The organism is Janthinobacterium lividum (assembly GCF_034424625.1).
Lineage (GTDB): Bacteria > Pseudomonadota > Gammaproteobacteria > Burkholderiales > Burkholderiaceae_D > Janthinobacterium > Janthinobacterium lividum.
The window spans coordinates 2,341,399-2,399,069 of the sequence record NZ_CP139976.1 but is presented as its reverse complement, the minus strand read 5'-3'; the positions used below and the strand labels follow the sequence as shown (position 1 = coordinate 2,399,069).

Here is a 57,671-nt window from a genome sequence, read left to right as displayed (position 1 = left end):
CTTGTCGCGCAAGGCGTTGGCCTGCGCCGCGCCGGCGCGCTCGGCGATGGCGTCCGCTTGCGCTTGCACGCCAGCCACGGCCGCGTGGTAGCGCTGCTCGATCTTCGCTTCGCTGGCGCGCGGCACGGGACCGGTAGCGTTCCAGGCGGCGCGCGTGTCGCGCAGCAAGTGGTTGATGAAGGCCGTGCGGGACTTGTCGTCGCCATCCGGCACGACGGCCGTTTCCAACGCGGCGCACAGCGCTTCGCGCGCATGCAGGTGTTCGCGGCGCTCGTGGTCGGCCGCGTGGGCCGTTTCCTTGCGCTTGGCGAAGATATCGTCGCAGGCGGCGCGGAAACGCTGCCACAGCGCCTGTTCCGCGCGGCGTTCCAGCGGCAGGGCCTTCGCCAGTTCCTGCCATTTATCCTGCAAGGCTTTCAGCATGTCGACCGTATTGCGCTCCGATGGCTTGAGCAAGCCCACTTCGACGATCAATTGTTCGCGGCGCGCCGTCTCGATCTGGCGCTGGGTGTCCAGCGGCTTCGACAGGGCGTCCAGCGCGGCGCCGAACTCCGTATCCAGGCGTTTCTTTTCCTTGCGGTCGATGGTGCCCAGGCGCGTCCACGCCTGGCGCAGGCGCTGCGAGGCGGAAGCGACGTGTTTCCAGTCGGTACTCTCTTCGGCAGCCAGGGCCGCCGTTTCCGCGATCAGTTCCTGGGCTTTGGCCGCATTGCCGTGGCGCTCTTCGGCCAATTGCTTGAAATGCTGGGCCGCCGGCGCGTACGCGAGGCTGCAGGCCGCGTCAAAACGTTCCCACAGGGATTTCGGAGCCGGGCCGGACAGGGTGTCGAGCGACTTCCAGCGCTCGCGCAGGCTGCCCACTTTCTTGGCCAGCTCGGCCATTGGGAGTTCTTGCGCCGGCAATTCCTCGCCCGCCTTGACCAGCTCCTCGCGCGAGACGTTGCCGCCCCAGCGCGCCCAGTCGGCCAGTTGCTTGAATTGCCCGCGCACATGGGCCAGGCGGTCCGCTTGCGCAGGCGTCAGCCGGCCGTGCTTGCTATCGCGCAAGGTCTTGTCATGCTCGGAAGCCACATGCAACAAGCCATCCTGCAGGGCTGCTTCCATGGCGTCGAGTACTTTAAAGAATTGCTCCGTCGCTTCTTTCGACACGGGCGCGTGTTCCTGGCGCGGCTTGCGCGGCGCTGGGTCGGCATGGGCCGCTGCGGCCTCTGGCGTTGCCGCCTGCACGGGCGCCGGCGCGCTGGCCAGCACGGCCGCAAATTGCTGCTGCAGGCTGTCGGACAAGGGCGACTCGGGCAGGCGCGGCAGGGCTTGCCACGCGCGTTTCAAGGTGTCTGCATCGAGCGTGGCGGCGTCCTGCGCCTGCCATTCGGCCAGTGCGGCCTGGCGCGCATCGAACACGGCCTGGTGCTGCTGCAGGGCTTGCAAGGCGGATTGCGCCTGTTCGCGCGCCTGGCTGAAATCGTTTTCCAGGTGTTTCGGCAAGGAAGCGCGCTCGGGCGATTGCGCATGCTGCGCATGTTCCGCATCCAGGCGGGCCAGCGCCTGCGCCAGGTCACCGGCGGACTGGCCATTGCTGGCCAGCGCGCGCGCGGCGGCGACGGCATCGATCACGGCGCGCTGCAGTACCACTTGCGCTTCCAGGCGGGCGGCCAGGGCGGCGCGCGCGCCGGTGAAGGCGGTCGCCAGTTCCGGCGTGGCCTTGATGACTTGCCATTGGCGATCCAGCTCGGCGACCTGGTTCGGGCTCAGCTTGTCATCGTTCAACAGGCGCTGGGCCGTGTCGATGCTGGCCTGGGCGCGCTGCGTCTCGGCGGCCTGGTGGCGGATCAGGTCGATGCGACCCTGCATCAGCTTGGCCACGCGGCGGTCCGTGTTGCGCATGGCCTGGTGGACTTTTTCCAGCAGGGGCAAGGCATGGACGTGTTCGGCCGCGATCAATCGGGCATCGGCAAATTCGCTGGACAGGATGAATTCTAAGGCGGCGGCTTCGTCGCCGGCCACGGCATGGGCACGCGCAACCTGTTCGGCGCGGCGCGATGCGCTCTGCGCCGAGGCGGCGGCCTGTTCTGCCACGACAGGATCGGGGACGGCAGTCTTGCTGGCAGAACGCTTGAAGAGAAATTCGAACATGACGGGTTTCGCGTGGATCAAAACCACCATCATAACAAAGCCCGGGGTATTGCATCGGACAGGGCTGAACAAGTTATCAAATGAATAAAGCGAATCTTTTCCCTGGATTTTCCCCTATGGCGGCGCGCCAGTCAGCATCACAAAAACGCCCCTCCTGCGGACGCCGCCCGGCGGGGTGTGCGCTCGCTACCCGTTCAAGCCTGCGCGCGCAGCGGCGGTGGCATGGCAGGCGCGGCGTCCGCAGGGGCACCGGCCGCATTGTCGCTGGTGTCGGCGGCGCCGTCAGGCATACCCGGCGCAGGCAAAGGCATAGGCAAAACAAAGGGCAGCACTTGCGCCCTGCCACGGCGCGCTTCCTGCGCGCGCGCATCGTGGGCGAGGAACTGGTAGGCGATGGCAAACCACGCTTCGCCGACGATGACCTTGCGCGCCAGCGCGAACAGTTCGCGCTCTTCTTTTTCCAGGCGCTGCAGCAAGGCTGCGCAAAAGGCGTCGATGGCCGCGCACAGCTGCTCGGCCTGCAATTCGGAATGGTCGATGGCGGCGCCCGCGCGCTGCTGCACGACATTGATGCTTTCCAGCGCCGCGTGGTTCAAACCATTGATTTCATTCAACAAACCATCGGCATGCGGTGCAGCCTGGCGGATGGCGGGGATCAGATACATCTCCACCTTGCGCCAGTAGCCCCCCTGGTACAGCCGGTTCAGCCAGTCGCCCGCGTACTGCAGCTGCGCCAGGCTGAGCTGTCTCTGGTGGCGCAGCTGCACATGCATGCATTTCTGAAAAGCCAACAAACTCATGCGGATGCTGGCCTGTTCCACCGACAGGGAAACCAATATATATGTTGCCGTAAGCATGCACTCACTCCCGAAAACGCGCTGGATATGTCATCCTGGAAGTGAAAGTGTAAAGACTACCGACAGGGACGGGTTTGATCCTGCACAAACCCGCGGCTGGCCAGCCGCGCTTTCTTTTACGGCGCGCGCAGGCCGATATGCAGATTGACGACGCCGGGCTCTTCCGACGGCGTGACTTCGCCGCCAAAGCTTTTCACCAGCCGCTGCATGCCCTTGTTGCGCGCCATCGCCTCGCCCACCAGCGCCTCCGTGCCCCGGCTGCGGAAGTAGTCGACGAGCTTTTCAAACAGGATGTGTCCCAGTCCCTTGCCCTTCAGTGCCGAGCGCACGGCGATGGCGAAATCGGCGTGGATATTGTCCGGGTCGGCCACGGCGCGCACCACGCCCAGGGTTTCCGGCTTGCCGTCCGGTCCCGTGTGCGTGGCGATGAAGGCCATGGCGCGGTCGTAATCGATCTGCGTCAGGCGCGCCAGCTGCGACACGGGCAATTCGCGCATGGACGTGAAAAAGCGCAGGCGCACGTCGTCCGGGTCCAGCGCGTGGAACAGGTCCATGTGCTGCGGCGCGTCCTCGGGGCGGATGGGGCGCAGCAGGATGGATTGATCCATCCACGTCACCTGCTCTTCCAGCTCCTGCGGATACGGGCGGATGGCCAGGCGGTCGCGCTGCTGGCCCGGCTGCAGGCGGATGCGCGCGTCGAGGGCGATCACGCCATCCGCATCGGCCACCAGCGGGTTGATGTCGAGTTCGGCCAGCTCGCCGATGTCGGCCACCAGTTCGGCCACCTGGATCAGGGTGTAGCAGATGGCGTCGATGTCGGCCGGCGGCTGGTTGCGGTAGCCGGCCAGCAGTTTCGACACGCGCGTGCGCGCCAGCATGTCGCGCGCCAGCACCATGTTCAGCGGCGGCAGGCCGATGGCGTGGTCGGCCGTCACTTCCACGGCGATGCCGCCCTGCCCCACCAATATCACGGGGCCGAAGGCGGCGTCCGTGGTGACGCCGACGATCAATTCATGCGACTGCGGCCGGCGCGCCATCTGCTGCACGGTAAAACCGTCGATCAGCGCGTCGGGACGCATGCGGCGCACGCGCTTGAGCATGGCGGCGGCGGCCGTGCGCAGGATGTCGGGCGTATCGAGGTCGAGCGCCACGCCGCCCACGTCGGATTTGTGGGCGATGTCGGGCGAGTGGATTTTCAGCGCGACGGGGTAGCCGATGTCGGCCGCCACGGCCAGCGCCTCTTCCACGTCGGCCGCCATGCGCGTGGTGGCGACGGGAATGCCGTAGGCGGCCAAAATCTCTTTCGAGCGGCATTCGCCCAGCACCGTCTGGCCGGCCGCCAGCGCGGCGGCGACGATTTCGCGCACGCGCGCGCGGCGCGGCGTGGCCGACATGGGCAGCTGCGCCGGCACCTGCATCAGGGTTTCCTGGTTGCGCCGGTATTGCACGATCTGCATGAAGCCATGCACTGCTTTTTCCGGCGTGTCGTAGGTGGGAATGCCGGCCCGGTTGAACACCTGGCGCGCGGGCGCCACGGTGGTGCCGCCAAGCAGGCACGACAGCACCGTGCGCGAGGTGGCCTTGATCAGCGGCGTGACGGCTTCGGCGATGTCGATCGACGAGACCATGGCCGTGGGCGCGTGCAGCAGCAGCAAGGCGTCCGCCTGCGGCTCGTCGAGCAGCGGCTTGATGGCGTCGGCATAACGCTGCACGGCCGCGTCGCCGGGCAAGCCCACGGGGTTGTCGTGCGACCAGCCCCGTGGCAGCGCCTTTTCCAGCGCGATCACGGTATCGGGCGACAGTTCGGCCAGCTTGCCGCCGCTGCTCACCAGCGCATCGGTGGCCATCACGCCCAGGCCGCCGCCATTGCACAAAATCGCCAGGCGCTCGCCGCGCTGGGAACGGATATGCGTGAGCGTTTCCACGGCATCGAAGAGCTCTTCGGCCGAATACACGCGCAGCATGCCGGCGCGGCGGATGGCCGCGTCGTACACGGCGTCGGAACCGGCCAGCGCACCCGTATGCCAGGCCGCCATGGCAGCGCCTTCCGCCTCGCGCCCCGCTTTCAGGACGATGACGGGCTTGCTGCGCGCGGCCGCCCGCGCCGCCGACATGAATTTGCGCGCCGCCTGGATATCTTCCATGTACAGCAGGATGGCGGCCGTGTCGATGTCGCCGGCCAGGTAGTCGAGCAAATCGCCGAAATCGATATCGTAGCTGGCGCCCAGCGAAATGAACTTGGAAAAGCCCACGCCGTGCGCGTTGGCCCAATCGAGCACGCCCGACACCAGCGCACCCGACTGCGACACGAAGGCGATCTTGCCGCTGGTGGCGCCGACATGGGCGAAGCTGGCGTTCAAGCCCAGTTTCGGCACGAGCAGGCCCATGCTGTTGGGGCCCAGGATGCGCAGCAGGTGCGGCTTGGCCGCCTTCAGCATGGCCAGGCGCAGCGACTGCTCGCGCACGGGGTCGAGGCCCGACGTCATGACGATGGCCGCGCGCGTGCCCAGCGCGCCCAGTTCGCGGATCAGTGCCGTGATGGTGGCGGGCGGCGTGCAGATGATGGCCAGGTCCGGCGCCTTGGGCAAGTGTGCCAGCCTGCGGTAGCATTTCAGGCCCATCAGCTCGTCGTACTTGGGATTGACGGGCCAAATCTCTCCCCGGTAGCCGCCGCCCAGCAGGTTGTACAGGGCGATGGCGCCCAGTTTGCGCTCGCGCGCCGTGGCGCCGATCAGGGCCACCGAGGCCGGCTTGAACAGCTTGTCGAGATTACGGATACTCATGTTCTGGCCTCATGGATTGCCGGAATGGCTTACTTGGTAACGCCCCAGTGTATAGGATGCCTTGCCAAAAAAACTTGACCTTGTCGCGCGTTTCGCAAAAAACAGTGCGCCTACCAGCGCGAGCGGTGGCTTTCCGTTACCCCGGCCAGCTGCGCCACGATGCGCTTGGGAGACTCCGCGCTGGTGCGCACCCAGCCGCTGAAAGTGCCGATCGGCTGGATGTAGCGGCTGGCGGCGATCCACAGGTTTTTATCCTCGCGCCGCGCGCCTTCCGGCTTGAAGTGCAGGTCCAGCAGATCGTCGTCCGTCCACACATGCCACGGCGCCAGCGGATTGTCGGGATTGAAGTCGAAATGCGCGCGGCCCAGCGGATACAGCTGGCCATCGAGCCACAGCGCGTTTTCATGCGCGCCGAAATAACCCGCTTGCAGGTTGAAACCCAGGTCCAGGCTGTGCGCCGAGGCCCAGCGCCATTCCGTCTCGCGCGCCAGCAAGCCGTTCGAATAATCGAAGCTGGCCACGCCGTCGTCCAAGCTGTAGCCCATGGCGCCGCAACGCACCGTGCCCCACAAGGGCAAGCCGCCCGACTTTTGCGTGGCGTGCACGCTGCCGCCCTCGCCCACGGGTCCCACGGCCAGCAAGGTGGGGGCCACGGGCGGGCCGAATTCCGCATCGATGCCGAAATGGCCGCAATCGAGCCGCAATCGGTAGCGCTGCTGCGGCTGGGCTTCGATGCTGATTTTTTGCGAGAAAAACCGGAAACGGCTGCTGGCACCCGCATGCGGCGCCACGGACGCGCACAGGCCGGGAATGCCATCCTGCGAAAAGCTTGCCACGATCTTGCCCTTGTGGCGGTCGAAGGCATACGCGAAGGCCGTGCTGGTCCAGCCCAGGTCGACGATGGCCACGCCGCAGAACAGCGTGGGCGTGGACAGGGCCACGTAGTGCCAGCGCTTGTGGTGGAACAGGCGCCAGAGGGCGCCGCGCGCATGCGGCGGCGCCAGCGCCACCCAGTCGAAGGCATCCAGCTGTCCCGTGTAGCGGCCAAAACAAGGCACGCCATCCGCGTCGAGCAGCTGGGAAGGAGCCGGCGGCAGCATCATGCGGCCTGCCTTGCGGCAGCGCCGCCGTCGTGCAGGGCCTCGGCCAGCTGCACACCGAAAGCCGCCGGCTGCGCCTGGGCTATCTCGACCTGCGGGCAGGCATGCCAGAGCGCCAGCCGCTGCACGGCGCCAGCCACGTCCTGCACCAGGCGGGAGCTGAGGCGCACGCCCTCTTCCAGCACCAGCGACTTGATCTCGAAGCGCCCCTGGACGCGGTGCGCCTTGGCGTCCAGGCGCCCCACCAGCGCGCCGCGCCGCAAGATCGGCAGGGTGAAGTAGCCATACCGGCGCTTCTCGGCGGGCGTGTAGCATTCGAGCCGGTAGTCAAAGCCGAACAATTCCAGCGCGCGGCGCCGGTCCCACACGACGGGGTCGAACGGCGACAGGATCGTCGTCAGGGTGGGCGCCAGCTTGCCCGCAGCCGCTGCGCGCAGCAAGTCCCCATGCTCGGCATGCACGTACACGGCGTCACTCCAGCCATCGACCGTGCAGCGCAGCAGCGCGCCCTCGTCCACCAGCGCCTGCAGATCGTGCGCCAGGCTGGCACGCGATTGTTTGGTGCGGAAGTAGTCGCTGATCCAGCTGGCCCGCGCCAGGCCCAGCGCCTTCACGCTGGCCAGCAGCAGGCGCCGGCGCACCTGCTCTTCGGGCGGCAGCAAGCCATCGTGCCAGCCCGGCAAAACGCGTTCGGCCAGGTCGTAATAGCGCTGGAAATTGTGGCGCTTGGCGATCATCAGCACGCCCGAGGTAAACAGCACTTCGAGCGAGCGCTTTTCCGGCTTCCAGCTCCACCAGCCGCCCGCCTGGCCATCCGTGCGCTCGAAATCGGCGGAGCGCGCGGCGCCGTTGGCGCGGATATGTTCGAGCACCGAGGCCACGGCCTCGCCCTGCTCGGCCATCCATTTGACGGAGTATTTCCAGCCCATGGCGGCCGGGTCCAGCATGCGGTGGCGGTACAGGCCATAGTCTTCGATGGGCACGAAGCAGGCTTCATGCGCCCAGTATTCGAACAGCGCGCCCTCGGCCAGCAATTGCTCCAGCCACGGCTGCGGATAGTCGCCCAGCCGGCTCCACAACACCAGATACGGGCTGCGCGCCACCACGTGGATGGTGTCGATCTGCAGCACGCCCATCTGCCGCACGGCGGCCAGCACATCGGCCTTGACGGCTTTCCTGCGGCGCGCCTGCAGCAAGCCCTGCGCGGCCAGGTGCAAGGCGCGCGCGGCGGGCAGCGAGAGCGGCGGGAGTATCGGTATGGCGGGTGGAATCGGCAAGGTCAGTTCTTCCTCAAAAAAGGGGACGCGCAGTCGGCAGGCATTTCAGGAAGATACCGCATTCCCGTCGCGCGCCACGCATTTCTTGCTGAATTTTATTCATGCTATCGCCCATTATTATTCATCTTGCGCACCAGCATAGTGCAAAAAACCCGGGCGACATGAACAGTTGATGACAAGTCCACGAGACCGCTTGACATGCCTCATGCGCTTCTATAACTTAAGAAAATTATTGCCATACGGCAATTAAAACTGCTCCCCCCATCTTTGCCCGCCATGTCCTTCCTTGCCGCCCCCTGGCCGCAAGGCGCTGCCGTGACGGTGGAGCATGCACAACACCATCGACGGGGATGCGGAGACGTCCAGTCTGACCAATCTTGCATAATCAATAAAAACAAGGAAGATAGCATGCACACATCCCTGCTTCGGCCCCGGCAGTACCCGGCCGGCTTTATCCACTTTTCCAGGCGGCGCTTGCCGCTGGCCCTGGCCCTGCTGCTGGCCGCGTGCGGCGGCGGTGGCGGCGACAACCCGGCCACGCCCGCCACGGCGCAGCGGCTGCTGGCGCAAACGTCGGCGGAAACGGCGCTGACGCCCGTCGCCGCCACGGCCAGCTCGGCGGAACGGGGCGACCTGTCGGCCAGCGCCGCCATCGACCGCAACGACAGCACGCGCTGGGGCAGCGGCTTTACGGACAACGAATATCTGACCCTCGATTTCGGCACCTCGCAGCGCATTACCCGCGTGCATATCGCCTGGGAAAACGCGCACGCCAGCGCCTACCTGCTGCAGATATCGGACGACAATACGCACTGGACCACCATCCAGAACGTCAGCGACAGCAAGGGCGGCATCGAGGACATCACGGGGTTCGACGCGCAAGGCCGCTACCTGCGCATGCAGGGCGTCAAACGCGCGGGCCAGTACGGCTACTCCATCTTTGAAATCCAGGCATTTGCGGGTACGCCCGTGCTGCCGCCGGTGACGCCGCCCGTCACCGAACCGCCCCCGGTCACCATCGATCCGGGCCAGCCGGGCGTGGATATCCGCCCCGTGGCCGCCACTTCCTCGCCCGTGGAAAACAACGGCATGTCGGCCGCCATGGCGATCGACGGCAAGACGGGCACACGCTGGGCCAGCAAGTTCGAGGACGGCGCCTGGATCCAGTTCGACTTCGGCGCGAAGACGCCCGTCGGCTACATGAAACTGCAGTGGGAAAACGCATACGGCAAGCAGTACGCGCTGCAGGTCTCCGACGATGGCCAGAAATGGTCGCAAGTGCGCTACGTGACGAATGGCCACGGCGGCACCGAGGAATTCTTCAACCTGGGCATCAATGCCCGCTACATCCGCCTGAAGGGCGTGGCGCGCGCCACGCAGTATGGCTACTCGCTGCTGGAAGTGAGCTTCAAGACGCCGGGCAGTGACAACAGCCTGCCGTCGACTGCGACATCGGCCCTGAAATTCCCCGCCAACGGCACCGGCTGGACACCGCTGCCGGCCGCCGCCCAGCCGCTGGAAAGCCTGCAATTCACCCTGGCAGACGGTACCCTGGTGACGCGCTTCGGCGCGCGCGGCCTGGCGCGCCATGGCCGCGAACGGGGCGAGGAATGGAATGAAATCGGCTACGGCCCGAATGAAACGGTCGATCCCGTCACGGGCCTGCCGCAAGACAAGGGGCCGGGCAATTACCTCACTTTCGTACCGCAATACTTCAAGAACCGCACCTGGGGCGTGGAAATCATCGACAACAGCAAGGTACGCGGCGTTACCAAGCCCACGCTGATCGTCAACCAGTACACCACCGTCGATTTTCTGTCCGGCGGCGTGGCCTTCTTCCGCGGCTTCGACCGTCCCGGCGTGACGGGTTACGGCTGGATGTCGCCCGGCGAACTGGTGGACCGCAATGTCCCCGTCTGCAAGCCGATGGCCTACCCGGCCAGCGACAGGCTGACGAACGCCAACGGCATCAATGGCGCCTGCACACTGCTGATCAAGGAGTACCCGGGCCATGGCGGCCTCGATGCCGGCGGCATGCCGAATGGCACGGACGTCAAGGCCCGCGCGCTGACGGCGGGCGACATCATCGAAGTGTCGCCATCGATGTTTTCCACCACCGCCTCAATGGCGTCGAAAGGCGATGCTGGCGGCATCCGCTACTACTCGTACGAATGGACGTATGTGGTGGGCGCAGGACTGCGGCCCTGGTATGGCGTGCAGCCGCGCCTCAATTCCGTGCCACTGCCGGAGGAAACGCTCTCCGGCGGCCTCGGTTCCGTGTCGTATAACTACTCGGACAACGCCCTGTTCATGTTCCAGCAGCCGCACAACAATATCGGCATGCAGAACATGCAGCGCTTCGTCGAAGGCCGGCGCCTGGTGCATACCAACTTCACCACCGGCGAGCATAACGAAGGCGGCAACGACCGTTACGCGCCCGCCGTCGGCCTGCAGGGACAGCGCTACGGGCAGTCGGCCTGCATCGCCTGCCACGTCAACAATGGCCGCAGCCCCGCGCCGATGGCCCTGAACCAGCGCCTCGACACGATGGCCGTGCGCGTCGCCAGCATCAATGCGGCAGGGCAGCAGGTGCCGCACCCGCAATACGGCACGGCGATCCAGATGAATGCCGTCTCGCCTTCCGGCGTGCCGCAAAACTGGGGCAACGGCGTCAGCGTGGGCGGTTTCACGACGAGCAAGACCACCCTGGCCGACGGCACGCAGGTCGAACTGCGCAAGCCGACGCTGGCCTTCGAAGGCCCCGTGCCGCAAGTCGTTTCGCTGCGCGCGGCGCCGCCCATGATCGGCGCGGGCTTGCTGGAAGCCGTGCCGGAAGCCGACATCCTGGCGCGCGCCCGCAGCACGCCGGATGCCGACGGCGTCAAGGGCCTGCCCAACTATGTATATGAACCAGAGACGGGCGCCGTGCGCCTGGGCCGCTTCGGCTGGAAGGCCTCGAAAGCCACCTTGCGCCACCAGGCCGCCGACGCGCTGCTGCTGGACATGGCCGTCACCTCGCCCGTGTACCGCAACCGCGCCTGCATGGCGGGGCCGGTAGCCTGCGCGGCGGGCGGCGCCCAGCCAGGCATCTCGGAAGCGGACCTGCAATCGATCACGCAATACCTGGCCCTGGTGGCCGTGCCGGCCCAGCGCAGCATCGCCAGCGGTTTCCCGAAAGGCGTGGCGCCGATCGAGGAGCTCAAGGTCGACCCGCAGCAGGTTTCCGCCGGCTCGAAGCTGTTCCAGGGCATGCGCTGCGCTGCCTGCCACACGGTGGAAATGAAGACGGGCGCGGGCCACCTGTTTGCGGAATTGCGCAACCAGACCATCCGTCCGTACACCGACCTGCTGCTGCACGACATGGGTCCCGAGCTGGCCGATACCTTCACGGAAGGCCAGGCGCAAGGCAGCATGTGGCGCACGGCACCGCTGTGGGGCATCGGCTACACGGAAAAAGTCATGGGCAATGGCGGCGGCAAGGCTGGCTACCTGCATGACGGCCGCGCGCGCAGCCTGACGGAAGCGATCTTGTGGCACGGCGGCGAAGGGACAAAAGCGCGCCAGCGTTTCGAGAACCTGTCGAAGACGGACCGCGACGCGCTGCTGGCGTTCCTCAAGTCGCTGTAAAGTCGGCCTAAACGCCTTGCCCTGGCGGGACCGTCATGGAAACACGACCGTCACCGCCAGCCCCCTGCCCTGCAAGCCGGCGCCGAGGATGATGTCCGCGCCATGCCGCTCGGCGATGCGGCGCACGATGGACAGGCCCAGGCCGCTGCCGGGCAGCTGCCCGCCGCCCAGGCGCACAAAACGCTCGAACGCGCGCGCGTGCAGTTCCTCGGCGATGCCCGGACCGGAATCGGCCACGCGCAAATAGCTGCGCCCCGCTTCCACGCCGCAGCTGATGACGACACAGCCGGGCGCCGGCGTATAGCGCAGCGCATTGTCGACCAGGTTGCGCAACAACATCTGCAGGCTGTCCGCATGCAGCGCGCAGGGCGCCGGTGCCATGATCACGCTCAGCGACAGCCGGTACGTCGCGGCCAGCGCCTGCCACTGCGCGGCCTGCTCGGCCAGCAGGTCGGACAGGTCCCCCGCGCGCAAGTCGGCCGCCGCGCCCGAATGCGGATCGAGCTGCGCCAGCGCCAGCAACTGGTTGACGAGGCGCGTGGCGCGCTCCACGCTGACGCCCAGGGCTGCAATGAATTCCTCGCGTTCAGCCTCGCTACGGGCCCGCTGCAGCACTTGCAGATTGGTCTTGATGGCGGCCAGCGGCGTGCGCAATTCGTGCGCGGCATCGGCCGTGAAGCGCTGCTCGTTGTCGCGGCTTTGTCGCACTCTGCCGAACAGGCGGTTAATTTCCAGCAACAGCGGATGCAGCTCGGTGGGTGCGCCAGCCAGCCTGACGTCGGCCAGGTCATCGGGCGTGCGCGCCGACACTTCATCGGCGGACGCCTGCAGCACGCGAAACACGCGGTGGATGCTCCACCAGATGGCGATGGTGGCCAGCGCCACCAGCAACAGGCCGAACACGGCGATGCGGTAAAAGAAGCCGCGGCTGATATCGTCGCGGTGGCTGGTCGGCTCGGCCACCAGCAGCTGCAGGGTGCGCTGCGGGTCCCACAACGAAAACAGACGCCAGCGCTGGCCGCCGATGCGGGTCCAGGACAGGCCGTCCGGCGCGCTGCGCGACAGGGCGATATCGGACGCCGCGTCATTACGGTACAGCACGCGCTGCTGCGCGTCGCGCACCTTGAACAGCAAATACTGATGGGGATTCGGATGGCCGCGCAGCGGCACGTCGATGGGTCCCGTCAAGCCGTGTTGGCGCGCATCCTTTTCCACCAGCGACAGCAGCAGGTGGCCCGTCTCGATCAGCGACTGGTCGAACAGTTCCTGGCTTTCGCGGCGCGCTTCCACGTACACGATGGCGGCGCTGCCCACCCACAGGGCCAGGGTCAGGCCCAGCAGCACGCCCAGCAAAGTGCGCCGCAGCGACCAGGTTTTCAGGCCGCCGCCAGCCGTTAAGAATCTCTTAAGAACTTCTGCGCAAGATCCGGAGCGAAATATTTTTTGGGAAGCCATGGCTGCAATTGTAAATGATTCTTATTGCCTCAATGATTCCCATTAGCTTGCACCAGCAAAACCAATAACTCATCCACCATCAGGAGTTTGCATGTCCAACAGCACCCGCAGCGCGCGCCTGCCGCGTCCCACCACCCTGGCCCTGGCCTTGGCCGCCCTGTCCTGCCTGCAGGCTCACGCCCAGACGGGCACGCCTGCCAGCATGCCGGAAGTGGTGGTCTCCGCCTCCGGTTTCGAGCAGGATATCAAGCAGGCACCGGCCTCGATCACGGTGCTGACGCGCCAGGAGCTGTCGAAGGAGCGCTTCGGCAACCTGACGCAGGCGCTGGAAAGCGTGGAAGGCATCGACGTGGGCGCGGCGGGCGACAAGACGGGCGGCATGAACATCAGCATCCGCGGCATGCCCAGCGACTACACCCTGGTGCTGATCGACGGGCGCCGCCAGAACGCGGCCGGCAACGTCACGCCGAACGGCTTCGGCGGCACGCAGACGAGCTTCATGCCGCCGCTGGCCGCCATCGAGCGTATCGAGATCATCCGCGGCCCCATGTCGACCCTGTACGGCTCGGACGCCATGGGCGGCGTGATCAACATCATCACGCGCAAGGTGGGCAAGCAGTGGATGGGCTCCGTCTCGGCCGACTACACCTTGCAGGAAGAGTCCGATTTCGGCGACGTGAAAAGCGGCCGCTTCTACCTGAGCGGCCCCATCGCCACCGACCTGCTGGGCCTGTCCCTGCGCGGCAGCAAGCAGCGCCGCGATGCGGCCGACATCCGCGTCCCCAACGCGGCCGGCGCGCAAGTGCCCGCCAGCATGGGCGCCAACCCCGTGCGCTCGGACATCGAGAACTTTGGCGCGCGCCTGGCCTTCACGCCGAACCGCTACCACACCGTCATCCTCGACGCGGACGCGGGCCGCCAGACCTACGACAATTCGAAGGGCCAGCTCGGCACCAATACCGTACAGGGCGGCTACGGCCCGGAACAGAAATACAAGCGCGACCAGTGGACCCTGTCGCACACGGGCCGCTTCGGCTTCGGCACGCTGGACAGCAGCTACATGGTAAACAAGACGGAAACCCTGGGCCGCACGATTCCGCCAGGCACGCCAGGCGCCGTGACCGGCAGCGCGCGCACGCTGGAAGTGGAAAGCCAGGTCTTCGATACCAAGCTGGTCATGCCTTTGGGCAAACACATGGCTACCATCGGCGCGCAATGGTGGAAAGCGGAAATGACGGACGGCGTGGCGCCGAAAAAATTCGAATTCACGCAAAAAGCCCTGTTCGTGGAAGACGAATGGCAGGTGCTGGACAACGTCGCGCTGACCGTCGGCGCCCGTTATGACGATCACAGCATCTTCGGCGGCCAGACCAGCCCCCGCGCCTATGCCGTGTGGAACGCAGCGCCAAGCTGGACCGTCAAGGGCGGCGTCAGCAAGGGCTACAAGACGCCGCGCGTGGAGCAACTGTCGCCAGGCATCAACGGTTTTGGCGGCCAGGGCACGATCCCCCTCGTCGGCAGCCCGGACCTGAAGCCGGAAACGAGCACGACGACGGAAATCGGCGCGTACTTCGACAACCTGGCCGGCTGGACCGCCAGCGGCACTTTGTTCAACAATACATTCAAGGACAAGATCACGACGGGCACGGGCCTCGTCAACTGCGACTACCGCCCCTCGCCGAACCGTCCCGGCTGCGTCAGCTTCGGCAACTGGCCCAACGTGGACGCATTTGGCCAATCGGTCAATGTGGATGAGGCCGTCACGCGCGGCGTCGAGCTGAACACGCGCTTCCCGCTGAGCAAGACCTTGTCGGCCAGCGCCAACTACACGTACACGGAAAGCGAACAAAAGAGCGGCAGCAACGCCGGCAAGCCCCTGAGCGACACGCCCAAGCACGCCGTCAATGCGCGCCTGTCGTGGGATATCTCGCGCGAGTGGAACGGCTGGCTGCGCGCCGAGTACCGCAGCGAGCGCTTCCGCGATCCGGGCACATCGGCTTCCACGCGCGCCGCCAAGGCCGCGCTGGGCGACTACCAGGGTTACACCATGCTGCACCTGGGCAGCAGTTATCAGCTGAACAAGCGCGTCACCCTGAACGCGGCCGTGTACAACCTGCTCAACAAGGACTTCATCGACTACCAGCCATACCGCGCACCGGCATTGACCTACGCCAACCGCTATGTCAACAGCCTGGACGGCCGCCGTCTGTGGCTGTCGGCCACCGTCGATTTCTGATGCCGTAACGCGCCATCAGCGCCAACATCGAACGGGCTGCCGCAGGGTAGCCCGTTTTTGTGTCAAGCCGCTTTGGGCTTGTCGATGCAATAACCGATCGCATGCACGGTGCGTATCAAGTCCCGCCCCAGCTTCTTGCGCAGGTGGTGGATATGCACTTGCACGGCATTGCTTTCCACTTCGTCACCCCAGCTGTACAGGTTTTTCTCCAGCTGTTCCCGGCTCAGCACCCGGCCGCCGTGCTCCAGCAGCAGTTGCAGGATGCGAAATTCCTTCACCGTCAAGGTCACGGGCAATCCCCCTTGCGTCACTTGCCGGTCCGCGATATCGAGCACCAGGTCGCCATGCACGAGGTGCTCGCGCAGGCGGCCGGCCGCGCGGCGGCAGGCGCTGCGGATGCGCGCGGCCAGCTCGTCGAGGTCGAACGGTTTCACGATAAAGTCGTCGGCCCCCGCGTCGAGCCCGGCGATGCGCTCGCCCACCTGGTCGCGCGCCGTGACGACCAGCACGGCGCCGCTGTAGCCATTGTCACGCAGCACGCCCAGCGCCTGCATGCCATCCTGCCCCGGCAAGCCCAGGTCGAGCAAAATACAGCCATAGTCGTGCAGGCGCACGGCCGTGTGCGCGTGTTCGGCGCTCGTGACCCAGTCGACGGCATAGCCGCCCTGTTCCAGGCCGATCTGCGTGGCGCGACCCAGCTGCGGGTCGTCTTCGGTCAGCAAGATGCGCATGGGGTGTGAAACGGACGGGCCGCTCAGTCCTTTTTCTTGATCAGGCCGGCCAGCGCGGCAAACGGATTGTGCGTGGCGGGCGCCACCTCGGCCGACAGCAGGCCGGCGCCACGGTCCGCTTCCAGGTAGCGCGAGTGCTCATTGTCGTGGCAATACAGGCACAGCAGTTCCCAGTTGCTGCCGTCCGGCGGATTGTTGTCGTGGTTATGGTCGCGGTGGTGCACCGTCAGCTGCTGCACGTTGGCGCGCGTAAATTCGCGCATGCAGCGGCCGCATACCCACGGATACATCTTCAGCGAGCGCTCGCGGTAGCCGCTCTCGCGCTGGTCGGCGGCGCGGCGCGCTTCGGCCACGATCTTGTCCAGTCTTGCCGCGTCGGGCTTTTTACTCTGCATGACAACTTTCGATATGGGAGGTAGAAGCGCCCATTTTAATGAGGATGGGGGCGCAATTGTACTTTTTCTGCCACGCCGCCAGCCCGTGTCGCCGCCGGCGTGCTTTTTTTAGCGTGCGCGGCACCACAGATACTTGATTTAACGCAAAATAAGGCCAGCGACAGACTACGAACAGACGCTGGGGCCGCAGGCAGCGCGCAGGTCAGCATATTTCGGCTATGATGCGCGCCACGCCGCCCCTCCCCTTTTCCATGACCCTAGCCTGCAAGCGCCCGTGATAGCGATAACAAGACCCCTGCAACGCCTTGCCCGCCGCCTGTACCGTCTCAGCCTGGTACCCCTGTTCGCGCTCATCTTGCTGCTGGCGCTGTGGGCGGCCGTCTTTTACCAGGTTGGCCAGGAGCGGGCCAGCGCCGTGCGCGACGCCGTGGCCGTCAGCCAGTCGCTGGCCCGCACCCTGGCCGACCATACCAGTTTCACCCTGCGCCAGACGGACCACGCCACCCAACTGTTCAAGCTCAAATACGAGGAAACGGACGGCGGCCTGCGCCTGAATGAATTCACGCGCCGCCAGGGTCTGCTCGACAGCGTGCTGCCATCGAAGCTCGAATTGCCGATCGCCCTCATCGACGCGCACGGCAATGTGGTCGACAGCGCTCACGCCTATCTGCCGGAAAACCTGGCCAAGCAGGCATTTTTCAGGGCGCTGGCCGCGAATGCGTCCGACACGGCCCTGGTCGACACGCCCATGCTCGACGCCGAGAGCAAGCGCTGGACCATCCGCCTGGCGCGCCGCCTGAACGATGCCCAAGGCCGCTTCGCCGGCGCCATCGTGATCCTCGTCGACCCCACGTATTTTGTCGACGACTACGACCGCCTGAACCTCGATGAGCAGGGCGCGCTGATGCTGGTGGCGCGCGACAGCGGGCTGACGGTGGGACGCATCGGCGAGCAATTGATCCTCAGCGACCGCATCGACTTCCGCATGCCGGGACCGCCGCAGCACGCCCCCGAAGAACTGCTGATCGAGCCGCCCGTCGACGCGACGTCACGCATCTACAGCTACCACGAGCTGCCGCGCTACCCGCTGCTGGCCGTGGTGGGCGTGAACCGCGCCGTCGCCCTGGCGCGCTTCGAACACCGCCGCCTGGTCTATGTCGGCGCGCTGCTTGCCGCCAGCGTGCTCATTGCCGGCTTTACAACCCTGCTGATGCGCCAGAGCGCGCGCCTGCGCCGCAGCATCCGCCAGGCCAAGGAAACGCAGGCCTTGCTGCGCGCGGCGCACCAGGGCAGCCTTGATGCCGTGCTGCTGCTGAAAGCCTGGCGCCCCGCGCCGGGCAAGCCGGTGGAAGATTTCATCTTCGCCGACATCAACGAGCGGGCCGCCGACATGCTGGGCAAGCCACGCTCCGAACTGCTGGGCCAGCGCGTGCTGCAGCAGATGCCGCTGCTGCGCGGCGAGCGTTTTTTCAAGCGCTTCGTGCTGGTGATGGAAACGGGCCAGCCGCTGGAAGATGAATTCGAGCTGCCGCTGGCCTCGGGCGGCACGCGCTGGCTGCGCCACCAGGTGGTGCCGATTGCCGACGGCGTGGCCGTCACCTCGCGCGACATCAGCGCGCGCAAGCACGACGAACTGGCGCTGCAGGACAACCGCAGCTTCCTGCAGTCGCTGATCGACCATTTGCCCGTGCTGGTCTACGTGAAAAGCGCGCGCCCGGAAAATTTCGGCCAGATGGAAGTGTGGAACAAGGCCGCCGAGGACATCACCGGCCACCTGGCCACCGACGTCATCGGCAAGACCGATTGCCAGGCCTTCCCGCCCGACTTCGGCCTGCACGACGCCGAGGACGACCGCGCCATCCTGGCCGAGCGCGGCGTCATCGACCATACGGAAAAACCGCTGCGCCTGGCTGACGGCAGCCTGCGCTACCTGCGCGCCGTCTCCGTGCCCGTGTTCGACGAGCGCCAGCAGATCGAACATATCCTGTGCATCGCCGAAGATATCTCGCAGCGCCGCCAGCAGGAACTGGAACTGCGCCAGAAACAGGCCGAGCTGGCCGCCGTCAACGACGCCTCGCCGCTCGGGCTGGTGCGCCTGGACCGCCAGCGCCGCTGCACCTACGTCAACCGCACCTTCGAATCGATCACGGGCTTGCCGCGCGCCGCCGCCCTGGGCGCCGGCTGGACCAGCGCCCTGCACCCGGACGACTATCCGCTGATGCACGTGGCGCTGGAACAGCTCACGCGCAGCCACGCGCCGTTCCAGTCCACCCTGCGCTGCCTGCAGCGCGACGGCAGGCTGGTCTGGGTCTCCGTCAAAATTGCCCCCATCCTCATCGACGACCGGATCGAAGGCTACGTGGGGACCCTGGACGACATCACCACCTTGCGCGAATCGGAAGTGGCGCTGCTGGAAAGCGAAGCGCGCCTGCGCACCATCGCAGACACCTTGCCGGCCATGATCGCGTACATCGACGCCGACCAGGTCTACCGCTTCCTGAACATCGCCTATGAACGCGAATTCGGCCTGACAGGCCGGCAGACGCTGGGCAAAAGCGTGCGCGACACCGTGGGCGAGGCGCGCTACCGCACGGTGGCGCCGTATATCGAAAGAGTGCTGGCGGGCGAAACCCTGAGCTTCGAGGAAGAAGACGACAAGGAAGGCATCGAGCGCTGCATGGAAGTGATCTACATCCCGCAGATCGGCGAAGACAAGCTGCAGGTGGTGGGTTTTCACGTGATGCGCCAGGATATCACCGTGCAAAAGCGCGAAAAACAGCGGCTGCTGAAGCTGGCCCAGGTCGATGCGCTGACGGGCTTGTCGAACCGCGCCGGCTTCCAGCAAAAACTCAGCGACGCCATGCACGCGAGCCGCCAGCAGCAGCACCTGATGGCTGTCATGTACATGGATATCGACCGCTTCAAGCCCGTCAACGATACGCATGGCCACGGCACCGGCGACGCCCTGCTGCGCGCCTTCGCCCAGCGCCTGACGCAGACCATGCGCGCCACCGATATCATCGCCCGCCTGGGCGGCGACGAATTCACCATCATCATGGAACAGATCACCCGGCCCGACGACGCGGCCGTGCTGGCGGAAAAAATCGTCGCCGCCATGCAGCAGCCGTTCGAACTCGATGGCATCAGCGTGCGCATTTCCGCCAGCATCGGCCTGGCCTTCTACCGCGACGAAGACATTTCCCCCGCCGTGCTGCTGCAGCGGGCCGACGTGCTGCTGTATCAGGCGAAACAGGATGGGCGCAATACTTATCGCGCAGGCGTGCTGACGGCGTGAGACAGGCGCCATTCCTGCTATATTGGCGCCTGTCCTCCCTACCCTTGCCCCACCATGCGCCTGCTGCACACTTCCGACTGGCATCTGGGCCAGACCCTGCACAATTATGAGCGGGGCTACGAACACCAGCGCTTCCTCGACTGGCTGCTCGACACGCTCGTGGCCGAACAGGTCGACGTGCTGCTAGTGGCCGGCGACGTGTTCGACAACGCCAACCCTTCCGCCGCCTCGCAAAAGCAGCTATATGTATTCCTGCAGCAGGCGCGCGCGCGCCTGCCGGCGCTGCATCTGGTCGTCGTCGCCGGCAACCACGATTCGGCCGGCCGCCTGGAAGCGCCCGGCCCCCTGCTGGCCGCGCATGGCACGCACGTGATCGGCCATGTGCTGCGTGGCGACGATGGCCAGATCGACCTGGAACGCCTGCTGCTGCCGCTCACCGGCAGCGATGGGCAAGTGCAGGCCTGGTGCCTGGCCGTGCCCTTCCTGCGCCCCGGCGACGTGCCGAAACTACCGGCCGGCGATACCCAGGATGCCTACCTGGGCGGCATCGCCCTGCTGTACCGCCAACTGGCGGACCTGGCGCTGGCGCGCCGCCAGCCCGGACAAGCCATCATCGCCTTGGGCCACTGCCACATGGTGGGCGGCGAAATGTCGAACGATTCCGAACGCCGCATCGTCATCGGCGGCACCGAGATGCTGCCGTCGGGGATTTTCGACACCGCCATCGCGTATGCGGCGCTGGGCCATTTGCACAAGGCGCAGGCCGTGGGCGGCCAGCAGCATATCCGCTACTGCGGCAGCCCGATTCCCCTGTCCTTCGCGGAAGTGAATTACCGCCATCAGGTGCTGTGCCTCGATATCGACGGCGAGCAATTACGCGAGGTACGCGCCATCGAGGTGCCGCGCGCCGTGCCGCTGCTGCGCGTGCCCGCCACGCCGGCGCCGATTGCCGAAGTGCTGGAACAGCTGGCCGCCCTCGACGTGCCCGCAGCGCCACCGGAAGCACAGCCTTTCCTGGAAGTGCGCGTGCGCCTCGATGCGCCGGAGCCGGGCCTGCGCACGCGCATCGAAACGGCGCTCGACGGCAAGCACGTGCGCCTGGCGAAGATCGAAACATCGAGCGCCGCGCGCAGCAGCGCGCCCGAGAACATGACGCTCGACCAGTTGGGCCAGCTGCAGCCCGACGACATCTTCCGCCGCCTGTACCTGCAAAAATACGGCCAGCCCGCGCCGCCCGAACAACTGTCGGCCCTGGCCGAACTGCTGCTGCCTGGCGCTTGAGCACACCTGAAGAACCATGAAAATACTGAAAATCAGTGGCAAGAACCTGGCTTCGCTGGCCGGCGAATTTGAAGTCGACTTCCAGCAGGAGCCGCTGGCGTCTTCCGGCCTGTTCGCCATCAGCGGGCCTACGGGCGCGGGCAAGAGCACCCTGCTCGATGCCCTGTGCCTGGCCCTGTACGACGCCACGCCCCGCCTGCTGAAAGTGCTGGGCCGGGGCAGCGCCCTGCCCGACGTGGGCAAGGAAACCGTCAACGCCCAGGATACGCGCACCCTGCTGCGGCGCGGCACGCCGGACGGCTACGCGCAAGTGGACTTCGTCGGCAACGATGGCGCCAGCTACCGCGCGCGCTGGAGCGTGCGCCGTTCGCGCACCAAAGCCGAAGGCGCGCTGCAGGCCACGGCCATGAGCTTGCACCAGTTGCCAGCGTTGCAGCCCATCGGCGGCACCAAGACGGAAGTCAAGGAAGAGATCGAAAAGCGCATCGGCCTGTCGTTCGACCAGTTTACGCGCGCCGTGCTGCTGGCGCAAAACGAGTTTTCCACCTTCCTCAAAACGGAAGACAATGAACGGGGAGAGTTGCTGGAAACCCTGACGGGCAGCAGCATCTACACCGACATTTCCATGCGCGCCTTCGAGCGGGCAAAAAAGGAAAAGCAGGTCCTCGAACGCCTGGGCGAAAAACTGGCCGACCAGCGGCCCTTGTCGCCGGAAGAACGTACCGATACCGAGGCCCTGTGCAGCGCGGCCGAGACCACCCTGCAAACCATCGACTTGCGCAAGGCGGTGCTGGAACTGCAGCAGCGCTGGCACCAGGAAACGCACAAACTGCAAAGCCAGGTCGCGGCGGCGCAGGAGGCGCTCGATAGCGCGGATGCCGAACGGGCCGCTGCCGAAGAGCGCCGCACGGCGCTGGCGCAGTGGGAATTGCTGCAGCCGGCGCGCCCCTTCGTCGATGACGTGGCGCGCCTGGCGAGCGACATCGCCAGCAGCGGCGCCGCGCTGGAAACGGCGCGCGCGCAGGCGGCGCAAGCCGTGGCCAGCGAAACGCAACTGGCTGCCGGCGTGCAGCAAGCGGCAGCGGCCTTGCTGGCCAGCGAAGCGGCGCAGCGCGACGCGGCACCGCAGCTCGATGCCGCCAAGGCGCTCGATGCCGGCATTGCCGCCCACTTGCCCGCGCACCGCCAGGCCAGGGAGGCGGCACTGGCGGCAGACCAGGCCAACGAGACGGCGCGCGCCACCTTGCACGATCTGCAGCAAGGCCAGCACGCCATGCAGGCGGAGCAGGAAACGGGACGCCTGTGGCTGGCATCGCACCAGCATTGGCAAGCGCTGGCCACGTCGTGGCAATTGTCGGACCAGCTGTTCGCCCAGGCCGGCCAGGCTGCCGCGCAAGCCGATGCGGCCGACGCCAAGGCAGCCGAAGCGGCGCAGCTGGTGCGCGCGGCAACCAACGCGGGCCACGCGGCGCAAGCCGCATTGACGGCCGCCGCCGCCACGCTCGCCGAGCACGATGGGCAGCGGCGCGAAGCGCTGTCCGCCGTACAAGCCATCGACGGACAGCTGCTGCAGGAACAGCGCGGACAGCTGGAAAACCATGCGCGCCAGTTGAATGCGGCGGAAAAGACGTGGACGGAGCTGGCGCGCCAGCAGCAGGCGCTGGCGCACGGACAAGCGAGGGCCGCCCAGCTGGCGCAGGCCGCGCAGACGGAAAACGCGGCGCTGGCCGCGGCAGCAGCACAAACAGCGCTGCTGGAAGCGAGCCTGGCGCAGGCGGAAAAGTCCCTGAAAGGCGCGGAAGCGGCATGCGCGGCCAGCGTCGAGCAACTGCGCGCCACCTTGCAGGACGAGCAGCCCTGCCCCGTCTGCGGCGCGCTGGAACACCCGTACACCCACGCCGATCACGCTTTGCAGGCGATGCTGGCCAGCTTGCAGGATGAAGTACTGGCTTGCCGCGCACAGGCGCGCGGCAATCTGGAGCAACTGGCCACGCACAGGGCGGCGCTGGCCGCGACTGCGCGCGAACAGGCGCAGACGGATGCCGAACTGGCGGCCCTGCCGCCCGCCATCGCCAGCCTGCACGCGCAATGGCAGCCGCATGCCGATACCCTGCATCTGCCGCCGGAAAACCAGCGCGCGCACTGGTTCGCGCAGCAACTAGCAGCCAATGCGGCAGCCCTGCAGGCGCTGGCGCAGCAGGAGGCGGCGCTGCGCCAGGCCAGCGCGCGGCGCGAGCAGGCGCAGGCGGCGCACGAACTGGCCGGCGCCGAACACGCGCGCTGCACAAGCGCCGTCGCCGAAACGCAGACACGGCTGGCGCAGTTGCAGGCGCAGCAGGCGGCCAGCGTGGACAAGGCGGAAACGTCGCGCAGCGCGCTTGACGGCTTGCTGGCGCAGCTCGATACCGCGTTTGCCGACGTGGAAGGCGCCGAAGGCTGGAAGGACAACTGGCGCGCCGGCCCCGCCGCCTTCCGCGCGGCGCGCGAAACGGAAAGCCGGCAATGGCTGAAACAGCAGGCGGACCAGGACAATCGCGGTCACGCGCTAGCGACCTTGGCCGCGCAGCTGGAAGCGGCGTTGCTGGCCGCCGGCAAGGCACAGCACACGGCGCAGGAAACCCACGCCGCCTTTGCCGCCGCCGACAAACGGCGCACGGCACTGCAAACGGAGCGCAACGCGCTATGGCAGGGCCAGAACGTGGCCGAGGTGGAACACAGCCTGGCTGGCGCCATCGCGCAGGCCAAGGAGCTGCTGGCACAGCAGCAAACGGCGGCGCAGTCGGCCAGCCAGCAGCGCACGCGCCTCGATGAAGCATGCGTGCAGTTGTCGCAACGCCTGGCCGCCCTGCATGAACAGGAACGCGGCGCCACCGCCGCCCTGCACGACTGGCTGCAGCAGTTCCGGCAGCGTCACTCCGGCCATGCGCCCGCCACGCTCGACGAGCTGCGCGCGCGCCTGGCCATCGCGCCGGACGCCATGCGCGCCGAACGCGACGCCCTGCAGATGATCGCCGACCGCCACACGGCGGCCGTTTCCGTGCTGGCCGAACGCCGGCAGCGGCATGCGGACCATCTGGAACGGCCACCGGAAGCGCTGGAAACGGACGAGGCCGTGCTGCAGGCGGCGCTCGACGCGCTTGGCGCCGAACGCCAGGCAGCCAACCAGGAAGCGACGCGCCTGCGCCTGGCCATCGCGCAGGACGACGCGCGGCGCCACAGCGCGCAAGCTATGCTGGCGCAGATCGAGGCGCAAGCCGTCATCGAGCGGCGCTGGGCCAGCCTGAATGAATTGATCGGCTCGGCCGACGGCAAGAAATTCCGCAACTATGCACAGCAATTCACGCTGGAAGTGCTGCTGGGCTATGCCAATGCACACCTGAACCACCTGGCGCGCCGCTACCAGCTCGAACGCATCGACAACCCGAACAATCCGTCGCTGGGCCTGATGGTGCGCGACCAGGACATGGGCGGCGAGCTGCGCTCCGTGCACTCGCTGTCGGGCGGCGAATCGTTCCTCGTCTCGCTGGCCCTGGCGCTGGGCCTGGCCTCGCTGTCCTCGAACCGGGTGCGCGTGGAATCGCTGTTCATCGACGAGGGCTTCGGCAGCCTGGATACGGAAACCCTGCGCGTGGCCATGGATGCGCTCGACGGCTTGCAAGCGATGGGCCGCAAGGTGGGCGTCATCTCGCACGTACAGGAAATGACGGAGCGCATCGCCACCCGCATCCTCGTGCAGCCTGGGTCCGGCGGCAAGAGCGTGGTGACGGTGCGCTGAGTCACTAGCGGCTGGCCGGCTCCCGGCACAGTCTGAGCATATCCCAGCCCAGTTCGCGGCGGATCTGCTCGGGGTCGGGCGGGGGCCGGCGCTGTTCCAGCTCCGCTTTCAGCCACTTCCTGACCAGCTCCTTGGCGGGCTGTACAGGCTTTTCCTTGTCATGCTTGTCCATGGTGCTACCTCTTCAATGGCGGTCAGACGACCTCCTATATACGCTCAACGTCATGGCGCGGATTCAGTTGACGTGCGCGTGGCGCAGATGCAACAACGTGTAACGATGGCCGGAGTACGTTAAAATCGCCGCCTTCGCGTAGACGAACTCTACGCCCCGCAACAGTTCAAGGAACCCCATGAAAGCCGCCCGCAGCCTCACCTTCAAGTGCGTAAAATGTCACAAATCCATGCAGGTCTACCTGCAAAAAGTCTCCGCCTGCTCGCATATCCAGCCGTACCAGGGCATTTGCGCATGCGGCGAACTCAAGCGTCACGCCACGGGCCAGGCCGATGCCGTCAAGTCCTACCTGGAGTCGGCAGACGGTAGCTGGTCGCACCACCACTGATGGTTAAAGAATGGGGCGATATTGCCGTTAATTCGACTATCCTCCCCATTTGAACCGACCATGTCCCAGCTCCCCGCCCTTGCCAGCCGTCAACCCGCCTCGAATACGCTGGCTGGCCAGCAGCCGTCCCGCACGGGCAGCAGCGCCACGGGCCTGGCCGCTTCGCCCCTGATGCAGCGCACGGCGCAAGACGTGGTGGCGCTGTCAAAGAATGGCCTGGACCTGTCGGCCAAGGGATTGTCGCAACGGACCGATGCGCTGGGCAACGCCACCGTCGACGTGGCGCAGGATTTCCTCTCCACCATGACGCGCCAGCTGTTCGGCGACGGTGCCACGGTCGCTTTCGATTCCGTCGACCTGCAGGCCGGTTCCAGCTTCAGCAGTGGCAGCGCCAGCGTCTCGGGCGCCGGCGGCAGCAGCCGCGCGGCCGCCTTCAGCCTCAATGAAAACGCGCATTTCATCGGCAAGGGCAAGATCACGACGGCCGATGGCCAGACCTTCGACTTCGAAGTGGAAGTGCAATATCAATCGAGCATCAGCGCGGGCGTCCTTGAGCAAACGCAGAATGCCACCGAGGAAGCAGGCTCAGCCGATGACGCACAGCTGCCCGCGAAAGAGTTGCCCGCCACGCACTTCGGCGGCAATCTGCACGACCTGTTCAAGCTGCTGGGCCAGCAATTGCAAAGCAATCTCTACCAGGGCACGTCCGATGGCGCCAGCGCCAGCGGCAAGGATGACGGCCTGGCAGGCAGCCTGAGCTTGCGCTTGCTCAAGCTGGTGCAGCCGGACCATGCCACCGAGACCGCCAAAGCCGACAGGAAAGCCGTGGAAACCACGCCGGAAGAGCAGGCGCGCGCCCGCGCGCTGGCACTCGCCTACGGCACGGACACCGCTAGCAGCACGGTCAGCAACGTATAATGGAAGACGGCCTGCGCAGGCGACCATGCCGCGCGCCACCTTCTATCGATTGAATCCCATGTCCGACACTTCTTCACCTACCGTTCATCCGCAGATCCACTGGAGCGAAAACGGCGCCGAGCATTCGGCCCGCTGGCGCTCGGAAAGCGGCATGCCGCCGCCCAAGCGCGTCGTCATCGCCGATGACCGCACGACGGCCGACCAGGCTTACCGCCTGGCCTGCGAAGGCACGGCCATGCTGTGGCGCGGCGACTTCCAAAACGCGCGCCAGCTGCTGCAGGCGCTGGCGCGGCGCGCCGACCACAAGAACGACAAACCGAGCAAGAAGGCCAAGGCCGCCAAGCTGACGAAACCCGAACCGTCCGCCACGGAAGCCTTCCACTTGCACCGCCAGGCCCAGTCGCAACGCGCCCGTACCCTGGCCATGCTGCTGCTGCCTTTCGACGCCGACTACACGATTCCGCTGCGCCGCGCGCCGGACGTGAAACTGGCGTGCAATGAAGCGTATGGCCGCGGCGAAGAACCGTTTATCGCCTCGCTGCGCGAATTGCTGGGCCTGATCGGCGCGCACGAATGGCGCCGCACGGGCGTGGAACTGCCAGCCCTGGGCCAGCGCATCCACCCGCATTACGGCGTGTTCGCGCCCATCCGCGGCGAATACGTGGGCCTGGTGGCGGAAGCGCCGCTGCCTGCGCGCGCCAGCCTGGCCTTCGATATCGGCACCGGCACGGGCGTGCTGGCCGCCGTGCTGGCGCAGCGCGGCATTCAGCGCATCGTCGCCACCGACCAGGACCCGCGCGCCCTGTCCTGCGCGCGCGAAAATCTGGCCCGCCTCGATTTGCTTGACAAGGTCGACGTGCAGCAGGCCGACCTGTTCCCTGCGGGCCGCGCGCCGCTCATCGTGTGCAATCCGCCCTGGCTGCCGGCGCGCCCAAGCTCGCCGATCGAATACGCCGTCTACGATCCGGACAGCCGCATGCTGCGCGGTTTCCTCGCCGGCCTGGCCGGGCACCTGGAAGCAAACGGCGAAGGCTGGCTGATTTTATCGGACCTGGCCGAGCACCTGGGCCTGCGCCCGCGCGCGCAATTGCTGGAGTGGATAGAACAGGCGGGCTTGAAAGTCATCGACCGCCTGGACGTGAAACCCACGCACCCGCGCGCGCAGGACGCCACCGACAGCCTGCACGCGGCCCGCTCGAAGGAAATCACCTCGCTGTGGCGCCTGGCGGCGGCGTAATCCAGGGTCTGAAACCCGGCCATTGCGCATTGCAGCAAACCCCGCTATAATTCGCCTGCGGGGTGGAGCAGTCTGGCAGCTCGTCGGGCTCATAACCCGAAGGTCACAGGTTCAAATCCTGTCCCCGCAACCAATATATGAAAGCCGCTGATTCTTGCAAAGGGATCAGCGGCTTTTTCATTCTCGCCCATTTTGTACAATCATGTTAAATTGAAACTTTAAATGTACAAGGGCCACGCCTTGAAAGCCTGCCGCACTGCCACCCTGCTTGCCGTCCTGTGCTTTTCCGCCACGGCACAAGCCCAGTCCCAAGCGCAGCGGGATACCGAATATCTGCAAGAGTTCGTCGTTCCTTTGGCCAAGCGACAACTTGAGAGGCAAGGCCATTTCCTCCCGCTCGGCGCGGCCCTGAAGCAGGCCGACAAATTCGTCCTCATGCCCGCAAGCACAGCTGCGATGTCGCTACTGCCGGCCGACATCATCAAGCTGATACAGGAAGCCCTGGTGCAAGGCGCCGTCGACGGCGAATACAAGACAACCGCCCTCGTGTATGACGCCACCGTCCCCCTGCCCTCGTCCGGCAAACAATCAGATGCAATAGCCGTAGCGCTCGACCATCGCGATGGCTATTCAATCATCACCTTTCTGCCATACGAACTGCGCGGCAAGGAAGTCCATATGGACACGCCGTTTACACGCCAGGGAACGGCCACGGTTTTCAAGCAACAATAAGCGATGCGGCAGGCCTGACAAAGATCATTCCCGCAATGCAGCAAACTCGTATATAATTCGCCTGCGGGGTGGAGCAGTCTGGCAGCTCGTCGGGCTCATAACCCGAAGGTCACAGGTTCAAATCCTGTCCCCGCAACCAATACATAAAAACCGCTGACTCCTGCAAGGGATGCAGCGGTTTTTTCATTCATGCCTGCCCTGCCCCGCCTCTACGCGGTGACGCTGGCCCTGATCTGCCTGGCCGCCGCGTGCAGGCTGGCCGCCACTCGTTCCAGCTTGTCGGCTCCCGCCGTTTCGGCCAGGGCGGCAAACGCGCTGATATGAAACGTGGCCACCATCGCCGGCGACACTTCGAGCTCCAGCGCCGTCTTGCTCAGTTCCGTCGACGCCTCGAGGTAAGGCTCGCTGCCCGCCTCGAAAGCCTGCTTGGTTTCCAGCAACTCCTGGCCGCCCTCCGCCTTGGCCAGGCAAGCATCGACCTTTTGCTGGAAGGCCGGCAAGGTATCGCGCACGGGGCCAGCATCCGGCGCCGCCTCCGGTTCCGGCTCCGCGGGCGCAGGCGCAGGCGCAGCTGCGGCCGGCTTGTCCGCCGCCGGCATGTCGCGCAAAGTCAACCAGCGCTCGACGGCAAGGAAATCGGCGAATGGCTCGGCCACCTTGGGATTCATCAGCCAGACCTCGCCCGTGCGCCAGTCGATCCTGGCGCCGCGCTCGTTTCTCGCCAACAAAATATCCTTGCCGCCATCGGCATTCGACACCCGGCCGATGTCGAGCCAGTTCATCAACTCCGCCTGGCGCGACATCGCGTTGACCCGGTGAAAGTAGGCCAACCATAAGAATCTGGCGACCAGGAGAACCAGGGCACCGCCAACCATCCACATCATTTTTCGCTCCGCTCCGCACCACATCGACAGCCCGCATTTTCTCACATGAAAGCTTGCGCCAAGGAAACTTTTACATCTGCCGTGCGGCAGCGCAAATCCGCCGCCGCGCGCGGTCCGGACACGCAGTCGCATTTCAGCAACGCCGCGTTTTGCTGATTGCCGGGTGCGCGCCGCTACGCTATTATGAGAACAATTCTCATTTAGATTAAACCAGACTGTACGCATGCTGTCCGCCCCTTCCCCGCCATCCGATTTCCAGGCCCTGTATGCCGAGCACCACTCCTGGCTGCTGCACTGGCTGAAACGCCGCCTGCACGATGCGGGGCTGGCGGGCGACCTGGCGCAGGATACCTTCATCAAGATCTTCGTTGCGCGCAGCAGTGCCGGGATCGCGCAGCCGCGCCCTTTCCTGGCCACCATCGCCAAGCGCCTGCTGGCCAATCACTGCCGGCGCGAAGAGCTCGAACGGGCCTACCTCGACGCACTGCTGCACCAGCCGCAAGCCTGCACGCCTTCGCCGGAAGCGATGTCCATCCTGCTCGAATCGCTGCAACGGGTCGACCGCGCGCTGGACCAGGTCTCCGCCAAGGCCAGGGCCGCCTTCCTGCTGGCGCACCTGGACGGCATGACCTATGCCGAGATCGCCGCCGAACTGGGCACCACCACGCATTCCGTCAAAAAATACCTGAGCAAGGCCAATCTGCTGTGCTTTTTTGCCGTGCCCGATTTTGCCGCGTCCTGACATGCGCGGCGCCACCGTCTACGCACAGGGCCAGCCCATCGACCTGGCGATCGCCATGCAGGCGGCCGAATGGCTGGCCACCCTGATGAGCGGCGCCACCACGCCGGCGGAAAAAACGGCCTGGCAGCAGTGGCGCCAGGCGCATCCCGACCATGAGCGGGCATGGAAACACATCGAAAGCGTCAGCGGCGGCTTGCGCGAACTCGATGCGCAGGCCAGCCGCAAGGCGCTGACACAGCGCTCCCGCCTCGCCTCGCCGATCTCGCGCCGCAACAGCCTGCAACTGCTGGCGTGGGTATCGGCCATCGGCATCACGGGCTGGTTCGGCGCGCGCTCGGAATATGCACCCGACATGGCCCGCGCCGCGCTGGCCGACATGGCCACGGGCGTGGGCGAGCGCCGCGAGCTGACCCTGCCCGACGGCAGCCGTTTGCACCTGAACAGCGGCAGCGCCGTGAATATCCGCTTTAGCGGCACGCAGCGCCTGCTGCAACTGGTGCAGGGCGAAGTCTTCATCGCCACTGCCCGCGAAACGGGCATGCCCTACCGCCCCTTCCTCGTCGAAACCGCGCATGGCCAGGCGCAGGCGCTGGGCACGCGCTACTCGGTGCGCCAGGCCGGCGGCAGCACTCTCGTGTCTGTCGAGGAAGGCGCCGTCCGGCTGATGCCGCGCCATGGCGATGGCAATCTGCTCATCCGTGCAGGCCAGGGCGGCGGCATGACGGCGCGGCAGCTCTTGCCCGCGCACGCCGTCTCGCCCGACATCTGGGCCTGGCGCCAGGGCTTGCTGCTGGCCGACGCCATGCCGCTGCGCGACTTCCTGCATGAACTGAGCCGCTACCGCCACGGCTTGCTGGGCTGCGACGATGCCGTCGCCGGCCTGCGCATTTCCGGCGTCTTCCCGCTGGCCGACCTGGACGCCGTGCTACTGTCGCTGCCCGACTCCCTGCCCGTCGATATCCGCCTGCGCACGCGCTACTGGGTGCAGGTCGAGGCGCGCCAGCAGCGTTGAATATTTATTTTGACGCCAACGAAAAAAAGGTACCCGCTTTCGATTCTCGCGTGACCTGTGTAGGCAACGTTCTTTTTGACGACTACACCACAAGGTAACCATGTCTCCTGCCATTCATTCCAAGCCGCGCATCAAGCGCATGGCGTATGCCATCCAACTCGTCTTCATCGGTTCGGCCCTGCTGCTGAACGCCCGGGCGCCAGCCATGGCGCAGGAAAGCGCGGCAGCGCCAGCGGCCAGCCAGAACATCCAGGATTTCCAGGTGCCGGCCGGCGACCTGGCGGCGGCGCTGCGCCAGGTCGCCAGCCAGTCCAGGGTCATCCTCAGTTTTACGCCGGAACAGACGCGCGGCAAGACGTCCGCAGGCTTGAGCGGCCGCCACGACGTGCTGGCCGCCCTGAACGGCGTGCTGCGCGGCACGGGCCTGAAGGCCGAGCGCAGCGCCAACGGCAGCTTTGTCCTGCGTCCGGCCGATGCGGCGGCGGGCGGCGAAGCGCTGTCGATGATGCCGGAAGTGTCGGTCAAGGCGCAGCAGGATGCCACCGAAGGCTCGGGCGCGTATGTCTCCCCCCTGCCGATCGCCACGGCCACGCCACTGGGCCTGTCGATCCGGGAAACGCCGCAGTCGGTCAGCGTCATCACGCAGCAGCGCATGCAGGACCAGGGCCTGAACACCATCGCGCAAGTCATGGCGCAAACGCCGGGCATCACCCTGTTCTCGCTGGGCAGCGAACGCTCCGGCTTTACTTCGCGCGGCTATGCGATTACCAACTACCAGCTCGATGGCGTCAGCACGCATTCGGAAAACCTGGGCCTCAATGCGATACCGTCGCAAAGCCTGGCCGACATGGCGCTGTACGACCGCATCGAAGTACTGCGCGGCGCCTCGGGCCTGATGACGGGTGCGGGCGACGCCTCGGGCGCCATCAACATGGTGCGCAAGAAGCCCACGGCGCAGTTCCAGGCGTCCGTCGAGGGCGAGCTGGGCTCCTACGATGAACGGCGCGCCATGGCCGACATCGCGGGTCCGCTGAACGAGGCGCGCACCGTGCGCGGCCGCCTGGTGACGCTGTACGAGGAAGGCGACGGCATCATCGACGGCTACAGCCGCGACAAGAAAGTGGTGTATGGCGTGATCGAAGCGGACCTGTCCGCCGATACGAAGCTGACGGCCGGCATCACGCACCAGCGCAAGCGCTCGAACGGATCCTTGTCCTACCTGGGCTTCCCCCTGTTCTACAGCAATGGCGCGATGACCAAGCTGCCCCGCTCCTTCAGCCCGGCGGCCAAGTCGAATCGCTTCGGCACCAATTCGACCGACCTCTTCGCCACCCTGGAACACGCGCTGGCAAACGACTGGAAGCTGAAAATCTCGGCCAACCGCGTGCAATCTTCGCAGGAAGAGCGCTCCGTGTTCATGAACGTGAGTACCGCCTTTGCCGACCAGGCCACGGGCGATGGCCTGCGCATGAGCGCCGACTACCGCGATTACCAGTTGCAGGTCAACAGCGTGGATGTCAATGTGCGCGGACCGTTCAACGCGTTCGGCCGCCAGCACGAACTGGTGCTGGGCATGGACTACAACGAATTCCAAAGCACGACGGATGGCCGCCGCGACAAGGACATCCAGGGCGCGCCCGTCAACCTGTACCGCTGGAATCGCATGGCAACGCCCGTGTTTGGCAATACCTTCGTCACCTATGACAGCACGCGCCGCCAGGCCAGCGCCTACGCGGCCAGCCGTCTCAACCTCTCCGAGCGCCTGAAACTGATCGCCGGCGCAAAAGTACTGCGCTACAACGAAAATTACATCTCGGACGCGCCTGAGGCGCAATTTTTCAGCGCATCCCCGGCATCGGACAGCAGCGTCTTCACACCATACGGCGGCCTGGTGTACGACATCGACGCCACGCACAGCGCCTACGCCAGCTACTCCACCATCTACCAGCCGCAAGCCTCGCAAGACCGCTACGGCAAGCTGCTGGCGCCGCGCGAAGGCAAGACCTATGAAGCGGGTGTCAAGAGCGGCTGGTTCGATGGCCGCCTGAACACGTCCGCCGCGCTGTATCTGATCCGCCAGAAAAACCTGGCTGAAACGGACCCCGGCCACACCCTGCCCGGCTCCAACGATCCGGCGTTCCGCACCATCAAGGGCGCAGATACCAAGGGCATCGACCTGGAAGCGACGGGCGCCCTCACGCCAAACTGGAATGTGGCCGCGTCGTGGTCGTACAGCCAGACGGAAAATGCGGAGGGCAAGGCGATCCAGACCACCTTCCCGCGCCACCTGGTGAAACTGTGGACCACGTACCGCCTGCCCGGCGAGCTGAATCGCCTGACCATCGGCGGCGGCATGAACTGGCAAAGCCGCGTGTATTCCGACATCGACGCGTGGCAGATCAACAGTACCCTGCACTGGGAACAGAAGGCGTACTCGGTGGCCAGCCTGATGGCGCGCTACGACGTCAGCGACAAGCTCTCTGCCACCGTGAACGTGGCCAACCTGTTCGACAAGCAGTACACGGCTTCCGTGTCGGACTGGTGGTACTCGGGCATGTATGGTCCGGCACGCAAGGTGTCGCTGAAGGTGCGTTATCAGTTCTAAGAGCGGCTGAATAGTTCACAGGGGCGCGGAGCCGGTGATACAATTTTCCCGCTTCACGGGCGTTGCCGGCGATTGCCGCCAACGCCCGTGCCCATAGAGACACCCAAGGAGAATGTGTGAAGGACCTCGCCCCCGCCCTGCCAGCCGATCCGGCCGACCAACCCGCCAATCCCTCGCGCCGGCGCATTTTCCAGGCTGCTTCCGCAGTCGGCCTGGCCGCCAGCCTGCCGGCATTGGCCGACGCCGCGCCAGCCAGGAAGACCATCGCCAAAGGTTCGCTCGACGCGAAACTCAAGGCGCACGTCAAGAACGTGGTCGTGATCTACCTGGAAAACCGCAGCTTCAACAACCTGTTCGCCAACTTCCCCGGCACCAGCGCCCCCCTGTCCGCCGTCACGGCCGAACAGGCGCAGCAGCTGGACCGCGACGGCAAGCCGCTGGCTACCCTGCCGAAAATCTGGGGCGGCCTGGTGCCGAACCAGCAAAATATCGGCGGCATCGATTACCTGATCAAGGAAGACCAGATTTCCGGCCTGCCGAACGCCCCCTACAAATTGAGCGATGCGGCCGGCAAGCCCCTGCCCGAGAGCATCATCACGCGCGACCTCGTACACCGCTTCTATAACAACCAGATGCAGATCAACGGCGGCAAGAACGACGGCTTTGCCGCGTGGGCCGACAGCGGCGGCCTGGTGATGGGCCATTACGGCGAAACGTCGAAAAACCTGAACCTGTGGCAGATCGCCGAACAGTACACACTGTGCGACAACTTCTTCATGGCGGCCTTCGGCGGCTCCTACATGAACCACCAGTTCCTCGTCACGGGCCGGGCCAACGAATACTTCAACGCGGCCGAGACGGCGGCAAAGAAAAAGATCGCCGTGCTGTCCGACGGCCCGCAAGGCGTGCGCCTGGCGATCTCGCCCGACTGCCCCGCCTCCGCGCTCGATGGCAAGCCGAAATACGTCAATGACGGCGCCCTCACGCCGGACGGCTATGCCGTCAACACCATGGCGCCGCCATACCAGCCAAGCTATATCCGCCCCGCCTTCGACGGCGACCCGCTGCACGCCGATCCGGCCGATGCGAATACCCTGCCGCCGCAAACCTACGACACCATCGGCGACCTGCTGTCGCGCAAGGGGGTCAGCTGGGCCTGGTATGGCGGCGGCTGGCAAGCGGCGCTCGACCACAAGGGCGGCGGCAGCAAGCCGAATTTCCAGTTCCACCACCAGCCGCTGAACTACTTCAAGCAATTCGCACCCGGCACCGCCGCGCGCGCCGAGCACCTGCGCGACGGCGGCACGGGCGACAGCCCGATTTCGAACAAATTCCTCGCCGCCGCCGTGGCGGGCAAGCTGCCGGCCGTGACCTTCTACAAGCCGCAGGGTAACCTGAACCTGCACGCGGGCTATTCGGACATCGAGTCGGGCGACCAGCACGTGGCCAACGTCATCCAGCATCTGAAGGAGTCGCCGCAGTGGAAAGACATGATCGTGGTGATCACGTTCGATGAAAACGGCGGCTGGTGGGACCACGTGGCACCGCCGAAAGGCGACCGCTGGGGTCCTGGCACGCGCATTCCCGCCATCGTCGTCTCGCCATACGCGAAGAAAGGCGCCGTCGACCACAGTTTCTACGACACCACGTCGATCCTGCGCCTGATCACGCGCCTGCACGACTTGCCGCTGCTCGAAGGCCTGAAAGTGCGCAATGACGCCTTTGCGTCACGCGGCGCGCTGCCGCCGGGCGACCTGACGGGCGCCCTGAGCTTCCGCTGACACAACAACAGCGCATCCCACAATGCGGCACGCCTGTGATACACTGCGTGCCGCACTTTAATCCGCAGGTCTGCTTTTCCTGCCGATGATATTCACAATGAGCCCGACTCCTGTAGCCGGGCTTTTGTTTTGTGGATGAAGTTAAAGCGTATGGACATAGGCGGACAGCATGCTGCCCGCCCCTTGGCCTTCGCAGGCCAGGGACAGAGGTTATCAAATGAGAGATAAAAAAGACAACGCCACCATCGACTTGCCCGGTTTCGGCCCGCCGCCAGCGCACGATGCGCCAGAGCCGGCGCCGGAGCCACAGCGCCGCGCGCGCCCGCGCAAGGTGGCGCTGAAGCAAGTGCAGCTCGAATTGCTGGAGCCGACCGACGCCACGGGCCTGCCCGTGTGGACGCGCGACGCCGGCCTGGATCTCACCGGCTTGCCCATCTGGGCGCCCGACAATTAATACCACACGCGGGCGGCCGTTTGCCGCCAGCTTCCACACCACCATCCGCACAAGGGCGTAGAACGCCTGTAGACTGTGCCCATCCACCCGCTTTTTACCGGCTCCGCCCCTATGAACACCACCACTGACACCACCACTTCCTTTGCCAGCCTGCCGCTGACGCCCGCCTTCCTGGCCAACCTGGACTCGCTCGGCTACCACGAGATGACCACCATCCAGGCGCAAAGCCTGCCGGCGGTGCTCGACGGCCGCGACCTGATCGCCCAGGCCAAGACGGGCAGCGGCAAGACCGCCGCCTTCGGCATCGGCATCCTGCACAAGCTCAATCCGGCCTGGTTTGCCGTGCAGGGACTGGTGCTGTGCCCCACGCGCGAACTGGCCGACCAGGTGGCCAATGAGCTGCGCCGCCTGGCCCGCGCGGCTGGCAACATCAAGATCCTGACCCTGACGGGCGGCGCGCCGATGCGTCCGCAAATCGCTTCGCTGGAACACGGCGCCCACATCGTCGTCGGCACGCCGGGCCGCCTGCGCGACCATCTGGGCCGCGGCACCATCAACCTGAATCACGTGCAGACGCTGGTGCTCGATGAAGCGGACCGCATGACGGACATGGGCTTTTACGAGGAAATCGCCGGCATCGTCAGCGCCTGCCCGGCGCGCCGCCAGACCCTGCTGTTCTCGGCCACGTATCCGGAAGACATCCGCCGCGCCACGGCCTCGTTCCTCGTCAATCCGCTGGAAGTGACGGTCGAGGCGCAGCACGACAACGACAAGATCGAGCAGCGCTTCTATGAAATCGGCTTCGACGAGCGCAACAGCGCCGTCGGCAAGCTATTGAAACACTTCAAGCCGGAATCGACCCTGGCCTTCTGCAATACCAAGGTGCATTGCCGCGAACTGGCCGAGGAACTGCGCCAGCAAGGCTTTTCCGCGCTGGCCCTGTACGGCGAGCTGGAACAGCGCGAGCGCGATGAAATCCTGGTGCTGTTCGCCAACCGCAGCTGCTCCGTGCTGGTCGCCACCGACGTGGCTGCGCGCGGCCTCGATATTTCCGACCTGGGCGCCGTGATCAACGTCGACGTGTCGAAGGACACGGAAGTGCACATCCACCGCATCGGCCGCACTGGCCGCGGCAGCAAGAAGGGTCTGGCCCTGTCGCTGTGCGCGCCGAACGAGAAAAAATGGGTCAAGTTGATCGAGCAGTACCAGAACAGCGCCGCCGAATGGCACGACCTGAAGGAACTGGCGGAAGATGACGGGATGGAGGCGCTGCCGGCGCCGATGGTCACCCTGTGCATCATGGGCGGCAAGAAGGACAAGCTGCGCCCGGGCGACTTACTGGGCGCGCTGACGGGCGACGCTGGCCTCACCAAGGAACAGGTGGGCAAGATCAACGTGTTCGAGTTCATGACCTACGTGGCGCTGGACCGCAAGGTGGCCGAAGCGGCCTTCAAGCGCCTGAACGCGGGCAATACCCTGGGCCGCGACTTCGGCAACATCAAGGGCCGCAGCTTCAAGATGCGCTTTATCGAGGCGTAAGCTGCTGCAATGCACGCAGGGCCGCCATGGTCCTGCGTCCCGGATAGTCTTTCCACACGGGGTGGCGCCTGCGGTAGTAGCAGTTCCAGTAGCTGACGGCGCGCCGCTGCAGCGTATCCACATACGCGGGGTTCTCCCGCAGGTAGCGCGCCAGCGCCTGCGCATTCCAGGCCGGCAGCGCCGCCCCGATTCTCTCGACGATCTCCAGCACGTATTCGCCGCACAGGTGCACGACGAACGGCACCGTCCACGCCCGCTCCTGCAGCAACAGCTGCCTGACACACGCTTCGCGCAGATGGCCGTCATGGTGGCGCGTGCCCAGACACAGGGCGATCACGCCCGCGTCGCCGGGCAGCCGGGTACAAGTGAGCAACTGCTCGCGGTGGTAATACGTGCGCGCGGGAATGCGCAGCAGCCTGCCATCCTGATGCACGTCAAACGGTGCCGAGAGCGCGTGCAACTGGCCTTTGGACAGCGCAGGCAATAGCTGCGCCACAGTGCCGGCCAGCGCTGCCGGAAAGGCATCCGCTTCAGCCATCGCTCCCCTCCCGGCACACCTTGCGCACGCCCAGCGCCGGCTTGTCCATCTTTTCAAAGATCACATTCGAGTACCATGCGGCAGGATCGCCTTCGGTGGGCTTGCCCAGCGAGATATAAAAACCGTCATGTGTGAACAGGGCCGTGGTTTCCTTGCCTGGCTTAGGGCCCTGCAGGAAGGCCGGCCAGGCCGCCTTGTCGACGGGCGCAAACCGCGCGGCCAGCAGCGCCAGCAAGCGCGCATGCGAGGCCGGCGCATACGGGAACAGATACAGGTACTCGACCAGCTCACCGCCATCGGCCAGGCGCGTGACGGCGGCCGTCGCGGCATCCACTTCACCGCCAAAACTGCACAGCACTCCGCCGCTGTAGGCGAAATCGATGACCGTCGCTGGCGCACACGCCTGCCGTTCGCGGTCCACAGCGGCGGGCGGCAGCGCGCGCACCTGCGCCAGCAGCGCCTCGCCGGAGGTGGCCAGTGCGGGAAAGCCGGGGCACTCGCTGAACGCCTGCGCGGACGAAAAGACAAAACAGCAACTCAATAACAGCACACCACGCTTCACGGCATCTCCCGCGTTTATCAGGCGGCCATTATGCATGGCTGCCGCAGATACGGCCACACGCTCACAGGGGCCGCGCCTGTTGCCCCTGCGGCGTATCGTCGATGTCATAACCGGCCGCGCGCGCCAGGTCGCGCAAGCGGTCCGCCTCGGCCCACTGGCGCTGCGCGCGGGCGATGGACCGTTCCGCCATCCACGCCTGCACCTGCTGCGGCACTGCCACCTGCGCCGGCTGCCAGGCCAGCAGATCGAGCCCCAGGGCCGCATCGAAGCGGGCCATGGTGGCTTTTTTGACGGCGTCCGGCAGCTCGCTTTTCAGCAGCTCCCAGGCCACGGCCAGCGCGCGCGGGTAGTTCAGGTCATCGTTGACGCAGCTCATGAAACGCTCATGCCATGCAGGATCGGCCTCGCCTTCCGCAGCACCCAGGCCATGCACGGCCACGCGCAGGCGCGCCAGGCCGCTGGCGGCACCACGCAAGGCGTCGTCCGTGAAATTGAGGCTGCTGCGGTAATGGGCGCCCAGGCACAGGTAGCGGTAGGCCAGCGGATCGACGCCCTGCTCCACCAGGCTTTGCAAACGCAAGAAGTCGCCCGTGGATTTCGACATCTTCGCATCCTGGGTCTTGAGGAACGCGCCATGCAGCCAGAAATTGGCCAGGCGCGTGCCGTGGCGCGCTTCCGTTTGCGCGATCTCGTTGCTGTGGTGGACGGCCACGTGGTCTTCACCGCCGCAATGGATGTCGAAATACGCGCCCAGGTGTTTTTCCGCCATCGCCGAGCACTCGATATGCCAGCCAGGGAAACCCAGGCTCCAGGGACTGTCCCACTCCATTTGCCGCTGGCCCGGCTCGCCGCTGAACTTCCACAGCGCGAAATCGCAGATGTCGCGCTTCTCGCCCAGGTCCACCCTCTTCCCCGCCTGCAGGCCGTCGCGGTTCAGGCGCGCCAGTTTTCCATAGCTGTCCTGGCGCGTCGTGTCGAAATAGATGCCGTCGTCCGTGCGGTAGGTATAGCCCTTCGCTTCCAGGTCGAGGATGAATGCGATCTGCTCCGCGATGTGGTCCGTGGCGCGGCACCAGATGGTGGGCGGCAGGATATTCAGCGCGCGCAGATCGCCCTCGAACGCGCGCGTGAATTCGGCGGCGATATCCCAGGCCGACTTGCCGCTGCGGGCGCTGCGCGCCTCGATCTTGTCGTCGCCGCTGTCCGCATCCGACGTCAGATGGCCCACGTCAGTGATATTCATCACGTGGCGCACCTGCAAGCCGTTGAATTCAAGCGCGCGGCGCAAGCCGTCGACGAACAGATAGGTGCGCAGGTTGCCGATGTGCGCGTAATCGTAGACGGTGGGGCCGCAGGCATACAGGCCGGCATGGCCAGGGACGATGGTCTCGAAGGGCCGCAGGCTGCGGCTATACGTGTCGTACAAATGAAGTGTCATGCGGGACTTTCATGCGCGTTGCGGAAAAAGAAAATGGCCACAGGTTTTTCAACACTGTGGCCATCGGAATGAGGAGTAAAAAGTTTAACGGCGCCGGGCCGCATCCTCGCGAAGCCAGGTACATGGACACAGCGCAGCGGCGGCGCGGTATGCAAGGACTGGATGGAGGATGAAAGAGCTCATGAGTAGAATATCGCATGCGCGCGGGCGGGCCGTCAAGCCCTCCCGCGACGCTGGCCTACTTTTTCGCCTGCTCGATATGCGGCAGCAGCACCGTCAATATGCCCAGCAGCGGCAGGTAGGAGCAGATTTTATACACATAGGCGATGCCCGACACGTCGGCCAGGTGGCCCATCGCCGCGGCCGCGATGCCCGACACGCCAAACATCAGGCCAAAGAAGATCCCCGCGATCATGCCCACCTTGCCCGGCACCAGTTCCTGCGCGAAGACGACGATGGCGGAAAACGCGGATGAAATCACGAAACCGATGATCACCGTCAATACAGCCGTCCAGAACAGGTCGACATATGGCAGCAGCAGGGTAAATGGCGCGGCGCCCAGGATGGAAATCCAGATCACGCGCTTACGGCCGATGCGGTCGCCGATGGGGCCGCCCATGAAGGTGCCGGCCGCCACGGCGGCGAGGAACAGGAACAGGTACAGCTGGGCATCGCCGAGCGACAGGTGGAACTTGTCGATCAGGTAAAACGTGTAGTAGCTCGACAGGCTGGCCATGTAGATGTATTTGGAAAACACCAGCAGGGCCAGCACGCCCAGCGCACCTATCACCTTGTTGCGCGACAAGTTAGGTCCATGGCCGCCCGCCTTCGGCTTGAAGCTGGCAAGGTGGCCGCTATACCAGTGGCTGACCTTGTACAGCACGCCGATGGCCAGCACGGCGAGCAGGCTGAACCAGGCGACATTACCGTGGCCACGGTTCACGATGACGGCCGCCGCCAGCAGCGGGCCCAGGGCGGAGCCGACGTTGCCGCCCACCTGGAACAGCGACTGGGCAAAGCCGTAGCGTCCGCCCGACGCCATGCGGGCCACGCGCGACGCTTCCGGGTGGAAGGTCGACGAGCCGACGCCGATCAGGCCCGAGGCGATCAGCAGGGTCGGGAAAGTCGAGACGATGGACAGCATCAGCACGCCCGCCAGGGTAAAGCACATGCCGACGGGCAGCAAGAATGGCAGCGGACGGCGGTCCGTGTACAAGCCGATCCAGGGTTGCAGCAACGATGCCGTGCACTGGAACGTCAGGGTTATAAGGCCGACCTGGGTAAAACTGAGTGAAAACTCGGCTTTCAGCATCGGATAAATCGACGGCAATAATGCCTGGATCAAGTCATTGAGCAAATGCACGAAGGCGACGGCGCCCAGGATGTGCATGGCCAGACCGGATTGTTGTTGGGAACTGTGAAGCGAGGGAGCCGCCGGCACGGGCTTGGCCAGTGCTGGGGCAGGTGTGGTTGTGTGCATGTGTCATCCGCAATAATCGGGCACGGCTGCGGCCCGGCAAAGAAGCCAGTATAGTATGGTCACTGAACTGACAACTTCCAATAATCGTCGCCCAAGTGACAACTAAGTGACAATCAGGTGACAATCCAACGACCCACATGTACACCCACCAACCCGCCCAGACCCACCCCGATGGCGTGCCGTTCAGCCGCAGCACCAGCTCGCACGATTACCAGCACGTGCCGCGCCCCGTGACGGCCATGTCCAGGCAATACGTGGCGGGCGACTACACGGCGCCGCACAGTCATGTGCGGGCGCAACTGCTGTATGCGACGGAAGGCGTGATGCGCGTCTCCACCGGACACGGCGTGTGGATCCTGCCGCCGCGGCGCGCCCTGCTGATCCCCGTGGGCGTCGTGCATGAAGTTCACATCTTGAGCGAACTGAGCATGCGCACCGTGTACATCGATGCGCAGGTAGCGGCCCAATATGGCGCCGATTGCAAGGTACTGGAAGTGAGCCGGCTGTTGCGCGAGCTGATCCTGGCCTTGCTGGCCGAACCGATCGAATATGCGCTGGCGGGACGCGGTGACTGGCTGGCGCATTTGATCCTGTCGGAATTGGCGGGGGCCGATACCGTCCCCCTCGCCATCCCCTGGCCGCGCGACCGCCGCCTGGTGGCCGTCTGCTCGGCCATCATGAGCGCGCCCGGCAGCCGGCGCAGCATCGAGGACTGGGCGCAGGACGCGGGCGCCAGCGCGCGCACCCTGATCCGTTTATTCCCCAAGGAAACGGGCTTGCACTACCGCCAATGGCTGCAGCAAGTCCACCTGGCCGAGGCCTTCTGCCGCCTGGACCGGGGTGAAGGCGTGGCGGCCATCGCCTATGCGCTGGGCTACGCCAGCCCCAGCGCCTTCAGCGCCATGTTCCGCCGCATCCTGGGCCGCACGCCGCAGCATTACCTGAGCGAGTGGCGCGGCGCCGATTAAATGAAAAAAGCAGCCCGCGGGCTGCTTTTTTACATGTTGAAGCCTACTCTTTTTCGCCCGCAATCAAGCGGTAGGCCAGCGCGCCCAGCAAGGCGCCGATAATCGGTGCCAGCCAGAACAGCCACAACTGGCTGGTCGCCCAGTCGCCCACGTACAGGGCCACGCCCGTGCTGCGGGCCGGATTGACGGAGGTATTGGTGACGGGAATGCTGATCAGGTGGATCAGGGTCAGCGCCAGGCCGATCGGCAGCGGGGCGAAGCCGGCCGGCGCGCGCTTGTCGGTGGCGCCCAGGATGACGATCAGGAAGAACATCGTCAGCACGATTTCAATGACCAGCGCCGACAGCATCGAATAGCCGCCCGGCGAATGGGCGCCGAAGCCGTTCGAGGCAAAGCCCTTGCTGACATCGAAACCGGCCTGGCCGCTGGCGATCACGTACAGCACGCCGCCGGCCACGATGGCGCCTAGCACTTGCGCAATGATGTATGGCAACAGTTGATTGGCGGGGAAGCGGCCGCCGGCCCACAGGCCGATCGAGACGGCAGGATTCAGGTGGCAGCCCGAGATGTGGCCGATGGCGTAAGCCATGGTCAGCACCGTCAGGCCAAAGGCCAGCGCTACGCCGGCAAAGCCGATGCCGAGGCCGGGAAAGGCAGCGGCCAGCACGGCGCTGCCGCAACCGCCCAGGACCAGCCAGAACGTGCCGAGAAATTCGGCGCCATATTGTTTCATGATGTATTCCTTTAAAGTGACGAGAAAACGTGCCAGGGACGACCAATCGGACCGCTCACCACCTTTGCCCCGCCAGGTAGCGACGGCAAAGCACAGCACCAGCAACGCACCGCTGCGTAAGCTGCAGAGCGCGCATAATGACATGATGTCATTATCAATGCAACATTATTACGTACAATAATGTTAATAGTTCTCTTGACACCTAAAGGTTGTTTTGATAATTCTCACGCTGCAGGACGACGCATGTACTTGTGTGGCGCCTCCAGCGGCGCAAAACCAAAGCTGGCATACAGGCCATGCGCGTCATCGGTCCCCAGCATCCAGACGACATCGCGCACACGCGCATCGCCGAGCGCGGCGGCCACGATCTGCTTGCCATAGCCGCGCCCCTGGTATGGCGGCAGCACAAACACGTCGCGCAGGTAGGCAAAATCCGTGTAATCGGTGATGACCCTGGCGAACGCCACCTGCTGCCCATCCACATAGCCGCCGAAACACAGCGCGTTGGCGATCCCCTTGCGCACCGTTTCGATCGCCACGCCGCGCTTCCAGTACGATTGCTCGCTCAGGTAGCGGTGGATCATGGCCACGTCCAGCTCGCCGCGTTCGCTGGAAATGCGCAGTGGCGCGTGCATCAGTTCTTGAACAACAGGTCGGCTTCGGCGATGCTGGGTTCGCCGAAGTAGACGGTGCGCAAGCCGCCCTTGCCATCGCTGCCCATATACACGCCCGTCATGCTGCGCTCGGCCGGGTCGTACAGGATGGAGTAGCGGTGGCCGCAATTGTGCGGTTCGCAGACACTGCTCAGCAGACGCGCCTTGCCGTCGATCTCGACGGGCTTGAGCGGGCTGGCCACGCCATCCGGCACCCAGCGCTGCCGCTTCAGGCCAGCTTTTTTCAAGCCCACATTGAAGGCCTTGCGAAACGCGTAGTCCGCCTTGTAGACGTCGGGGAAGTACGGGCAGGTGTGGCCGCCATCGCAGCTTTGCGCCTGCTCGATCAGCGACAGCCTCGGCGTACGCGCGTGCGCCGGCAGCGCGGCCAGCGCCACGGCGGCACCGAGGAACAGGGGGAACAGCAAACGTGCGGACATGCAATCTCCTAAAAGCATCATGTAATGCCGGCAGCATAGCAGAATGGCATGCTCGCGCACCGTCTCAGGGAGAACAGCGGATACCGACGACCCCGTTGACCTTGCCTTCCGGCCAGCCCGTCTCGCGCCAGCGGTACACGCCGGGCGCGACGATGATCAATTGCCATTCCACCAGCTTGCCAGCGGTATTGAGGCGGGTTTCATTGTCATAGCGTAACGTCAGGCTGTGCTCCGTTTCCGCCACCACCGTCGCGGCAAAGCGGTTGGTTTCACCCAGCTTGCTTTTCCACGTACGGTCGTTGAAGATCGCCAGGCGCTGATGATCGTCAGACAGCTGCATGCGCGTAAAGTGCCGCGCTTCTTCGCAAACACTGTTCGTATTGACGCTGTCGGACCAGCTGCCAGACAATTGCGCGGCGTCAAAAGGAGTCGGGGTGGCGGTCACGGCCGCACTCAGCAGCAAGGTTGCAAGCATAGTTTATCGAAAGAAAACGAAAAGAAAATTCATGGCTGGCGCAGCGCCAGGGTGATGCTCGACGGCAGCGCGGGCGTGCGCCGGTGCAAAGTCGCCTGCTCATAGGCATAGGCCATCGCAATGAGCTGCATGTCGCCGTGGGCCGGACCGATGAAGGACAAGCCGACCGGCGAGCCCCCGGCCACGCCGGCCGGCACCGTGATATGCGGCAAGGCCGCCGGCGCCTGCGATACGCCATGGCAGGTAGGCCCCACCAGCGCATCGAGCCCATGCGAGCCCAGCAATGCTTCGATGCCGCCAGGCCCGGGCGCGGGCGGCATCTCGATCAGTTCCGCGCCCTGGTCGCGCAGTACCAGCAGCGCCTGCCCGATCACGGCATCGGTCCCCGCGCACAGGCCGAACAGGCTGCGCGCCACGCCGATGCGGCGCCCATGCAAGCCGGCGGCATCGAGCACCACGCCATCGGCCAGGCGCTCGCCCGTCAGGGCGGCGAGCAGCCAGGCCGCCTCGCGCACGCTGGGGGCCATCGGCCCGGCCATGGCTGGCTCGCCGCCCTGCCCGTCAGCGGCCCTGCCCGTGGGCTTGATGGCGACCAGGCCGCAGTCTGAAGCAGGCGCGACGATGGATCCGTCCGCAGCGCTGTCGACGGCCAGGATGGTCAGCCCGGCCCAGCTGGCAGTGGCATGCGGCACGCTGACGGCAGCCCACTGGCGCAAATTGCTTTTGCCGATGATGACGGCGCCGGCCGCGCGCAAGCGCGCCGCCACAAAGGAATCGCAGCTGGCCTGCGTGGCCAGGGGGGCTTGCGTGCGCGTCTTCATGCGGTCGCCCGTGGCGATATTGTCGCGCAAGACGACGGGAATGCCATGCAAGGGGCCGCGCACCTTGTGCACTTGCCGCTCGCGGTCCATTTCCAGGGCAATTTTCAACGCATCGGGATTGATTTCAATGCCGGGATAGGTCCGCGCGCCGATGCTGCACAGGGAGCGGATGCGCCCCAGGTACTGCGACGTCAGGGCATGGGAGCTGAGTTTGCCTGCCTGCATCATTTGCTGTTGCGGCAAGACGCCGGCATCGAGCAGATGGGCCATGGGGCTGGCGGGCGCCGAGGCACGGGCCAGCACGGGGCGCGCCACGCCCCGGGACGCGCCACTGCGTAACATCTGACTGCGCTGCATGCTATCTCCAGGAAACTTCAATGTTTCTACCGCAATAATGTTCTAGCCATAGCATAGCAGTCCCTGCAACACAATTGTTGTTGAAGGGAATTATTTTTTAAGCAAAAAAAAACGCTGCCCAAAGGCAGCGTTTCTTGATCATCCAGCACTGGAGCAAGCCAGGCCGGCATATGCCGGGCCATGCGAGCGGCGCAGTGCAACGATCTATCAGTTGCGTACGACACGCTTGTATTCGTTGGTACGGGTGTCGATTTCGATGACGTCGTCCTGTGCCACGAACAGCGGCACTTGCACGGTGTGGCGGTGCGCGTCGATGGCGTTTTCGATCTTGGCTTCTTTCAGGACGTTGCCCGACGTGTTGCCCTTGACCGCTGGCTCCGAGTACACCACTTGACGGGCGATGGTCGTCGGCAGTTCAACGGAGATCGCTTTGCCGTCGTAGAAAATGGCTTCGCATTCCATGCCATCTTTCAGGTAGTTCAGCGCTTCGCCCAGGTTTTCTTCTTCGATTTCGTACTGGTTGTACTCGGTGTCCATGAAAACGAACAGCGGGTCGGCGAAGTACGAATATGTCACTGGCTTTTTATCCAGAACAACAACGTCGAACTTGTCGTCGCCGCGGAACACGTTTTCCATCGGGGTGTTCGTCAGAAGATTTTTCATCTTCCATTTGTAGGTGAAGCCCGTGCGGCTCGAACCGTTGACATCAGAACGCAACACGATCATTGGCTTGCTGTCGACCATGATGATATTGCCAACACGAATTTCTTTTGCGGGTTTCATAGGAATGTACGTAAAAAGTGGGTTGCATGAAGACCATCTGCCGCCTGTGCGCCATCAGCGCCGCAAGCTTGCGTTTGATCGGTTAAAAATACGTTAGAAATAACCGGGCATTTTACCTTAATTTTGAGCAAGCGCCTATCTCGTCGCGCCAGCGAACGCCAGCAGCTTACTTGCCAGATCGCCATTAGCCTGCATCTGCCGCTGCCAGTCCTGCGCGCGCGCCCTGATGCGCGACAAATCGGCCTGCAATGCGGGCCACAGCTGCGACCACGGCAAGGCGTCCGTGCTGGCGCCATTCCAGGCCAGCGCCGCCTGCACCAGGCTGTCGATGGCGCCGTCCGCATCGGCCGCATAGCGCTGCAGGAAGGCACGCAATTTCACGTGATGCAAGTTTTCATCCTGCAGGTAGATATGCCAGAGAAACGGCTGGCCGGCCCATTGCGCGCGCACGAAGGAATCCTCGCCACGCACGAAATTGACGTCGCAGGCCCACAGCAGGCGGTCGTAATCGTCTTGCGGCACGAACGGCAGCACGCGCACGGTGAGCGCGCCGCGCGTGCGCGCCGCACCAGATACCGCCGCATCGTCGCCGATAAATGCCTGAACGGCATCGAACGCAACGCCTTCCGGCACCAGGCACATCATGGGTTCGCTCCCTGCCTGCCAGGCCGCAAACAGCTCGGCGACCGGCGCGGACGGGTAGCAGAACAGCGATACCTTCAAGGCGGACATTTCCGCCGCCGTCACGCCGAATTGCCCCAGGAATGCCGCCATGGCGGGTGCATCGGCCTGGAACGCCAGCCTTTTCTCGTCCAGCGCCGCTTCGCGCAGCAAGCCGCCCGTCTTGTTCGTGAAGCCGGGAAAGAAGAAATGCTTGATCATGCCGTGGCGCGGCGACGTCAGCGCGTGGCAGCCCTCGACCCACTCTTCCGCCGTCAAGCCTTCCAGGTTCAGCCACACGGGATGCGGCGCGCACTGCGCCATGGCGCTGATATAGCCGGGCGGAATGTCGCAGGCAAAGAATTCGATGACGATGTCGGCCACGTCGCCGGGCACGAACGCACCATCCTGGCCGCGCCAGTGGCGTACCGTGACGCCGGAGACGTGCTGCGCTTCAGCCGCCACGTCGATTTCCGGGCAGATGCGCTGGAAACTCGGCAAATCATCGACCCACAGGGTGACGGCCACGGCATGCTCGCCGCTCAACTGCCGCGCCAGGCGCCAGCAAATGCCGATATCGCCGTAGTTGTCGACGACTTTGCAGAAGATGGCCAGGGATGGTGCGCGATCGATAGGAAGTGGCATATTGAACGGAAAGAGAAAAACGTGGGCATGGCGACCAATAACAAAAAAGCCGCGCTGTTACCAGGCGGCTTTTTTGTTGGCTGATTCAGCCGGTCTGGCGTCCCCAAGGGGATTCGAACCCCTGTACTCACCGTGAAAGGGTGATGTCCTAGGCCTCTAGACGATGGGGACAGAAAATCTGTCCTGGATGCGCTGCTTTGCATCCCGACCTGTTACTACTTGCGAATCTGGCGTCCCCAAGGGGATTCGAACCCCTGTACTCACCGTGAAAGGGTGATGTCCTAGGCCTCTAGACGATGGGGACAGAAATCTGTCCTGAATGCACTACTTTGCATCCTGACCCGGTACTGCAGCAATATTGCAGAAACAAAAAAAGCCTGACTTGTCAGGCCCATTCAGCACTGCACTCTTACTTTACAACTAAATCCTGGCGTCCCCAAGGGGATTCGAACCCCTGTACTCACCGTGAAAGGGTGATGTCCTAGGCCTCTAGACGATGGGGACCTGTGCTGGCTTTACTCTCAGCGGACTCTTCGTTGAAGGCTTTGCTTAGCCCCTCAAAAAAGCGTGCGCGAAGTTTAACACGAAGCGATTCACGAAATCAACTGCTGGCCTTCTTATTTTCCACCTTTTTGCATCCCCCTTCCCTATGGAAACAAGATGATGGCAGGAAGATATGCAAAGCAACAGCACGCCAGGCATGCAGGAAAAACCGCGCCAACCTCCCGGCGCGGCAAAAGCACTCCTTAGCGCAAGATATCGTCCGTACTGGTGATGCGCACGTCATGCATCTGGTTCAGATACGCCTCCAGATAGCCCTTGTGGGATGCGCCGACGATGACCAGCACGCGCATGCCCGGGCGCGCCGCCATGATTTCGCGGATATTCGACGCCATGCGCAAGTTGCGCACCTCCCAGGAGGCGACGTAGTTGCGGCCATACCGCTGCGGCGAAGGCTCTTCCAGCGCCGCGCCAAAATCGCCACGGAAGGCCAGATCCGCCTCGGCGCGTCCGTTATAGGCGCGATAGATCGCCAGCACACCGGCAGGCGTCGTCAATTGCTCCTCAAACCCGGCATGGATGCGCTTGCGCTCGGCCGAAAAGGAGTTATTCCAGGCCGCCCTGATCGCCTTGGCATAAGCCTTTTCATCGTCAACAGGCATATCGGACGTATGGTCATCCATGCCATGCACCCGCTCGTGCCCGCTCTTCGCCGCCAGCACGGCAGCGATCTGATAGCTCTCGTTGCGCTGCATCAGCAGGGAATTGAGGTTTGCAGCCAAGGGCTCGCTCACGCCGTCACCGGCGCGCCGCTCCTCGACAGGCAGACGCAGCCACTGCACCAGCGCCGATGCGCGCTCGCCACCGGCCAGGAACAGGGAGGCCAATGTACGCCGCTGCGCGGCAGACGGCGCCGCCGGCCAGGCGGCCAGCAAACCCTCCGCCTGCGCCGTGGCCGCGACCACATCGAGCCCCGTGGCGGCCTGCGCGACGGAAGTGTCATAGCAATACGCCTTCACCGTATCGCCATAGCGCTGCGGATAGGCGCGCAGGTAAGCACACTGCAAACCGGAAAGCGCCTCGATCGCGATCGCATCCGGCCGCCAGTCCGCCAGGCGCTCGTTGAGCAAGCTCAATTGAGACGGATCAAACGATTTTGGCAATTGCGCCAAATGGGGCGAGCCGAGCACCAGCACGTCATTGAACGGGCCCTTTTGCAACTTCAGCGCACCAGGATCGAATTTCGCCGCAGGCGGCGCCTCCGCATGCGCGGGAACGTGCATAACGGCGGCAAGAAAAAAACTGGCAAATACGCGGTGCATCCTGTCTCCTCAATGTAATGGTCCATTTTTTATCCGCAGGCTTGATGCAATCAAGCAGCCTGCTAAATGTAACCACTCCGCAAATCACTGTCAGTTATATCCATGCAACCAATAGGCACAAAAAAAGCCGCTCGAGGCGACTTTGATTTATTCACTATTTTACCTACCAGTTTCTGCGCTGTTGGTGGAGGTTTGCGGGAGCTAACCGCTGACCTCTTGCATGCCATGCAAGCGCACTAACAGCTTAGCCATACCTCCCCCGAGCGAAGGAATCACTGACGCCAATAAAAAAAGCCGCTCGAGGCGACTTTGATTTATTCACTACCTTACCTACCAGTTTCTGCGCTGTTGGTGGAGGTAAGCGGGATCGAACCGCTGACCTCTTGCATGCCATGCAAGCGCTCTCCCAGCTGAGCTATACCCCCCGGGCGCAGAAACACTGCTACTTCTTTACAACCATAACACCAGACTGAACTGGCGTCCCCAAGGGGATTCGAACCCCTGTACTCACCGTGAAAGGGTGATGTCCTAGGCCTCTAGACGATGGGGACCACGGAACTACAGTTTGCTACTTTACTCCTGCGCTGTTGGTGGAGGTAAGCGGGATCGAACCGCTGACCTCTTGCATGCCATGCAAGCGCTCTCCCAGCTGAGCTATACCCCCCGGGCGCAGAAATAATAAAAGCCGCACTTGGCGACTTTGTTTCACTACTTGCTTTCCATCCAGATTCCGCTTTTTACGGGTCTGAACTTACAACAATCAGTACAAACAACTGCCACTACTATACCACAACTACCTGGCGTCCCCAAGGGGATTCGAACCCCTGTACTCACCGTGAAAGGGTGATGTCCTAGGCCTCTAGACGATGGGGACCGCGGAACTTCCAAACAACAACTGCACCACTTCAACGACTAACAAAACCTGACTGCGATTTTGCTGCTGGTGGAGGTAAGCGGGATCGAACCGCTGACCTCTTGCATGCCATGCAAGCGCTCTCCCAGCTGAGCTATACCCCCGTTGGTGCAGAAACAAGAGTATAGCAAAGAAGTTTCACTCTGCAAATACCCTTTTTCGTCTATGAGCAACTTTTCATAGGGGCGGTTTCCGCACTCTCTTTTACGGCGATTTAATCGCGATGCTTACAACCACTTTGCCAGGCGCGCCAGCACGGTGTCGCGGCCGAACATCACCACTACCTGGTCGATGGCCGGGGTCTGCAACTGGCCCGTCAGGATCAGGCGCAAAGGCATGGCCAGCAGCGGCATCTTGATGGTGTTCGCGGCCAGCACTTCCTTGATCATGGCGGCGACGGCTTCCTTGCTCCACTCCACCGTGGCGATGCGTTCGGCAAACTGCGCCAGCACGGGCTTGATGGCATCCGTGATGTGCTGCGCGACCAGTTCCGCTTCCGGCTGCGGCTCGCGGAAGAACAGCATCGAGGCGGCAGCCAGTTCATTGACCGTGTTGGCGCGCTCTTTCATCATGCCCAGCACTTGCGCCAGGTCCGGCGCGCCTTCGAAGACGGCGCCGGCGGCGGCCATTTGCGGGCGCGCCAGGTCGGCCAGGCGGGTATTGTCGGCCTGCTTGATATAGTGGTTGTTCAGCCAGGCCAGTTTTTCATTGTTGAACTGGGCCGCCGATTTCGACAGGTGGTTCAGGTTGAACCACTCGCAGAACTGCTCGGTCGAGAACACTTCATCGTCGCCATGGCTCCAGCCCAGGCGCGCCAGGTAGTTCAGCATCGCTTCCGGCAGGAAGCCTTGCGCCGGGTAATCCATCACGCTGACGGCGCCATGGCGCTTCGACAGCTTTTCGCCGTCCGCACCGAGGATCATCGGCAGGTGGCCGTACAGGGGCAGCGGTGCGCCGATGGCGCGCAGGATGTTGATCTGGCGCGGGGTGTTGTTGACATGGTCGTCGCCGCGGATCACGTGCGTGATCTGCATGTCCCAGTCGTCGACGGCCACGCAGAAGTTGTACGTCGGCGTGCCGTCCGGGCGGGCGATCACCAGATCGTCCAGTTCGCGGTTCGAAATCGTGATCGTGCCCTTGACCACGTCATCCCACGTCACGTCGCCATCGAGCGGATTCTTGAAGCGCACGACGGGCTTGCGGTCGGCAGGCACGACCGGCAGGGTCTTGCCCGGCTCCGGGCGCCAGGTGCCGTCGTAGCGCGGCTTTTCGCCGGCGGCGCGCATGCGCTCGCGCATCGCTTCAACTTCTTCCGGCGACGAATAGCAGTGATATGCAGTACCTTCGGCCAGCATCTGTGCCACTACTTCGCGGTAGCGGTCCATGCGCTGCATCTGGTAGAACGGGCCTTCGTCGTGGTCCAGGCCCAGCCACTTCATGCCTTCGATGATGGCTTGCACGGCTTCCGGCGTGGAACGCTCCACGTCCGTGTCTTCGATGCGCAGCACGAAAGTGCCGCCGAAGTGGCGGGCATACGCCCAGCTGTATAAAGCGGTGCGGGCGCCGCCCAGGTGCAGATAGCCGGTCGGGCTGGGAGCGAAACGGGTACGGACGGGAGTAGCGGTTGTGGTCATCGAAGTAATCAGGCTTGAATAAGTAAAACGCCATTTTACTCTGTTGACCGCCGCCGCTCCACAAGCACCGTCACAGTTGCAGCAAGCGCCTTTTCACTTCGTCCGCCTGCGCATGCAGCGCCTGCTCGAACAGGGCGACAAGTTGCGACAGGGGCCGGTGCAAAGGTTTCACGAGATTCACCGTGAACGGCAGGGACACGGCGAAACGGCGGATCTGCAAGCCCTGCCCCGCATAGTCGAGGGCCGTGAGCGGATTGACGATGGCCAGGCCCACGCCTTCGCGCACCATCGCGCACACGGAGGCGGCGCTGTGCGTGTCGAGCGCCATGCGCCGCTCCACACCCGCCTGCGCGAAGATGGCGTCGATCTGCTGGCGGTAGGGGTCGACGGCGGCCAGGCTGATGAAAGACTGGCCCGCGAAGTCCGCAGGCTGCAGCACGGCCTTGCTGGCGAGCGCATGGCCGTCGGGCAGTACGCACACTTCATCGACGGACATCAGGGTGTCGAGCGCGGTGCCCGGCGGCGCATTGCCCACTTCCGTCAGGCCGATATCGTGCCGCTGCGCCGACAGCCACTCTTCCAGCAGCGGCGACTCCTGCGGCGTGATGCTGATGCTCACCTTGGGAAAATCGGCGACGAAGCGCTTGCACGCCTGCGGCAGCAGCGACTGGGAAAACACGGGCAGGCAGGCGATCGACAACTGTCCCTGGTCGAACTGGCGCAAGGCCGCCGCCGTGCTGACGATGCGCTCGAGGCCGAAATATGCGCGCTGCACTTCCTCGAACAGCTGCAGCGCCTGGGCCGTGGGACGCAGCCGCCCCCGCTCGCGCTCGAACAGGATCAAGCCCGTCAAATGCTCGAGGCGCGCCAGTTCGCGGCTGACGGTGGGCTGCGACGTATGCAGCATGGCGGCGGCGGCCGTCACGCTGCCCGTCGTCATGATGGCGCGGAAGACTTCGATATGGCGCAGGGAGATAGTCATGGCCATATCATAAATGAATAAGGTAGGCCCAAATAGATATTTTATGTTTACAAAGAAAACCCGCATCATGGCCAGCATCGTAGGTCGGATTAGCGGGCAAAGCCCGCGTAATCCGACGCCACCCATCATATGACAAAGACCACCCCATGAAACCAGTGCCAGACGCCACCCTCGCCCAACTCGCCCAGGAACACGGCACCCCCCTGTGGGTGTATGACGCGGCCACCATCCGCGCGCGCGTGGCGCAGCTGGCGCAGTTCGACACCGTGCGCTTCGCGCAAAAGGCTAACTCGAACATCCATCTGCTGACCTTGATGCGCGAAGCGGGCGTGCACGTGGACGCCGTGTCGCTGGGCGAGATCGAGCGCGCGCTGCAGGCAGGCTTTATGCCGGCGCAAACGAACGGCGCCGCCGGCGTGGTCTTCACCTGCGACCTGTTCGACCGCGCCACCCTGGCGCGCGTGGCGGCGGCGAAGATCGAAGTCAATTGCGGCTCCGTCGACATGCTGCGCCAGCTGGGTCCCGTGTCGCCCGGCCACCGCGTCTGGCTGCGCATCAATCCAGGCTATGGTCATGGCCACAGCAACAAGACCAATACGGGCGGCGAAAACAGCAAGCACGGCATCTGGCATGAAGAGCTGCCGGAGGCGCTGGCCGTCATCCGCGCACATGGCCTGCACCTGGTGGGCCTGCACATGCACATCGGCTCGGGCGTCGACTACAGCCACCTGGAAACCGTCTGCGGCACCATGGTCGATCTGGTCAAAAACATGGGCCACGATATCGAAGCCATTTCCACGGGCGGCGGCCTGTCCGTGCCTTACCGCGAAGGCGAGCAGCCCGTCGACACGGACCACTACTTCCAGCTGTGGGATGCGGCGCGCAAGCAGATCGAGGCGCACCTGGGCCATCGCGTGCACCTGGAAATCGAACCGGGCCGCTTCCTCGTGGCTGACGCGGGCTTGCTGGTGGCCGAAGTACGCGCCACCAAGCAAATGGGCGGCAACCATTTCACCTTGCTCGATACGGGTTTCAATGAACTGATGCGCCCTGCCATGTACGGCAGCTACCATGAAATGTCGGTGATCGCGCATGACGGCCGCGCGCTGGACACGCAGCGCGCCACCGTCGTCGGCGGCCCCCTGTGCGAATCGGGCGACGTGTTTACCCAGCGCGATGGCGGCGTGGTGGAAACCCGGCAGTTGCCGGCAGCACAGGTAGGCGACTATGTGGTGTTCGAAGGCGCGGGCGCGTATGGCGCGTCGATGTCGTCGAACTACAACAGCCGCCCCCATGCGGCGGAATACCTGGTCGACGGAGAACAATCCCGCCTGATCCGCCGCCGCCAGACGGTGGCCGAGCTGATCGCGCTGGAACAACTCTAAAACCGCGCCGCGTGCGGGCATGCGCATCTGCTAACATCGGGGCAACTCGATGAAAGCCCGCCATGCCCGCCCAAGCACTTCCCTTCCGCAGCGCCACCCGGCTGCTGCTGCCCCTGCTGCTGTCCGCCGTCCTCGCCGGCTGCGCTTCACTGCCTTCGCTGGAGAGCCGCACTCCCTCCAGCGTCATCACCGATACGGCACATACCCAGCTGGCCACGGCCATTGCGCCCATGGCGGCGCAGCATCCGGGCGTGTCCGGCATTTATCCGCTGGTCGATGGGCGCGACGCCTTTGCCGCGCGCGCCCTGCTGGCCGCCGCCGCCCAGCGCAGCCTGGACGTGCAGTACTACATCTGGCACAAGGACATCACGGGCACACTGCTGTTCGACGCCCTGCGCCAGGCAGCGGAGCGGGGCGTGCGCGTGCGCCTGCTGCTCGACGATAACAACACGGCGGGCCTGGACCAGACCTTGAGCATGCTGGGCAAGCAGCAGAATCTGGAGATCCGCCTGTTCAACCCATTCATTCCCCGCGCGCCGCGCGCACTGGCCTTTGCCGTGGATTTTTCCCGCCTCAACCGGCGCATGCACAACAAATCGTTCACGGCCGATAACCAGGCCACCATCGTCGGCGGACGCAATGTGGGCGATGAATATTTTGGCGCGGCCGGCGACGTGCTGTTTGCCGACCTTGACGTGCTGGCCATCGGCCCCGTCGTCGACGACGTGTCGCAGGATTTCGACCGCTACTGGAACAGCGCCTCTGCCTACCCGGCCAGACTGCTGCTGACCAGCCCTGTCGAGGGCGACGCGGCCACCATCGCCGCCGAAGCGGACCGCATCGACGATACCAAGGCGGCCGAGGAATACGTGCAGGCGCTGCGCACCTCGCCCTTCGTCAAGCAGATGATGGAACGCACCCTGCCCTTCGAATGGGCCAAGACGCGCATGGTCAGCGACGACCCGGCCAAGGTGCTGGACAAGGCCCGGCCAGGCACGGGCGTGGCGGAAAACCTGCAAAACCTGCTGGGTGTGCCGGAAAAGGAAGTGGACCTGGTGTCGCCGTATTTCGTGCCCGGCAAATCGGGCACGCAAGCCTTTGCCGACCTGGCAAGAAAAGGCGTGGGCGTGCGCATCCTGACGAATGCGCTGGAAGCAACCGACGTGGCGGCCGTGCATGCCGGCTATGCGAAGTGGAGAAAGCCGCTGCTGGAAGCGGGCGTGCTGCTGTACGAGTCGCGCCGTTCGTGGGAACGGGGCGATGCGCGCGAACAGCCGGGCCGCTTCGGCAGCTCCGCATCGAGCCTGCATGCAAAGACCTTTGCCGTCGATGATAGGCGCATCTTTGTCGGCTCGTTCAACTTCGATCCGCGCTCGATCGAATTGAACACGGAAATGGGCCTCGTCATCGACAGCCCCGCGCTGGCCAGCCAGCTGGGACAAGCCATGCGCACCACGATCCCGCAGCGCGCCTACCAGGTGCTGCTTGGCGACGACGGCGCGCTGTACTGGCTCGCGCGCGACGCCAGCGGTGCCACCACGCGCTACGACACGGAACCGGGCACCAGCGTGTGGAAGCGCATGGGGGTGGCGATTCTGTCGGTGCTGCCGATCGACTGGCTGCTGTAAGCGGCTTGACCAACGATGTTGTCGGATTACGCGGCTTCGCCGCTAATCCGACCTACCGCACCGCTTCCGTCAACACCCGCCCTTCCGACGCCGATGGCTGGCGTATGCGCAGCAGATGGGCCAGGGTCGGCGCGATGTCGACCACTTCCGCGTACTGGCCATACGCGCCCGGTTTGATCCAGCGCGGGCCGAAGACCATCAGCGGCACGTTGGTGTCATAGGTGTACGGCGTGCCGTGCGAGGTGCCGCCGCTGCCCTTGCCGAAGTACCAGGCCGGCTTTGTGACGACCATCAGGTCGCCCGACAGCTGGCGGTTCCAGGCGCGGCGCATCAGGGTGTCCATGCGCGTGGCGACGGCTCCCGTTTCCATCTGCGTGCGCGTGTAGACTTGCGCCAGGCCGTCCTGCTGCAGCAGGAAGCGGGCCGCCGCGTCTTCCAGGGCGGCGCGATTGACGCTGCTCTTTTCCGCCAGCGCGTAATCGAGGTAGATATTCGGCAGCGACGACGCCGTCACCAGCTTATCGATGCCCAGGTTTGTCGCCAGGTGCCGGTTCAAGCCATCGACCAGCTTGGCGCCATCGATGCGCTTGGCCGAGAAGCCGCGCGTTTCGGCAAATTCCGGCACGTTGGCAAAGCCATGGTCGGCCGTCAGCACCACCAGCACATTATCCATGCCGACTTTTTTATCGAGGTCGGCAAAGAAGCCGGCCAGCATGCGGTCCAGGCGCTGCAGGTGGTCGTGCGACATCTTGCTTTCCGGGCCATAGGCGTGATTCACATAATCGTGCGCGGACAGGCTCACGCCGAGGATATCGGGCACGCCGGCCGGGTTGCGGCCCAGGTTCTCGCCATCGATGGCGGCACGCGCGAATTCCAGGGTCAGTTCATCGAGGAAGGGGCCGGACTTCAAGCGGCTGTAGTACTCGGCATCGAGCTTGCCGCTGTCGCTGTAATAGGCGAACGGGAAGGTGTTGCGCGTGCCCGGCTTGGCCGCCACAAGATCATCACGGGCGTCCCGCGCATAGGCCGCATCGGCCAGCAGCGGCGTCCAGCTCTTGCCATAGTAGCGGTCCTGCGGTTTGGCAGCCTGGTAGCGCTGCACCCATTGCGGATGCTGCTGCATGTAATAGGTGCTGCTGGCGAAATTGCCCGTCTTTTCCATGTACATATAGGCCGTGCCCGTTTTCCCGGCCAGCAGGATGGCGCCCCGGTCCTTGCCCGACACGGTGACGACCTTGGCCTGGTCGCCCGTGGAATAGCGCAGCTCGTCGCCCAGGGTGCTCACGCGCAGTTTCGTCGGCGCCGTGCCGTCGTCGGGCTGCGTGTCTTCGCCGATGTAATGGA

At 64.7% G+C, this 57,671-nt stretch carries 43 protein-coding genes and 10 tRNA genes (2 of these 53 only partly in view); 20 read left to right on the top strand and 33 right to left on the bottom strand.

Annotated features, from left to right (window positions below; all coding sequences use genetic code 11):
• The 5 genes from U0004_RS10925 to U0004_RS10905 form a co-directional block, all read right to left on the bottom strand.
• Window positions 1-2,133 carry the 5' portion of a DUF349 domain-containing protein gene (locus U0004_RS10925; protein WP_070254159.1) on the bottom strand. Its footprint begins 447 nt before the window's first position, so the window shows 2,133 of its 2,580 coding nt (coding positions 1-2,133); it begins with the start codon at window positions 2,131-2,133; its stop codon lies off the left edge, out of view.
• Window positions 2,134-2,327: 194 nt separating this feature from the next.
• Window positions 2,328-2,990, bottom strand: coding sequence for a hemerythrin domain-containing protein (locus tag U0004_RS10920; RefSeq protein WP_139144075.1), 663 nt, complete (start codon window positions 2,988-2,990; stop codon window positions 2,328-2,330).
• A gap of 116 nt (window positions 2,991-3,106) precedes the next feature.
• Complete coding sequence (locus U0004_RS10915) at window positions 3,107-5,773, bottom strand: bifunctional acetate--CoA ligase family protein/GNAT family N-acetyltransferase (RefSeq protein WP_070254150.1); 2,667 nt, start codon at window positions 5,771-5,773, stop codon at window positions 3,107-3,109.
• A gap of 110 nt (window positions 5,774-5,883) precedes the next feature.
• The gene (locus U0004_RS10910; protein WP_070254151.1) at window positions 5,884-6,876 is read right to left on the bottom strand and encodes a DUF2804 domain-containing protein; all 993 of its coding nucleotides are present in this window, start codon (window positions 6,874-6,876) and stop codon (window positions 5,884-5,886) included.
• On the bottom strand, window positions 6,873-8,150 hold the full coding sequence (locus tag U0004_RS10905; protein WP_231958583.1) for a winged helix-turn-helix domain-containing protein: 1,278 nt from the start codon (window positions 8,148-8,150) through the stop codon (window positions 6,873-6,875). The genes U0004_RS10910 and U0004_RS10905 overlap by 4 nt, the downstream gene beginning before the upstream one ends.
• A 408-nt stretch (window positions 8,151-8,558) precedes the next feature.
• Between U0004_RS10905 and U0004_RS10900 the strand changes: the two genes are divergently transcribed.
• Window positions 8,559-11,777, top strand: coding sequence for a di-heme oxidoredictase family protein (locus U0004_RS10900; RefSeq protein WP_081345462.1), 3,219 nt, complete (start codon window positions 8,559-8,561; stop codon window positions 11,775-11,777).
• A gap of 33 nt (window positions 11,778-11,810) precedes the next feature.
• Here U0004_RS10900 and U0004_RS10895 read toward each other — a convergent pair whose 3' ends face one another.
• Window positions 11,811-13,121: a sensor histidine kinase gene (locus tag U0004_RS10895; protein ID WP_225317273.1), complete on the bottom strand. Its 1,311-nt coding sequence runs from the start codon at window positions 13,119-13,121 to the stop codon at window positions 11,811-11,813.
• Window positions 13,122-13,323: 202 nt separating this feature from the next.
• Between U0004_RS10895 and U0004_RS10890 the strand changes: the two genes are divergently transcribed.
• Window positions 13,324-15,468 carry a TonB-dependent receptor domain-containing protein gene (locus U0004_RS10890; RefSeq protein ID WP_070254153.1) on the top strand — a complete coding sequence of 715 codons (2,145 nt, stop codon included), beginning with the start codon at window positions 13,324-13,326 and terminating at the stop codon, window positions 15,466-15,468.
• Window positions 15,469-15,530: 62 nt separating this feature from the next.
• On the opposite strand, the gene U0004_RS10885 is transcribed toward U0004_RS10890, so the two are convergent.
• Window positions 15,531-16,199, bottom strand: a complete 669-nt coding sequence (locus U0004_RS10885) for a response regulator (protein WP_070254154.1) — start codon at window positions 16,197-16,199, stop codon at window positions 15,531-15,533.
• A 23-nt stretch (window positions 16,200-16,222) separates the two neighbouring features.
• Window positions 16,223-16,594: a YajD family HNH nuclease gene (locus U0004_RS10880; protein WP_034755042.1), complete on the bottom strand. Its 372-nt coding sequence runs from the start codon at window positions 16,592-16,594 to the stop codon at window positions 16,223-16,225.
• A 274-nt stretch (window positions 16,595-16,868) separates the two neighbouring features.
• Here U0004_RS10880 and U0004_RS10875 point away from each other — a divergent pair, with 274 nt between their 5' ends.
• From U0004_RS10875 to U0004_RS10865, 3 genes are read left to right on the top strand one after another with little or no spacing between them, the layout of a single operon-like run.
• Window positions 16,869-19,889, top strand: a complete 3,021-nt coding sequence (locus U0004_RS10875; protein WP_231958582.1) for a PAS domain-containing protein — start codon at window positions 16,869-16,871, stop codon at window positions 19,887-19,889.
• Between the two features lie 54 nt (window positions 19,890-19,943).
• Entirely contained in the window at window positions 19,944-21,170 is a 1,227-nt protein-coding gene (locus U0004_RS10870; RefSeq protein WP_070254155.1) for an exonuclease SbcCD subunit D C-terminal domain-containing protein, read from the top strand.
• A gap of 16 nt (window positions 21,171-21,186) precedes the next feature.
• On the top strand, window positions 21,187-24,945 hold the full coding sequence (locus U0004_RS10865) for an AAA family ATPase (RefSeq protein ID WP_070254156.1): 3,759 nt from the start codon (window positions 21,187-21,189) through the stop codon (window positions 24,943-24,945).
• Between the two features lie 4 nt (window positions 24,946-24,949).
• Here U0004_RS10865 and U0004_RS10860 read toward each other — a convergent pair whose 3' ends face one another.
• Window positions 24,950-25,117, bottom strand: coding sequence for a hypothetical protein (locus tag U0004_RS10860; RefSeq protein ID WP_162835746.1), 168 nt, complete (start codon window positions 25,115-25,117; stop codon window positions 24,950-24,952).
• 178 nt (window positions 25,118-25,295) lie between these two features.
• Here U0004_RS10860 and U0004_RS10855 point away from each other — a divergent pair, with 178 nt between their 5' ends.
• From U0004_RS10855 to U0004_RS10830, 6 genes are all read left to right on the top strand, one after another.
• Window positions 25,296-25,505: a hypothetical protein gene (locus U0004_RS10855; protein ID WP_034755039.1), complete on the top strand. Its 210-nt coding sequence runs from the start codon at window positions 25,296-25,298 to the stop codon at window positions 25,503-25,505.
• A 60-nt stretch (window positions 25,506-25,565) separates the two neighbouring features.
• The gene (locus tag U0004_RS10850) at window positions 25,566-26,423 is read left to right on the top strand and encodes a hypothetical protein (RefSeq protein WP_070254157.1); all 858 of its coding nucleotides are present in this window, start codon (window positions 25,566-25,568) and stop codon (window positions 26,421-26,423) included.
• Between the two features lie 58 nt (window positions 26,424-26,481).
• Window positions 26,482-27,660, top strand: a complete 1,179-nt coding sequence (locus U0004_RS10845) for a methyltransferase (RefSeq protein WP_070254158.1) — start codon at window positions 26,482-26,484, stop codon at window positions 27,658-27,660.
• Window positions 27,661-27,716: 56 nt separating this feature from the next.
• Window positions 27,717-27,793: transfer RNA gene (locus U0004_RS10840), tRNA-Met, on the top strand.
• An 89-nt stretch (window positions 27,794-27,882) separates the two neighbouring features.
• A complete protein-coding gene (locus U0004_RS10835) occupies window positions 27,883-28,392 on the top strand; it encodes a hypothetical protein (RefSeq protein WP_070253451.1) in 510 nt (169 codons plus the stop codon).
• Window positions 28,393-28,454: 62 nt separating this feature from the next.
• Window positions 28,455-28,531: transfer RNA gene (locus U0004_RS10830), tRNA-Met, on the top strand.
• 70 nt (window positions 28,532-28,601) lie between these two features.
• On the opposite strand, the gene U0004_RS10825 is transcribed toward U0004_RS10830, so the two are convergent.
• Window positions 28,602-29,174 (bottom strand): hypothetical protein, encoded by a 573-nt coding sequence (locus U0004_RS10825; RefSeq protein ID WP_115057449.1) that lies wholly within the window; start codon window positions 29,172-29,174, stop codon window positions 28,602-28,604.
• A 325-nt stretch (window positions 29,175-29,499) separates the two neighbouring features.
• On the opposite strand from U0004_RS10825, the gene U0004_RS10820 reads away from it, so the two are divergent.
• The 6 genes from U0004_RS10820 (at window position 29,500) to dbpA (ending at window position 37,409) form a co-directional block, all read left to right on the top strand.
• The gene (locus tag U0004_RS10820) at window positions 29,500-30,018 is read left to right on the top strand and encodes a sigma-70 family RNA polymerase sigma factor (protein WP_070253449.1); all 519 of its coding nucleotides are present in this window, start codon (window positions 29,500-29,502) and stop codon (window positions 30,016-30,018) included.
• Window position 30,019: 1 nt separating this feature from the next.
• Window positions 30,020-31,030, top strand: coding sequence for a FecR domain-containing protein (locus U0004_RS10815; protein WP_070253448.1), 1,011 nt, complete (start codon window positions 30,020-30,022; stop codon window positions 31,028-31,030).
• Window positions 31,031-31,130: 100 nt separating this feature from the next.
• On the top strand, window positions 31,131-33,635 hold the full coding sequence (locus U0004_RS10810) for a TonB-dependent siderophore receptor (RefSeq protein WP_070253447.1): 2,505 nt from the start codon (window positions 31,131-31,133) through the stop codon (window positions 33,633-33,635).
• 116 nt (window positions 33,636-33,751) lie between these two features.
• Window positions 33,752-35,416 (top strand): acid phosphatase, encoded by a 1,665-nt coding sequence (locus tag U0004_RS10805; RefSeq protein WP_070253446.1) that lies wholly within the window; start codon window positions 33,752-33,754, stop codon window positions 35,414-35,416.
• Window positions 35,417-35,633: 217 nt separating this feature from the next.
• Complete coding sequence (locus tag U0004_RS10800) at window positions 35,634-35,870, top strand: hypothetical protein (RefSeq protein WP_034778081.1); 237 nt, start codon at window positions 35,634-35,636, stop codon at window positions 35,868-35,870.
• A gap of 111 nt (window positions 35,871-35,981) precedes the next feature.
• Window positions 35,982-37,409, top strand: coding sequence for an ATP-dependent RNA helicase DbpA (gene dbpA / locus U0004_RS10795; RefSeq protein ID WP_070253445.1), 1,428 nt, complete (start codon window positions 35,982-35,984; stop codon window positions 37,407-37,409).
• Here dbpA and U0004_RS10790 read toward each other — a convergent pair.
• The 4 genes from U0004_RS10790 to U0004_RS10775 form a co-directional block, all read right to left on the bottom strand.
• Window positions 37,396-37,947: a hypothetical protein gene (locus tag U0004_RS10790; RefSeq protein ID WP_070253444.1), complete on the bottom strand. Its 552-nt coding sequence runs from the start codon at window positions 37,945-37,947 to the stop codon at window positions 37,396-37,398. The two genes, dbpA and U0004_RS10790, sit on opposite strands and share 14 nt — an antisense overlap.
• Window positions 37,940-38,509 carry a hypothetical protein gene (locus U0004_RS10785; protein ID WP_139144036.1) on the bottom strand — a complete coding sequence of 190 codons (570 nt, stop codon included), beginning with the start codon at window positions 38,507-38,509 and terminating at the stop codon, window positions 37,940-37,942. The genes U0004_RS10790 and U0004_RS10785 overlap by 8 nt, the downstream gene beginning before the upstream one ends.
• 61 nt (window positions 38,510-38,570) lie before the next feature.
• Window positions 38,571-39,947 carry a cysteine--tRNA ligase gene (cysS, locus tag U0004_RS10780; RefSeq protein ID WP_070253442.1) on the bottom strand — a complete coding sequence of 459 codons (1,377 nt, stop codon included), beginning with the start codon at window positions 39,945-39,947 and terminating at the stop codon, window positions 38,571-38,573.
• A 238-nt stretch (window positions 39,948-40,185) separates the two neighbouring features.
• Window positions 40,186-41,427 (bottom strand): MFS transporter, encoded by a 1,242-nt coding sequence (locus U0004_RS10775; protein ID WP_081345387.1) that lies wholly within the window; start codon window positions 41,425-41,427, stop codon window positions 40,186-40,188.
• A 137-nt stretch (window positions 41,428-41,564) separates the two neighbouring features.
• Between U0004_RS10775 and U0004_RS10770 the strand changes: the two genes are divergently transcribed.
• A complete protein-coding gene (locus U0004_RS10770; protein WP_070253440.1) occupies window positions 41,565-42,395 on the top strand; it encodes an AraC family transcriptional regulator in 831 nt (276 codons plus the stop codon).
• A gap of 43 nt (window positions 42,396-42,438) precedes the next feature.
• Here U0004_RS10770 and aqpZ read toward each other — a convergent pair whose 3' ends face one another.
• The 18 genes from aqpZ to U0004_RS10680 all read right to left on the bottom strand — a co-directional run bounded on the left by aqpZ (window position 42,439) and on the right by U0004_RS10680 (window position 53,314).
• Window positions 42,439-43,128 (bottom strand): aquaporin Z, encoded by a 690-nt coding sequence (aqpZ, locus tag U0004_RS10765; protein WP_034778070.1) that lies wholly within the window; start codon window positions 43,126-43,128, stop codon window positions 42,439-42,441.
• A gap of 224 nt (window positions 43,129-43,352) precedes the next feature.
• Window positions 43,353-43,763, bottom strand: coding sequence for a GNAT family N-acetyltransferase (locus U0004_RS10760; RefSeq protein ID WP_070253439.1), 411 nt, complete (start codon window positions 43,761-43,763; stop codon window positions 43,353-43,355).
• A complete protein-coding gene (locus tag U0004_RS10755; RefSeq protein WP_167468645.1) occupies window positions 43,763-44,221 on the bottom strand; it encodes an Ivy family c-type lysozyme inhibitor in 459 nt (152 codons plus the stop codon). The genes U0004_RS10760 and U0004_RS10755 overlap by 1 nt, the downstream gene beginning before the upstream one ends.
• 64 nt (window positions 44,222-44,285) lie before the next feature.
• A complete protein-coding gene (locus U0004_RS10750; protein ID WP_070253437.1) occupies window positions 44,286-44,696 on the bottom strand; it encodes a hypothetical protein in 411 nt (136 codons plus the stop codon).
• Window positions 44,697-44,725: 29 nt separating this feature from the next.
• The gene (locus tag U0004_RS10745) at window positions 44,726-45,874 is read right to left on the bottom strand and encodes an amidase family protein (RefSeq protein ID WP_070253436.1); all 1,149 of its coding nucleotides are present in this window, start codon (window positions 45,872-45,874) and stop codon (window positions 44,726-44,728) included.
• A gap of 207 nt (window positions 45,875-46,081) precedes the next feature.
• A complete protein-coding gene (locus U0004_RS10740) occupies window positions 46,082-46,657 on the bottom strand; it encodes an elongation factor P (protein ID WP_034758247.1) in 576 nt (191 codons plus the stop codon).
• Between the two features lie 135 nt (window positions 46,658-46,792).
• Window positions 46,793-47,962 carry an elongation factor P maturation arginine rhamnosyltransferase EarP gene (gene earP / locus U0004_RS10735; protein WP_070253435.1) on the bottom strand — a complete coding sequence of 390 codons (1,170 nt, stop codon included), beginning with the start codon at window positions 47,960-47,962 and terminating at the stop codon, window positions 46,793-46,795.
• 95 nt (window positions 47,963-48,057) lie between these two features.
• Window positions 48,058-48,133: transfer RNA gene (locus U0004_RS10730), tRNA-Glu, on the bottom strand.
• Window positions 48,134-48,190: 57 nt separating this feature from the next.
• A tRNA-Glu gene (locus U0004_RS10725) sits at window positions 48,191-48,266 on the bottom strand.
• A gap of 124 nt (window positions 48,267-48,390) precedes the next feature.
• A tRNA-Glu gene (locus tag U0004_RS10720) sits at window positions 48,391-48,466 on the bottom strand.
• 242 nt (window positions 48,467-48,708) lie between these two features.
• A complete protein-coding gene (locus U0004_RS10715) occupies window positions 48,709-49,785 on the bottom strand; it encodes a DUF5694 domain-containing protein (RefSeq protein ID WP_070257112.1) in 1,077 nt (358 codons plus the stop codon).
• A 349-nt stretch (window positions 49,786-50,134) separates the two neighbouring features.
• A tRNA-Ala gene (locus tag U0004_RS10710) sits at window positions 50,135-50,210 on the bottom strand.
• A 50-nt stretch (window positions 50,211-50,260) separates the two neighbouring features.
• A tRNA-Glu gene (locus tag U0004_RS10705) sits at window positions 50,261-50,336 on the bottom strand.
• 37 nt (window positions 50,337-50,373) lie between these two features.
• Window positions 50,374-50,449: transfer RNA gene (locus U0004_RS10700), tRNA-Ala, on the bottom strand.
• Between the two features lie 134 nt (window positions 50,450-50,583).
• A tRNA-Glu gene (locus tag U0004_RS10695) sits at window positions 50,584-50,659 on the bottom strand.
• Between the two features lie 67 nt (window positions 50,660-50,726).
• Window positions 50,727-50,802 (bottom strand) — tRNA-Ala (locus U0004_RS10690).
• Window positions 50,803-50,925: 123 nt separating this feature from the next.
• A complete protein-coding gene (gene gltX, locus U0004_RS10685) occupies window positions 50,926-52,332 on the bottom strand; it encodes a glutamate--tRNA ligase (RefSeq protein WP_070257746.1) in 1,407 nt (468 codons plus the stop codon).
• 70 nt (window positions 52,333-52,402) lie between these two features.
• Window positions 52,403-53,314: a LysR family transcriptional regulator gene (locus tag U0004_RS10680; RefSeq protein WP_070257774.1), complete on the bottom strand. Its 912-nt coding sequence runs from the start codon at window positions 53,312-53,314 to the stop codon at window positions 52,403-52,405.
• A 146-nt stretch (window positions 53,315-53,460) separates the two neighbouring features.
• On the opposite strand from U0004_RS10680, the gene lysA reads away from it, so the two are divergent.
• Window positions 53,461-54,699: a diaminopimelate decarboxylase gene (lysA, locus tag U0004_RS10675; protein ID WP_070257747.1), complete on the top strand. Its 1,239-nt coding sequence runs from the start codon at window positions 53,461-53,463 to the stop codon at window positions 54,697-54,699.
• A 62-nt stretch (window positions 54,700-54,761) separates the two neighbouring features.
• Window positions 54,762-56,327 carry a phospholipase D family protein gene (locus tag U0004_RS10670; protein ID WP_070257748.1) on the top strand — a complete coding sequence of 522 codons (1,566 nt, stop codon included), beginning with the start codon at window positions 54,762-54,764 and terminating at the stop codon, window positions 56,325-56,327.
• A 52-nt stretch (window positions 56,328-56,379) separates the two neighbouring features.
• Here the strand turns inward: U0004_RS10670 and U0004_RS10665 are convergent, their stop codons facing one another.
• Window positions 56,380-57,671: the 3' portion of an alkaline phosphatase family protein gene (locus tag U0004_RS10665; protein ID WP_070257749.1), read on the bottom strand. The gene runs 385 nt beyond the window's last position; 1,292 of the gene's 1,677 nt are visible here — the last part of the coding sequence; its start codon lies off the right edge, out of view — the gene reads right to left on this strand; the stop codon is at window positions 56,380-56,382.

What these genes read in the sequence shown, in the direction of transcription:
- gltX (WP_070257746.1), bottom strand. Translation starts at nt 52,332, where the DNA reads ATGACCACAACCGCTACTCCCGTCCGTACCCGTTTCGCTCCCAGCCCG.
- U0004_RS10770 (WP_070253440.1), top strand. Translation starts at nt 41,565, where the DNA reads ATGTACACCCACCAACCCGCCCAGACCCACCCCGATGGCGTGCCGTTC.
- U0004_RS10670 (WP_070257748.1), top strand. Translation starts at nt 54,762, where the DNA reads ATGCCCGCCCAAGCACTTCCCTTCCGCAGCGCCACCCGGCTGCTGCTG.
- U0004_RS10800 (WP_034778081.1), top strand. Translation starts at nt 35,634, where the DNA reads ATGAGAGATAAAAAAGACAACGCCACCATCGACTTGCCCGGTTTCGGC.
- U0004_RS10820 (WP_070253449.1), top strand. Translation starts at nt 29,500, where the DNA reads ATGCTGTCCGCCCCTTCCCCGCCATCCGATTTCCAGGCCCTGTATGCC.
- U0004_RS10760 (WP_070253439.1), bottom strand. Translation starts at nt 43,763, where the DNA reads ATGCACGCGCCACTGCGCATTTCCAGCGAACGCGGCGAGCTGGACGTG.
- U0004_RS10850 (WP_070254157.1), top strand. Translation starts at nt 25,566, where the DNA reads ATGTCCCAGCTCCCCGCCCTTGCCAGCCGTCAACCCGCCTCGAATACG.
- U0004_RS10920 (WP_139144075.1), bottom strand. Translation starts at nt 2,990, where the DNA reads ATGCTTACGGCAACATATATATTGGTTTCCCTGTCGGTGGAACAGGCC.
- U0004_RS10880 (WP_034755042.1), bottom strand. Translation starts at nt 16,594, where the DNA reads ATGCAGAGTAAAAAGCCCGACGCGGCAAGACTGGACAAGATCGTGGCC.
- U0004_RS10825 (WP_115057449.1), bottom strand. Translation starts at nt 29,174, where the DNA reads ATGAACTGGCTCGACATCGGCCGGGTGTCGAATGCCGATGGCGGCAAG.
- U0004_RS10790 (WP_070253444.1), bottom strand. Translation starts at nt 37,947, where the DNA reads ATGGCTGAAGCGGATGCCTTTCCGGCAGCGCTGGCCGGCACTGTGGCG.
- U0004_RS10865 (WP_070254156.1), top strand. Translation starts at nt 21,187, where the DNA reads ATGAAAATACTGAAAATCAGTGGCAAGAACCTGGCTTCGCTGGCCGGC.
- U0004_RS10815 (WP_070253448.1), top strand. Translation starts at nt 30,020, where the DNA reads ATGCGCGGCGCCACCGTCTACGCACAGGGCCAGCCCATCGACCTGGCG.
- cysS (WP_070253442.1), bottom strand. Translation starts at nt 39,947, where the DNA reads ATGACACTTCATTTGTACGACACGTATAGCCGCAGCCTGCGGCCCTTC.
- aqpZ (WP_034778070.1), bottom strand. Translation starts at nt 43,128, where the DNA reads ATGAAACAATATGGCGCCGAATTTCTCGGCACGTTCTGGCTGGTCCTG.
- U0004_RS10855 (WP_034755039.1), top strand. Translation starts at nt 25,296, where the DNA reads ATGAAAGCCGCCCGCAGCCTCACCTTCAAGTGCGTAAAATGTCACAAA.
- U0004_RS10900 (WP_081345462.1), top strand. Translation starts at nt 8,559, where the DNA reads ATGCACACATCCCTGCTTCGGCCCCGGCAGTACCCGGCCGGCTTTATC.
- U0004_RS10915 (WP_070254150.1), bottom strand. Translation starts at nt 5,773, where the DNA reads ATGAGTATCCGTAATCTCGACAAGCTGTTCAAGCCGGCCTCGGTGGCC.
- U0004_RS10890 (WP_070254153.1), top strand. Translation starts at nt 13,324, where the DNA reads ATGTCCAACAGCACCCGCAGCGCGCGCCTGCCGCGTCCCACCACCCTG.
- U0004_RS10885 (WP_070254154.1), bottom strand. Translation starts at nt 16,199, where the DNA reads ATGCGCATCTTGCTGACCGAAGACGACCCGCAGCTGGGTCGCGCCACG.
- U0004_RS10750 (WP_070253437.1), bottom strand. Translation starts at nt 44,696, where the DNA reads ATGCTTGCAACCTTGCTGCTGAGTGCGGCCGTGACCGCCACCCCGACT.
- U0004_RS10845 (WP_070254158.1), top strand. Translation starts at nt 26,482, where the DNA reads ATGTCCGACACTTCTTCACCTACCGTTCATCCGCAGATCCACTGGAGC.
- U0004_RS10810 (WP_070253447.1), top strand. Translation starts at nt 31,131, where the DNA reads ATGTCTCCTGCCATTCATTCCAAGCCGCGCATCAAGCGCATGGCGTAT.
- U0004_RS10755 (WP_167468645.1), bottom strand. Translation starts at nt 44,221, where the DNA reads ATGTCCGCACGTTTGCTGTTCCCCCTGTTCCTCGGTGCCGCCGTGGCG.
- U0004_RS10870 (WP_070254155.1), top strand. Translation starts at nt 19,944, where the DNA reads ATGCGCCTGCTGCACACTTCCGACTGGCATCTGGGCCAGACCCTGCAC.
- U0004_RS10910 (WP_070254151.1), bottom strand. Translation starts at nt 6,876, where the DNA reads ATGATGCTGCCGCCGGCTCCTTCCCAGCTGCTCGACGCGGATGGCGTG.
- U0004_RS10775 (WP_081345387.1), bottom strand. Translation starts at nt 41,427, where the DNA reads ATGCACACAACCACACCTGCCCCAGCACTGGCCAAGCCCGTGCCGGCG.
- U0004_RS10715 (WP_070257112.1), bottom strand. Translation starts at nt 49,785, where the DNA reads ATGCACCGCGTATTTGCCAGTTTTTTTCTTGCCGCCGTTATGCACGTT.
- U0004_RS10745 (WP_070253436.1), bottom strand. Translation starts at nt 45,874, where the DNA reads ATGCAGCGCAGTCAGATGTTACGCAGTGGCGCGTCCCGGGGCGTGGCG.
- earP (WP_070253435.1), bottom strand. Translation starts at nt 47,962, where the DNA reads ATGCCACTTCCTATCGATCGCGCACCATCCCTGGCCATCTTCTGCAAA.
- U0004_RS10740 (WP_034758247.1), bottom strand. Translation starts at nt 46,657, where the DNA reads ATGAAACCCGCAAAAGAAATTCGTGTTGGCAATATCATCATGGTCGAC.
- U0004_RS10680 (WP_070257774.1), bottom strand. Translation starts at nt 53,314, where the DNA reads ATGACTATCTCCCTGCGCCATATCGAAGTCTTCCGCGCCATCATGACG.
- U0004_RS10835 (WP_070253451.1), top strand. Translation starts at nt 27,883, where the DNA reads ATGTACAAGGGCCACGCCTTGAAAGCCTGCCGCACTGCCACCCTGCTT.
- U0004_RS10860 (WP_162835746.1), bottom strand. Translation starts at nt 25,117, where the DNA reads ATGGACAAGCATGACAAGGAAAAGCCTGTACAGCCCGCCAAGGAGCTG.
- dbpA (WP_070253445.1), top strand. Translation starts at nt 35,982, where the DNA reads ATGAACACCACCACTGACACCACCACTTCCTTTGCCAGCCTGCCGCTG.
- lysA (WP_070257747.1), top strand. Translation starts at nt 53,461, where the DNA reads ATGAAACCAGTGCCAGACGCCACCCTCGCCCAACTCGCCCAGGAACAC.